Origin of the sequence: Pseudomonas sp. W2Jun17 (genome assembly GCF_023127795.1) — a bacterium.
Taxonomy (GTDB): domain Bacteria; phylum Pseudomonadota; class Gammaproteobacteria; order Pseudomonadales; family Pseudomonadaceae; genus Aquipseudomonas; species Aquipseudomonas synxantha_A.
In genome coordinates, this window is record NZ_SPKO01000036.1 from 341,912 (window position 1) to 391,522 (window position 49,611).

The window sequence follows — 49,611 nt, forward strand, 5'->3', positions numbered from 1 at the left end:
TGCTTTTGCGCTTTTCAAAAGTGAGCCGCTGTAAAAGCGGAACCAATATCAGCCGTTACCGCAGGAATGGATATGTACTCGGTCTGATCCAACATCCTGGTCGGCTGTCAGGCCGCCATCGGGAGCAAGCCCCCTCCCACATTTAGATCCTGGGGTGTCAGGTAGAGATGCTTCGGCTGTCAGGCCGCCACGGGGGCAAGCCCCCTCCCACACTTGCAGACAATATCAGGCCAATTCGGCGCGCAGTTGGCGGGCGGCGGTGACCATGTGAATGAGCGCCGCCTCCGTCTCCGGCCAACCGCGGGTCTTCAAGCCGCAATCGGGGTTGACCCACAAACGCTCTGCCGGAATCCGCTTGGCGGCCTTGCGCAGCAAGTTAGCCATCTGCGATACATCCGGCACCCGTGGCGAGTGGATGTCATACACACCGGGGCCGATGTCGTTCGGGTAGTCAAAGGCTTCAAAGGCATCAAGCAACTCCATGTCCGAACGCGACGTTTCGATGGTAATCACGTCGGCATCCATCGCCGCGATCGACTCGATCACATCGTTGAACTCGCTGTAGCACATGTGAGTGTGGATCTGGGTTTCATCGCGCACACCGCAGGCGCACAGGCGGAACACTTCAGTAGCCCAGTCCAGGTAGTGTTGCCACTGCGCCTGGCGTAACGGCAACCCTTCGCGGAACGCGGCTTCGTCGATCTGCACGATCTTGATGCCAGCGGCTTCCAGGTCCACCACTTCGTCACGAATCGCCAGGGCCAGTTGCCGGGCCTGCACTTCGCGGCTCACATCTTCCCGCGGGAACGACCACATCAGCATCGTTACCGGGCCGGTCAACATGCCCTTCAATACCTTGTCGGTCAGCCCCTGGGCGTAGCGGATCCACTCCACGGTCATGGCTTTCGGTCGGCTCAGGTCACCGAAGATCACTGCCGGCTTCACGCAACGAGAACCGTAGCTCTGCACCCAGCCGAAACGAGTGAACGCGTAGCCATCCAGTTGTTCGGCGAAGTACTCGACCATGTCGTTACGCTCGGCCTCACCGTGCACCAGCACATCCAGGCCGAGGTTTTCCTGCACCTGGACAGCGTGCTTGATCTCGCTGTGCATGGCTTCGACGTATTCGGCTTCGCTCAACTTGCCAGCCTTGTACGACTGGCGCGCCAGGCGGATCGACGCGGTCTGCGGGAACGAACCGATGGTGGTGGTCGGCAACAGTGGCAGGTTCAGGCCGGCGCGCTGCTTCTCGATACGCTGGGCAAACGGCGATTGGCGCTGGCTGTCCTGCTCGGTGATGGCGGCGACGCGGGCTTGTACGGCAGGCTTGTGGATCCGTGTCGATGCCTGGCGAGCAACCTGTACGGCACGGCTTTCAGCCAGGGCGGCAAGTACCGCGGGTGCCTCGGGCTGGTCGACAGCTTGGGCCAGCAGAGCCACTTCTTCGCACTTTTGCACGGCAAAGGCCAGCCAGCTTTTCAACTCGGCATCCAACTTGTCTTCACGGCCCAGGTCGACCGGGCTGTGCAGTAACGAGCAGGACGGCGCGACCCACAGGCGATCGCCGAGCTTCTCATGGGCATGCTGCAACGTGGCCAGGGCCTTCTCCAGGTCGCAACGCCACACGTTGCGGCCATTGACCACGCCCAGGGACAACACCTTATAGGCCGGCAAGCGATCCAGGATAGTCGGGTACTGTTCCGGTGCTCTCACCAGATCGATGTGCAGACCATCCACCGGCAAGTTGGCCGCCAGGCCGAGATTTTCTTCCAGGCCACCGAAGTAGGTAGCCACCAGTTTTTTCAGCGGGTCCCGCTGGATCAGGTTATAGGCACGCTCAAACGCGTTCTTCCAGTCCTGCGGCAAGTCGAGCACCAGGATCGGCTCATCAATCTGCACCCACTCAACGCCCAGGTCCGCCAGGCGCTGGAAGATCTGCCCGTACAGCGGCAGCAAGCGCTCAAGCAGATCAAGCTTGTCAAAAGCGTCGCCCTTGGCCTTGCCCAGCCACAGGTAGGTCAGTGGGCCAATGACGACAGGCTTGACGGTGTGGCCCAGGTCACGGGCTTCCTTGACCTCTTCGAACAGTTGATCCCAACCCAGGTGGAACTGCTGATCGGCGCTGAACTCCGGCACCAAATAGTGATAGTTGGTATCAAACCACTTGGTCATCTCCTGGGCGTGAGCACCGCCGCAGCAGTTGTCACTGACGCCGCGAGCCATGGCGAACAAGGTGTGCAACGTGGCGTGGCCATCGGCCGGGCGGAAACGCTCGGGGATCACGCCAAACATCAGCGAGTGAGTCAGCACCTGGTCGTACCAGGCGAAATCACCAGCAGGCAGCAGTTCAATACCAGCCTGTTTTTGCAGCGCCCAATGGGTCTTGCGCAGGTCACGGCCAACGGCGCGCAGGCCGGCTTCGTCGAGCTCGCCTTTCCAGAACGCTTCCTGCGCTTTTTTCAGTTCACGATCGCGTCCAATGCGCGGAAATCCGAGGGAATGAGCGACTGCCATGACGTAAAGCTCCAATGTCGATGTTTATGGCGCTCATTGTCGGCAGTCGGCAATAGTGAGACAAACTCATTTAATTCTAGATCATCACAAGATCCATTCATGTTCGTACAACTGCGCATTGCCCATAACCGCACTGGCAGTTATTACCGTCATCCTAACGAACGGTCACACTCGTTCCGTATGCTTAAACGCAAGCGCGCAATTTCCGCCCGCTAACCTTTCGATCTGCCCCAAGTGCGGGCACAATGCGTGTCCTTTTTTGGCAGGCACCGCCGCAGGCTCTCAAAAATGATCAAAACGCCGTACTACCTCATCGATAAACAGAAGCTTCTGGTCAACATGCAGAAGATTGCCTACGTGCGCGAGCAGTCCGGCGCCAAGGCTCTGCTGGCGCTCAAGTGTTTTGCCACTTGGTCGGTGTTCGACTTGATGCAGCAATACATGGACGGCACCACCTCGTCGTCGCTGTACGAGTTGAAGCTCGGTCGCCAGAAGTTCGAAGGTGAAGCGCACGCCTACAGCGTGGCCTGGGCCGACGATGAAATCGAAGAGATGCTCGAGAACTGCGACAAGATCATCTTCAACTCCATCAGCCAGCTGCAGCGCTTTGCCGAGCGCAGCGAAGGCAAGACCCGTGGCCTGCGCGTAAACCCGCAGGTGAGCAGCTCCGATTACCTGCTGGCCGACCCTGCGCGCCCGTTCAGTCGCCTGGGCGAGTGGGACCCGGTGAAGATCGATGCCGTGATCGATCAGATCTCCGGCTTCATGTTCCACAACAACTGCGAGAACGGCGACTTCAACCTGTTCGACAAGATGCTCGGCACCATCGAGGAACGCTTCGGTGAGCTGCTGCACAAGGTCAAGTGGGTCAGCCTCGGCGGCGGCATCCATTTCACCGGTGAAGGCTATGCGCTGGACGCGTTCTGCGCGCGCTTGAAGGCGTTTTCCGAGAAGTACGGCGTGCAGGTGTACCTGGAACCCGGCGAAGCAGCGATCACTAATAGCGCCTCCCTGGAAGTCACCGTGCTCGACACCCTCTACAACGGCAAGAACCTCGCCGTGGTAGACAGCTCCATCGAAGCCCACCTGCTGGACCTGCTGATCTATCGCCTCAACGCCAAGCTGGCGCCGAGCGAGGGCGAACATACCTACATGGTGTGCGGCAAATCCTGCCTGGCCGGGGACATCTTCGGCGAGTATCAATTTGATCGTCCGCTGGCCATCGGCGATCGGCTGTCATTCATCGACACCGCGGGCTACACCATGGTCAAGAAAAATTGGTTCAACGGCCTGAAAATGCCGTCCATCGTAGTGAAACAACTCGACGGTACAGTCGAGGTGGTTCGTGAATTTGGTTACGACGACTACCTGTCCAGCCTTTCCTAAGCTGGCGGATATAGGAGAAATAAAGCAATTGAAAAAGAACGTTCTTATCATTGGTGCAGGAGGTGTCGCCAAGGTGGTGGCCCACAAGTGCGCGCAGCACAACGACGAACTCGGTCGTATTGCTATCGCGTCGCGCAACATCTCCAAATGCCAGGCCATCATCGACAGCGTCAAGGCCAAGGGTAGCCTCAAGGTACCCGCCGATATCCAGGCCTTTGCGCTGAACGCCCTGGACGTGGAAGCGACCAAGGCCCTGATCCGCGAGACCGAGTCGCAGATCGTCATCAACGTAGGTTCCGCGTTTCTCAACATGTCGGTGCTGCGTGCCTGCATCGACACGGGCGTTGCCTACCTCGACACCGCCATCCACGAAGAGCCGGGCAAGGTCTGCGAGACCCCGCCGTGGTACGGCAACTACGAATGGAATCACCTGGAAGAATGCAAACAGAAGAACATCACCGCCATCCTTGGCGTGGGCTTCGACCCGGGTGTCGTCAACGCGTACGCCGCGCTGGCGCAGCAACAGCATTTCGACCGCATTGATTCGATCGACATTCTCGACGTCAATGCCGGCTCCCATGGCAAATACTTCGCCACCAATTTCGATCCGGAAATCAACTTCCGCGAATTCACCGGGCAGGTGTGGAGCTGGCAGAACAGCCAGTGGACCAGCAACACCATGTTCGAAGTCAAACGTACCGACGACCTGCCGGTAGTCGGCTCGCAAAACCTCTACCTCACCGGCCACGATGAAGTGCACTCGCTGTCGAAAAACCTCGACGTGCCCAACGTGCGGTTCTGGATGAGCTTTGGCGAGCACTACATCAACGTGTTCACCGTGCTGAAAAACCTCGGCCTGCTCTCGGAAAAACCGGTCAAGACCGCCGAAGGCCTGGAAGTGGTGCCGTTGAAAGTGGTCAAGGCCGTGCTGCCCGACCCGTCATCGCTTGCCCCGGGCTACACCGGCAAGACCTGCATCGGCGACCTGGTCAAAGGCACCAAAGGCGGCCAACCACGCGAGATGTTCATCTACAACGTGGCTGATCACGAAGAGGCGTATGCCGAGACCGACAGCCAGGGCATCTCCTACACCGCAGGCGTACCACCGGTAGCCGCAGCGCTGCTGGTTGCGCGTGGTGAATGGGATGTGAAGCACATGGCCAACGTCGAGGAACTGCCGGCTGAGCCGTTCCTGAAAGCGCTGGACGTGATGGGCTTACCGACTCGGATCAAGGACGAGAACGGCGATCGGGCTTGGGATGCGATTGCCTGAATAGGTGATTGCTGACTGACAAAAAATGCGCCCCCAGGGGCGCATTTTTTGTTTAGGCAAGCACACCACAATCCACCCAAGATAATCGCCAATCCATCTAAGCAACTGTCAATTCTCACAGGTTAAGGGCCGCACAAATTCCACTAGACTGACTCACTTATCCCCTCACCATGTGCGAAAGGAATCGTCATGAGTCCGCAAAAACAAACCAACGACCTCACGGTACATCTGGCCTGGCTGCTCTACAGCATTGCCTGCTATCTGATTTTCCTGACCGTGTTTTTATACCTTATAGGCTTCACTGGTAGCGTGCTGGTGCCCAAAGCCATTAACGATGGGCAACCTGTCAACTGGCCGCTTGCAGCGCTGAGTAACGGCCTGCTGATGATTCTGTTCGCTGCCCAGCATAGCCTCATGGCACGTAGAAGCTTCAAGAACACAATGACCACACTCATTCCCCCCGTGGCTGAACGTTCCACCTATGTGCTGCTCAGCAGCCTGGTGCTTGGGTTGATGTTCTGGCTGTGGCAACCCATTCCATACACCGTCTGGGAGGTTGAAGCGGCTTGGGCCAAGGCACTGTTGTCAGGTGTGTTCTGGCTGGGCTGGGGCATGGTGTTGCTGGCAACCTTCCTGATCAGTCACTTCGAGCTGTTCGGGTTAAAACAGGCCGTTGATCATTGGCGAAACACCCCACAAAAGGCGGCGATATTTAAAACGCCGCTGTTCTACCGTGTCGTGCGTCACCCGATGTACCTGGGATTTTTGATCGCTTTCTGGGCAACCCCGCATATGACGGCAGGCCATCTGTTGTTTGCGCTGGGGATGTCGGTTTATTTGTTCGTGGGTGCCCGTTTCGAAGAAAGGGATCTGGTGCAGCTGTTTGGTGAGCGGTATCGACGCTACAGGCGTGAGGTGGGCATGATTGTGCCGCGCCTCAAAAAGCCACGTCGCTAGATTCCTGCAGGAGCGAGTTTGCTCGCGAAGATCGTCAAGGATGACGCAGGCAGCCTGGATGAACGCTGGGCATCTGCCGGATGCTGAAGGCGCGCAGTTGCTGGTAGACAAAGTCTTGGTGAAGCCTGCCCCGCCGCATAAAGCCAGGCCGTACACCACTCCCCAGAACACTGAAGATGCAAATGTGGGAGGGGGCTTGCTCCCGATAGCGGTGCGTCAGTCAATTAATTTATATCTGACACACGGCTATCGGGAGCAAGCCCCCTCCCACATTGTGTTTTTATAGCGCCTGTTGATCAGCATTCCACTCGCCCCTAGAACACCGACCACCCAATCCGCTCACTCAACAATTCCAACGCCTTCATCCCCGCCAGCGAGTTCCCTGCCGCGTTCAACTCCGGCGACCACACGCACACCGTAAACTGCCCCGGTACCACCGCGACGATCCCCCCGCCTACCCCGCTCTTGCCCGGCAACCCAACGCGATAGGCAAAATTGCCCGCCTCGTCATACAGCCCGCTGGTGGCCATGATCGAGTTGACCTGCTTGGTCTGGCGCGCTGTCAAAATCTGCTCGCCACTGTGGGCACTCACGCCTTCATTGGCCAAGAAACTGAAGGCCCGGGCCAAGTCCAGGCAGCTCATCTGCAGCGCGCAATAGTTGAAGTAGCTGTGCAGCACCGCGTCCACATCGTTATGGAAGTTGCCGAAGGATTTCATCAGGTAGGCCATGGCCGCATTGCGCGCACCGTGCTGGGCTTCGGATTCGGCGACCACGCTATTGACCAGGATCTGCGGGTTACCCGACAGGCGCCGTACAAAGTCGCGCATCGACAAGATCGGCACCGCAAAGCGCGATTGGTTGATGTCGCAGATCACCAGAGCGCCGGCATTGATAAACGGATTGCGCGGGCGGCCGCGTTCGAATTCCAGTTGCACCATGGAGTTGAACGGTTGCCCTGAGGGCTCATGGCCCAGGCGTTTCCAGATGCTTTCGCCGCCGTGATCGATGGCCTGCACCAGGCTGAAGACCTTGGAGATGCTTTGCACCGAGAACAGTGTGTCGGCATCACCGGCGCTGTAAGCCGTGCCATCGTTGCCGTAGACCGCAATGCCCAGTTGGTCGGCGGGCACGTCGGCCAGCGCAGGGATGTAGTCGGCCACTTTGCCGAGGCCGATCAGGGGGCGCACTTCGTCGAGAATCGACTCGAGCAGCGCCTGCATATCTTGTCCTGTCATCTTTGTTTGAATCAGTGAAAAACCAGGCGCGCAGGATACGTCAATGGGCGCGGAAGCCCCACACAATCTCTACCACCCGCTCGGCAACCACCACGTACACCAGGATCAACAACAGTTGTAGCGCCAGGTGATAGCGCAACTTGGCCAGCCTTCGAATGCCGTCACTGACGTTCAGCAACATCAACAGCGTCGACAGGATAATCAACCCCCAACCGGCGACGTTGGAGGCGAACACCCCGATAAACAACTCCTGTTGCCCCACCAGCGTATTGGTCCCCGCTGCGAACAACAGCGCGCACACCAGCAGGTTCTTTACGTTGTCGAAGATCTGTGTGCTCAGGTCGTTGTCCAGCAACGCCAGATATCGCGTCCATAACGTGCGCATACTTGAGTACCGATTGGGAGGGCTCGTCACTCAAGGTAGTTCATTTGCAGGCGCTGTCGAGCCAAGGCGAGGCATTAGAAATGCGCCACGTCCGAGAACAGTTTTTTAGAGGCCTTATCTATAAACGCTCTCCATTTGAGATCGAAGCCAAAAAACAGCTTCTATAATAATCAATCATAATTATTCTTTAATTTTATAATTAGGTTAGAACCAATCGGCATTTTACAGATTCGCCCGTGAGCCCTACTTTCATGCGACGGACCGACCCCCTGCCCGGTGGAGGCTTGTTTACCGACCTCGACAAGGACCTGACCATGAGCATCGAATTCATCGGCTATATCGGCGGCCATCACGCCTCGGAAATCCACCCGCGCAGCGGCCCGACTCTGCAACCGGACTACGTTGAAAGCGTCGCCCGTGCCCACGAAACGGCGGGGTTCGACCGCGCCCTGGTGGCATTCCATTCCAACAGCCCGGACAGCACGTTGATCGCGGCCCATGCGGCCAGCGTCACCACCCGACTGCAATTTCTTATCGCTCACCGCCCGGGTTTTGCCCAACCCACATTGGCTGCCCGCCAGTTCGCCACGCTGGATGTGTTCAACGGTGGTCGTACCGCCGTGCATATCATCACTGGCGGCGATGACCGCGAATTACGCGCCGACGGCAGCCATATCGGCAAGGACGAACGCTATGCGCGTACCGATGAATACCTGAGTGTCGTGCGCCAGGAATGGACCCGTGATCAACCCTTTGACTTCACCGGCACCTACTACCAGGTCGAAGGTGCGCACTCCACGGTGAAGTCGCCGCAACAGCCGCATATTCCACTGTACTTTGGCGGTTCCTCAGCAGCTGCGATCGCAGTGGCCGGCAAGCACGCGGATGTGTATGCACTGTGGGGAGAGACCTATGAACAGGTACGCGAAGTGGTGACCCAGGTGCGGGCAGAAGCGGCCAGGCATGGGCGCACGATTCGCTTCAGCCTGTCATTGCGCCCGATACTCGCCGAGACCGAGGAGTTGGCCTGGCAGCGCGCCGAGCAGATTTTGCAGCAGGCCACAGCACTGGCCGAGCAGCATGGTTTTGTGCGCCGTGAACCGCCAAATGAGGGTTCGCGGCGCTTGCTGGCGGCGGCGGCGCAGGGGTCGCGGCTGGATAAGCGTTTGTGGACCGGAATTGCCGGGTTGCTCGGAGCACAGGGTAATTCCACCTCGTTGGTGGGCACGGCTGAGCAAGTGGCCGAGGCGCTGCTGGATTATTACGATCTGGGGATTACCACTTTCCTGATCCGCGGGTTCGATCCGCTCAATGATGCGATCGACTATGGCAAGAAGTTGATTCCCCTCACCCGCCAGTTGGTCGCAGAGAGGGAACAGGCCCAACAAGTAGCTTAAGAACAATGCGGGAGGGGGCTTGCTCCCTCCCACATTTGATTTGCTGCGCACTCAGGATCAGTTCTTGTAGTCAGTATCAGTGCGCTCCAACTGGCGTACCAGCGCATTCCAATGCCGTGCCACGCCCGGCCCTTCCCCATTGCTGAACACCTTGGCCTGCTGCTCGACCTTGGCTACCACCTCTGCGGGCGGGAAAACCAACTCGGCATTCCCCGCCGCCTGCGCAGCAATCTGGATATTGCACGCGCGCTCCAGGCCTTGCAGTTGCTGAAAGGCGTGCTCAACGCTGACACCCGCCGTCAACAAGCCATGGTTACGCAGGATCATCACGCTCTTGTCGCCCAAATCCGCGACCAGCCGCTCGCGCTCGTCCAGGTCCAGGGCCACGCCTTCATAGCCGTGGTAGGCCACGCGCCCTGAGAACGCAATGGCGTGCTGGGAGATCGGCAGCAAGCCGCCCTTCTGCGCCGACACGGCAATGCCGTCGCGGGTATGGGTGTGCAGCACCGCTTGCAAATCGTGGCGCGCGCCGTGAATGGCACTGTGGATCACATAACCGGCGTAGTTGATGCCAAGGCCCGTAGGGTCATCGACGAGAGTGCCGTCCAGATCGACCTTAACCAGGTTGGACGCAGTGATTTCATCGAACAACAGCCCAAAGGCGTTAATCAGGAAATGCTCATCGGGCCCCGGCACACGGGCCGAGAAATGGGTATAGATATGGTCGGTCCACTTGTACAGGGCCGCCAGGCGATAGGCGGCGGCCAGTTTGACACGCACCTCCCATTCCTCTGGCGTAACACGTTGGCGGACAGTATTGGAAACACTCGATAGCGAGGTGACGCTGCTCATGACAAAACTTCCTGGATGGCCTTAAGGACGTCAGGCCAGCCTAGGGGAAGCAAAAAAATAATAAAAAGCACATTTTAATCTAAGCTAATTATTATTTTTTTTCATATCACGCCACTTCCCGAACCTTATGCAAAGAAGCCGCCACCCATTGCCCGAACGCATCCACCGGCCCTTGCAGGTTGCCGAGAAAGTGCGGATAGATCAGCCACAAATCCATCACCGGTTTGAAATCCTTGAGCGGCATCACTGCCAGGTGCTCGCGCTGAGCGCTGCGTTCGAGCAACGGACGTGGCACCAGGCCAAGGCCCAGCCCATCCGCCACCAGACCCAGTTGCAACTCGGTGCCGAAGGTTTCCAGGTTGACCCGCAACGCCAGGCCCTGGTCCGACAAGGTGCGCTGCAACCCGGCACGGAAGCCGCAACCATCCGGGTTGAGGATCCAGCCGTTCTGGTACACGTCCGCCAGCTTGCAAGGCTTCTTCGGCAGCTGCGCCTTGGCACAGACCACCACCAGTTCCATCTTGCCGATGGACTCGCCGACAACGTTGTCCGGGAAAATCTTGCCCGCCGGGAACAACGCCACCGCCGCATCCAGTTCGCCGCGTTCGATCTTGCCGACCAATTGGCTGCCCCAGCCGGTGGCAACCTGGGCGCGCAGGTCGGCGTATTCAGTGCGCAGGTGCTTGAGCGCATCCAGCAACACCACATCGCCAATGGTTTGCGGGACGCCCAGGCGTAACACGCCGGTGGGCGGTGCATCGGTGGCCACCAGTTCGCGCAGGGCATCCATCTCACGCAAGATCAGCCGGCATTGTTCATAGACGCGGGTGCCGATCAGCGTCGGCTTGAGGGGTTTGGTGTTGCGGTCGAACAGCTCCACCCCCAGCGCCTGCTCAAAGTTCTGCACACGGCGGGTAATAGCCGGCTGGGTCAGTTGCAACGACTCGGCGGCATGGCTGATGGACTGGCAACGAATCACTTCGACAAAGGCATCGATATCGTCAATTTTCATTTGGGCCGCACATAGAGATCAGTCATTAAGATGTGCGTGAAGCATAGTTGTCGCACACCGCTCTGGATAGCCCACCTTGGGATCGATAACGTCTAACGCTATTCACGGCGGTTCTAAATTACCTGTGGCTATAAGCTAATCATTAAAAAATAGCATATTAACTATAAACATTATGCTTATATAACCCCATCACAACAGCACGATGGAATGGTCATGCCCCAGGCCCGACACCCCGAGAGACTCAGAGCCTTCATAGGCGCCCTGGCGGAATTGATCGACGCCAACCCACGTGAAGGCGACCTGCTGCACCGCGGCGGCAAGCTGCTGGCGCAACTGGTCAGCCATGATGACTGGCTCCCCGACGAGTTCGCCCAGCCCGATCCCGAGCGCTATCAGCAATTTTTGCTGCATGCCGATTCGCGCCAGCGTTTCAGCCTGGTCAGTTTTGTGTGGGGGCCAGGGCAAAGCACGCCGATTCATGACCATCGGGTGTGGGGGCTGATCGGCATGTTGCGGGGCGCTGAGTTTTCCCAGGGCTTTGCACGTGCGCCCGACGGCAGCCTGGTGGCGCAAGGCTCATCCGTCCAGCTGCTGCCGGGCCAGGTCGAGGCGGTATCGCCCAAGATCGGCGATATCCATCAGGTCAGCAATGCCCACCGCGATCAGGTGTCCATCAGCATCCATGTATACGGCGCCAATATCGGTGCGGTACGCCGTGCGGTGTACCAACCCGACGGCAGCGAAAAATTGTTTATCTCCGGTTATTCCAACGCCACGCTCCCGAACATCTGGGACCTGTCCAAAGAAAAGAGCCCTGCCCTATGACCACCGTATCGACCCGCAGCTTTGCCCAGATTCGCCAGGCCCTGTTGGACCGTGAGGAGCTGGCGTTGATCGACGTGCGTGAAGAGGCGCCGTTTGCCGAGTCCCACCCGTTGTTCGCCGCCAATATCCCGCTGTCCAAGCTGGAACTGGAGGCGTACGCACGCATTCCACGCCGCGATACCCAGGTCACCCTGTATGACAACGGTGAAGGGCTGGCCAGCCGCGCTGCCAAACGTCTACTTGAGCTGGGCTACACCCAGGTCAGCCTGCTTGAGGGGGGACTGGACGGGTGGCGCCGCGCGGGTGGCGAGCTGTTTATCGACGTCAACGTGCCAAGCAAAGCCTTTGGCGAGCTGGTGGAAAGCCAGCGCCACACGCCGTCCCTGGCCGCCGAAGAAGTCCAGGCCCTGCTCGACAGCCAGGCCGATGTGGTGGTGCTCGATGCCCGCCGTTTCGACGAATACCAGACCATGAGTATTCCAACCGGTATCAGCGTGCCGGGTGCCGAGCTGGTCTTGCGCGCCCGCGAACTGGCGCCAGACCCGGCCACGCGCATTATCGTCAACTGCGCCGGGCGCACCCGCAGCATTATTGGTACCCAGTCGTTGATCAATGCCGGCCTTCCCAACCCGGTCGCGGCGCTACGCAACGGCACCATCGGCTGGACCCTGGCCGGGCAAACACTTGCCCACAGCCAAGCCCGCCGCTTCGCGCCAACGCCAGAGGAACATCGCCAACCCGCCGCCGAGGCTGCACGCCGCGTTGCCGACAAGGCCCGTGTCGGCCGCGCCACCCTTGACGATCTACACCACTGGCAGCAGGACACGACGCGCACCACCTACCTGTTCGATGTGCGCACCCCGGAAGAATTCGAAGCCGGGCACCTGCCCGGGGCACGCGCCACACCCGGCGGGCAACTGGTGCAGGAAACCGACCACGTCGCCAGCGTCCGCGGTGCGCGCCTGGTGCTGGTCGATGATGACGGCGTGCGTGCCAATATGTCCGCCTCCTGGCTGGCTCAGTTGGGTTGGCAAGTGCACGTGCTGGATGATCTGCAAGCCGAGCACTTCAGCGAACGCGGCGGGTGGGTCGCGCCAGTGCCTGCGCCACCCCAGGCCGAACTGATCAGCCCGCACACCCTCGCCGACTGGCTGGGCCATGGTGACACCGTGGTGCTGGACTTCACCGCGAGCGCCAATTACGTCAAACGCCATATACCCGGTGCCTGGTGGGTGCTGCGTGCGCAACTGCCCCAGGCCCTGGCCAAGGTGCCGCGTGCCCAGCGCTACGTATTGACCTGCGGCAGCAGCCAATTGGCGCGCCTGGCGGTGGCCGAGGTGCAAGCGCTGACCGGCCAGCAGGTGTTCGTGCTGCAGGACGGCACTGCCGCCTGGATCGCCGCGCAACTGCCCCTGGAGGAAGGCGAAACCCACCTCGCCTCACCGCGTATCGACCGCTACCGTCGCCCCTACGAAGGCACCGACAACCCACGGGAAGCCATGCAGGCTTACCTGGATTGGGAGTTCGGCCTGGTCGAGCAACTGGCCCGCGACGGAACCCATGGTTTCTACGTGATCTGACCTGCTGCTGCATCGTTTTCGCCTATCCGACCCCTTCTCCAGGTGGAGGTATCCCCCTTATCCAACGCCTGGAGTGTGTCCCATGCTGTACGCCATCCCTTTCAAACACCTGCTACTGGGCGCCGCCCTGGCCCTCGGCCTGCTGTCCAGCGTACAGGCTGCCGACCTGCAACCGCTGCGCGTGGCCAACCAGAAATCCACGATCAAGGCGCTGCTGCAAGCCTCTGGCGAAACCCGCAACGTGCCCTACGAAATCAAGTGGTCGGAATTCCCCTCGGCCTCGCCCTTGGGCGAAGCGCTGAATGCCGGCGCCGTGGATGTCGGCGCCCTCGGTGACGCTCCTTATGTGTTCGCCCTGGGCGCCGGCGCATCGCTCAAAGTGATCAGCATCATCCATGCACAAGGGCGTAACACCACCGCGCTGCTGGTGCCCAAGGACTCGCCGATCAAGACCGCGGCCGATCTCAAAGGCAAAAAAATCGTCACCGGGCGCGGCTCCATCGGGCATTACCTGGCGATCAGGGCCCTGAACGATGCGGGCCTGAGCACTCAGGATGTGCAGTTCATATTCCTGCTGCCTGCCGAATCGCGGCTGGTGCTGGACAACGGCACTGCAGACGCCTGGGCCACCTGGGACCCGTACACCACCGTGGTCACCTCACAGAGCAACGCTCGCGTGCTGGTCAGCGGTAAACACCTGCTGAGCAATCATCTGTACTTCGCTGCGACCGGCCAGGCCATTGCCGACAAGCGCGCGCAACTGGACGACTTTGTCGCACGGGTTGACCGCGCCTACGCTTGGGCCAACGCCCACCCCGATGAGTATGCCGCCGCCCAGGCCAGGATCACCGGCTTGCCGCTGGCCGTGCATATCGAAGTGGCCAAGGACACTCACCTGTCGCCGGTCGCGATTGACGACGCGGTGATCAGCGGCCTGCAAGCCACCGCCGACACGTATGTAAAAGAGGGACTGCTGCCCAATCGCATCGATGTCTCCCAAGGCTTCGACCCAAGCTTTAACGCCAAGCGTGCCACCCTCGACCAGGCCTCGCGCTAAAGAGGGATGCAGTGCGAGCCCCGCTCAAGGCTAGACACCCTCCCACACTTGACCGAGTACATGCTGATGACTCACTCGTCTCTACGCGCTGTAGACGTCGTCGATTTCGACACCACGCTCACCCGCCTCAGCGCCGAACTGGCCGGGACCGCTCATGTCTATGACGAAAGCGGCGCCTTCCCCCACGCCAACTTCAACCTGTTGCACCAACACGGCCTGGTCGCCCTCACCGTCCCCAGCGCCCTCGGCGGCGGCGGTGCCAGCCTGGCACAGGCGCGCAAGGCCATCAGCGCCGTCGCCAAGGGCGAGCCATCCACCGCGCTGATCCTGGTGATGCAGTACCTGCAACACGCCCGCCTGCAAGACAGCAAAACCTGGCCCCGGCACCTGCGCGTACGCGTCGCCGAGGACGCGGTGCGCAACGGTGCGCTGATCAATGCCCTGCGCGTCGAGCCGGACCTGGGCACACCGGCCCGGGGCGGTTTGCCCGCCACCACCGCCGTGCGCACCGTTGACGGCTGGCGTATCAGCGGGCGCAAACTCTACTCCACCGGCAGCCATGGTTTGAGCTGGTTCAGCGTATGGGCGCGCAGCGACGACGCAGACCCGCTGGTGGGCGCCTGGCTGGTGGCCAAGGACAGCCCCGGCGTGAGCATCATCGACACCTGGGATCACCTGGGTATGCGCGCCACTTGCAGCCACGAGGTGGTGCTCGACAACGTACTGGTGCCACTGGACCACGCCGTCAGCGTCAGCCCCTTTAGCGCGCCGCAGCCGGAGCTGGATGGCGAAGGCTTGCTGTGGATGTCGGTGCTGCTGTCGTCGGTTTACGACGCGGTGGCCCAGGCGGCGCGGGACTGGTTGGTGAATTGGCTGCAAGAGCGCAAGCCATCCAACCTGGGTGCTGCGCTGTCCACTTTGCCGCGCTTTCAGGAAACCGTCGGCCATATCGACACCTTGCTGTTCGCCAATCGCAGCCTGCTTGAGGCTGCCGCTCAAGGCCACACGCCGACCGCCAACGCCGCACAATTGAAATACCTGGTGACCGGTAACGCGATCCGCGCCGTCGAGCTGGCCATCGAAGCCTCGGGCAACCCAGGCTTGTCACGCCATAGCCCACTGCAACGGCATTACCGCGATGTGCTGTGCAGCCGCGTGCATACCCCACAAAACGACGCCGTGCTGCAAGGTGTCGGCAGAGCCGTGTTTACCCAACACCAGAAGGAGCGCCCATGAGCCACGTGATAATTGCCAGCCAGTTGGACGAAGACTTCAACCAGGTCATTCGCGAACGACTGGCGCCGCTGCACCCCCAAGCTCAGGTGATCGGTGTGCCGGTGGGTGCGCCGAACGACCTGCCACCCCAGGCCAATATCCTGCTGTTGCGCCCGATCAATGTGCGCGGCTATATCGCCCCCGACACGCCCCCACCGGGCTGGCCCTACGGCGCGCAATGGGTGCACCTGGTGTCATCGGGCATCGACTTCTACCCGCAGTGGCTGTTCAACGGCCCGCCTGTGAGCACGTCCAGGGGCAGCGCGGCCGACAACCTGGCCGAATTCGCCCTGGCAGCAATCTTTGCCGCCGCCAAACACCTGCCGGACATCTGGGTGAAAGACTCGCAGTGGAATTTCACCGCCCTGCGCCCGCTCAAAGGTACCACCCTGGGTATCTTGGGCTTTGGGGCGATTGGCGAAAGCCTGGCGCAAAAAGCCCTGGGCCTTGGCCTCAAGGTGATCGCGCTGCGTCAGAGCCAGGCTCCGTTCAGCGCCGGCGTGGAGGCCGCCACTGACATCCACGACCTGTTCGCCCGCGCCGACCACCTGGTGGTGGCGGCACCACTGACCGAGGCAACGCGGCACGTTATCAACCGTGACGTGCTGGGCAGCGCCAAGCCGGGGCTGCACCTGATCAACATCGCACGCGGTGGCTTGCTGGATCAGGAGGCGCTGCTGGAGGCGCTGGATAACGGGCAGATCGGGCTGGCATCGCTCGACGTGACCGAGCCGGAGCCGTTGCCGGACGGGCATCCGCTGTATACCCATCCCAGGGTGCGGTTGTCGCCGCATACGTCGGCGATCTCTACCAACAGCAAGGAGGAGATTGCGGATACGTTCCTGGCGAATCTGGAGCGGTATGTGGCGGGCCTTGAATTAACCAACGTAGCAAACGCCTGACGCTATTCAAATTACAGGAGCTGGCTTGCCTGCTCCCACACGTATCAGCAACCGCCAGCCAGGCGTTCACGCAGGAACTCGACCAACGCCTGTACCGGCCGTGAACTCTGCCGGTGCTGGGGGTACACCGCCGACAACGTCAGGGCTTCGGGCGCGAACTCGTCCAATACGCTGACCAGGCGACCGTCCTTCAATGCCTCGCCGACTATGAACGTCGGCAGGTAGGTAACCCCCAACCCGGCAATGGCGGTGTCACGCAGCAAATCGCCGTTGTTGACCCGCATGCGCCCGCTCACATTCAGCGCTTGCAGCTTGCCCTTGAAACGCCATTGCACCTGGCGGCCGTGACCGTAAGGCAGACAGTCGTGGTCGGCAAGGTCGTCAGGTTTTTGCGGCGTGCCGCGCAAAGCCAGGTAATCGGGGCTGGCGCAATACACCCTCGGGATGCTGGCGATACGGCGGGCGATCAAGGTGGAATCTTCCAGGGTGCCGATCCGCAGCACCAAGTCGTAGCCTTCGCCGATCAGGTCTACCGGGCGGTCGCTGAGATCAACCTCCACCGACACGTCGGGATAGCGCTGCAGGAACAGCGGCAGCAGGCAACCCAAGTGCGCCATGGCAAACGAAAGCGGCGCACTGAGGCGAATCGTGCCGCGCGGTTCGCTGTTCTGCCCGGCAATGCCCTGCTCCACCTGCTCGACATCACTGAGCAGGCGCAAGGCGGATTCGTAGTAACTCTGGCCCAGTGGCGTGACATCCAGGCGCCGCGTGGAGCGATTGAGCAGGCGCACGCCCAGGCGTTCTTCTAGCTGGATCAGGCGGCGGCTGACAAATTGCTTGGACAGGCCCAGTTGCTCGGCGGCGGCGGTGAAACTGCCGGACTCCATGACCTGACAGAACAGGCGCATGTCTTCGAAGGGGTTCATTGTCGCTACTCAGTGGACGATGGGCTGTTTTATAGCGGGTTAAGAGGCACACCACAAACCTGATGTGGGAGGGGGCTTGCTCCCGATAGCGGTGGGTCAGTCAATTAATCCATATCTGACTCACCGCTATCGGGAGCAAGCCCCCTCCCACAGGGATTACCTACAAGTTTCGAGAACCGGTTATTTGGCAGTAAACGCCGAGTAGCTGTTCATCAGGTTGCGGTAGTTGGGGATGCGCGGCGACAGCAGGTTGGCCAGGCCTTCCATGTCGTTGCGCCAGTCCACTTGCAGCTCGCAGGCCACCGAGAACCAGTTCACCAGTTGCGCACCCGCGGCGGTCATACGTGCCCAGGCAGCTTGTTGCACGGTCTCGTTGAAGGTGCCGGAGGCGTCAGTGACCACAAACACCTCGAAGCCTTCGGCCAGGGCGCACAGGGTCGGGAAGGCAACGCACACATCCGTCACCACACCAGCAATGATGATCTGCTTACGGCCGGTGGCCTTGACGGCCTTGACGAACTCTTCATTGTCCCAGGCGTTGATCTGGCCAGGGCGAGCGATGTACGGCGCGTCCGGGAACAGTGCCTTGAGTTCCGGAACCAGTGGGCCGTTGGGGCCGCTTTCAAAGCTGGTGGTCAGGATGGTCGGCAGGTTGAAGAACTTGGCTACGTCGGCCAGGGCCAACACGTTGTTCTTGAACTCGTTGGGGGAAAAATCCTGCACCAGGGAGATCAGACCGGTCTGGTGATCGACCAGCAGGACAACGGCGTCATCTTTGTTCAAGCGCTTGTAAGTCATGGGTTAACTCCTTCGATTTGCTGATTAAAAGGCAAAGCACGAGCAGCCGAACGCGCCCCAGAAACCCTGGAAGTCGCTGACCGGCACGCTGGAAAGACGGGCTTTTTCATGGCTGTGGGCGTGTACGCCGCACGGGCCGCTGCACTGATGTACCTGCGCCTGCATCGGCGAAGTCGGGCGCCAGTGCCCCGGCACCTTGGCCACCGGCGACCAGTCCGGCAGCACCGGCACGCGCGGCGGGGCGTAATCTTCGAAGTCGCCAGCGCCGTAGACGACCTTGCCGCCGACCACGGTGAGTACCGACTCGATCCACTTGATGGCTTCTTCATCGACACTGAAGAAGTCCGCCGACAACGCGGCCACGTCCGCCAACTGGCCGACCTTGATCTGGCCTTTCTTGCCCTGCTCGGACGAGAACCAGGCGCTGCCGTGGGTAAACAATTCCAGCGCGGTAAGGCGCGGCAAGCCCTCGGCGTGCAGCTCCAGACCGCCGACCGTGCGGCCGCTGACCATCCAGTACAACGAGGTCCAGGGGTTATAGCTGGAGACCCGCGTGGCATCGGTGCCCGCCCCTACCGGCACGCCTTCGGCCAACATGCGTTTGATCGGTGGCGTGGCTTCGGCGGCCTTGGCGCCATAGCGCTCGACAAAGTACTCACCCTGGAACGCCATGCGATCCTGGATCGCAATACCACCGCCGAGGGCGCGCACCCGTTCGATGTTTTTCGGGGTGATGGTTTCGGCATGGTCGAAGAACCACGGCAGGCCATTGAACGGAATGTCACGGTTGACCTTCTCGAACACGTCGAGCATACGCGAGATGGATTCGTCGTAAGTGGCGTGCAGGCGGAACGGCCAGCGCTGTTCCACCAGGTGGCGCACCACCGGTTCCAACTCCTGTTCCATGGTCAGCGGCAGGTCCGGACGTGGTTCGAGGAAGTCTTCGAAGTCCGCAGCGGAGAACACCAGCATCTCCCCGGCACCGTTGTGGCGCAGGTAGTCGTCACCCTGATGCAGGGTGACGCTGCCGGTCCAGTTCTTGAAGTCGCTGAGTTCTTCCTTGGGCTTTTGGGTGAACAGGTTATAAGCGATGCGCACCGTCAACTGCTGGTCCTTGGCCAGTTGCTCGATCACCGCGTAATCGTCCGGGTAGTTCTGGAAACCACCGCCGGCATCGATAGCGCTGGTCAGGCCCAGGCGATTGAGTTCGCGCATGAATTGGCGGGTGGAGTTGACCTGATATTCCAGCGGCAGTTTTGGGCCTTTGGCCAAGGTCGAATACAAAATCATCGCGTTGGGCCGCGCCACCAGCATCCCGGTGGGGTTGCCGTTGCTGTCACGTACGATCTCGCCGCCCGGTGGGTTCGGCGTGTCCTTGGTGTAGCCGGCCACGCGCAGCGCCGCACGGTTGAGCAAGGCGCGGTCGTACAGGTGCAGCACGAACACCGGGGTATCCGGCGCGGCCTGGTTGAGTTCTTCCAGGGTGGGCATGCGTTTTTCGGCGAACTGGAATTCGTTCCAGCCGCCGACCACGCGTACCCATTGCGGTGTGGGCGTACGATCGGCCTGGTCCTTGAGCATGCGCAAGGCATCGGCCAGGGACGGCACGCCCTCCCAGCGCAGTTCGAGGTTGTAGTTCAGCCCGCCACGGATCAGGTGCAGGTGCGAGTCGTTTAGGCCGGGGATGACGGTACGGCCCTTGAGGTCGATCACCTGGGTGCCACTGCCGCGCAGGGCCATGGCCTCACCGTCAGTGCCGACAACGACGAAGCGCCCGTCGCGAATGGCGACGGCGCTGGCGCGTGGGTTTTCCCGGTCCACGGTGTGGAACTGGCCATTGAACAGAATCAGATCGGCGTTCATAGGGTTTCCTTTACAGAGGCTTCAAGCCAGGGAGCGAACAAGCGGGTGGCTGCCGGCATCAGCAGGTACACCACCAACAGCACGATGGTGAGGGTGACCAAAAAGGTCGAGACCACGTAGTTGGACAAAAACGGATGTAGCCGCAGGATCGGCCCCCAGATAAAGGGCAACAGCAAGGTTTGCGGCAGGATCACAAACAGGCTGACCACCGCCTGCTTCCAGCGCGGCGGCTTGGCGGCGCCGTCGGTCTGAGGGGCGAACCAGAACTCATTGGCGCCGCCGATTTCAGTCTGATCGCCGTCAGCCAGCATCGGCGCGGCTTCGTCGATCAGGGCCTGGCGTTGTGGGGAGTCGAGCCACAGTTCCAGGGCATCGGTGGAGCTATAGCGCAATACGCAGGTGAACAGGGCCGTGCCGTTTTGCTGGCTGCGTACCACGTCGACGCCCAGGTGGCCGGGGCGTTCGCCAGCGATACGCACGATGCGGCGTAGCCAGGCTTCGTACTCGGTTTCACGGCCGGGCTTGACCCGGTGCTTGACGACCAGCGTGACGACTTCGTCAGAGCTGGTTTTAGGTGTTGGGTCCATGATTGGGTGACTCCCCCGCAGGATTGAGCGATGGGAGGAGTTTGCCGGGCCGGGGGTACTGGGAATTGGATGTATGTGCTGTCTGGGTTTCTGTGGGAGGAGATCACCGACAGTCACTTGGCAGTCAGCTCGCCGCCATATGCTCGGCAATCCGCCCGCGTAGCCAGCGCTCCGCCGGGTCATTGTCATGCACCCCGCTCCAGACCATCGACAGCTCCGCCGCATCAATCGCAAACGGCGGATCCTCGGCCCGCAAGCGGGTGCCTTCGGTCAACGCGCACGCTGCGTAGTCCGGCACGGTCGCGATGATCTGTGTACCCGCCAGCAACGCGCGCAACCCGCTGAACTGCGGCACCGCCAGCACCACCCGCCGCGAGCGACCGATGCGCGCCAGGTCCAAATCGATATTGCCGCTCAAGTCCCCTGAAAACGACACCATTGCATGGGGCCTGGCGCAGTAGTCATCCAGACTCAGCGGCGCCTCACCGTCATCCCCGCGCAACACCTTGCAGGGAATATCCCGCAGTTTCTTACGTTTGGCATTGGCCGGCAGTTCGGTGGTGTAGCTCACCCCGACCGAAATTTCGCCGCTGGCCAGCAGCGATGACATCAACAGGTAATTGGCCCGGCGCACCACCACGATGATGCCCGGGGCCTCCTCGCGCAATTGGCTGAGCAACGCGGGAAACAGCCCGAACTCGGCGTCATCGGACAGGCCAATGCGAAACACCGCGCAACTGGTGGAAGGGTCGAAATCCTTGGCGCGGCTGACGGCGCCGGAGATGGTGTCCATGGCCGGTTGCAGCTCCTTGAGTATTGCCACCGCACGTGGCGTGGGCTCCATGCCGCGACCGTTGCGCAGCAACAACGGGTCGTCGAACAAATCGCGCAGACGGCCCAGCGCCGCGCTGACCGCCGGTTGGCCCATGAAGAGCTTCTCGGCAACCCGGGTCAGGTTTTTTTCGAACATCAGGGCCTCGAAAATCACCAGCAGGTTCATATCGACGCGACGCAGGTCGTTGCGATTCATGGCGGTATCCAGACAATTTGCAGAGGGCAAGCAAAGCATGCCCCGCACGCCTGCGATTGCATAGCCGTGCTGTCTTTTATGCGACGGCACCTGGCGAAATTAACAACGATTAACTCGTCAGCCAGGCGGCCCGGCAACAAGATAAGCCGCGTCTACACTGCATCCATTCACGGGAACGCTCCCATCGACTGCGGATATTTGTCATGGCCCGACTTGAGCAATATGCCCCTCGTTTGTCCGCCACCGGTGGCCTGTGCCCCCGGCGCGAGCGCATCGCCAAGCAATTGATCCTCGCCAATCTCGGCGAAAGCCTGGCCATCGCCGACCTGGCCCAGGCCTGCGCCTTGTCGCGCAGCCATTTCTCCCGCGCCTTCAAATGCACCACCGGGGTGTCGCCCCAGGAATGGATTCGCCAGCAGCGGATTCTGCGGGCCAAGGAATTGATCACCGGTTCGTCCTTGAGCCTCACGCAAATCAGCCTGGAATGCGGATTCTGCGACCAGGCGCACTTCTGCCATATGTTCACGCGCAGCGAAGGTGTGAACCCGATGACCTGGCGAAATCACCACTCGCGTCCCAAACCTGACGTGATCGCCGCCTAGTGGTCGTGACGCAGCTGGAATATGCTGGCCCAACCCCTACTCCATAACCTGGGCAACCATGACAGACCTGAGCGACCAGGCCGTGCACTTCGGCCCCTACTGCATCCACCCGCGCCAGCGCCTGGTGCTGGAGGCTGGTCGCCCGTTGCGCCTGGGGCGGCGGGCGGTGGATATCCTGCTGATCCTGCTGGAGCAAGCCGGCAATGTGGTGAGCAAGCAGGAGCTGATCGCGCGGGTCTGGCCCACAAGCGTGGTGGAAGACGGCAACCTGCGGGTACACATGGCGGCGTTGCGCAAGGCGCTGGGTGACGGCCAGGCCGGGCAGCGCTATATCGTCACAGTCGCCCAGCGCGGCTACAGCTTTGTTGCGCCACTGAGCATCGAACCGATGACGCTACCCACTGACGGCGCCCCCCAGCGCCCGCGCCATAACCTGCCGCTGCGACGCACGCGAATGATCGGCCGCCAGGCCCTGATCGACGCGCTGGTGCAGCAACTGCCGCAGCAACGCTTCATCACCCTGACCGGCGCCGGTGGCATCGGCAAGACCACCGTGGCCCTGCGTGTCGCCGAATTGCTGATCGGGCATTACCGCGATGGGATTCATCTGCTGGACCTGGCGCCGCTGAGCGCCGCATCGATGATCCTGCCCAATCTCGCCGCCCTGCTCGGCCTCACTCCCGGCGAAAATGCGCCACTGGTCAGCTTCGCCCGCAGCCTGCAGGCGCGCCAGATGCTGCTGGTGATCGATAATTGCGAACACCTGCTCGACGACATTGCCCTGATCAGCGAAACCCTGTTGCGCCATGCGCCGCACCTGCACATTCTCAGCACCAGCCGCGAAGCCCTGCGCGCCGAGGGTGAACATGTACAACGCCTCGAACCGCTGGCCTGCCCGCCCGCCACCGGCAACCGTGCCCAGGCCCTGGGTTACCCGGCCATGCAGTTGCTGATCGAGCGGGCGATGTCTCATCAGGACAGCTTTGCCCTCAGCGAAGCCGAACTGCCGTTGGCAATCGATATTTGTCAGCGCCTGGACGGCATTCCCCTGGCGATCGAACTGGTCGCCGCGCAGATCGAACGCTTTGGCTTGCAGGGGCTGCTGGTGCAGATGGAGGACAACTTCCGTCTGCTGACCCGCGGGCGACGCAGTGCCCTGCCCCGCCAGCAAACCCTGCGAGCTACGCTCGACTGGAGTTTTGACCTGCTCACCGAATGCGAAAAAATCTGCCTGCGCCGGCTCGCGGTGTTTCGCGGTGGTTTCAGCCTGGTCAGCGCGGCGGCGGTGATCGCCGGGGAAAACATTGCCCCGGCCCAGGTGCTGGGCTCCATCACGCAACTGGTGGCCAAGTCGCTGTTGAACGTGGAAGCCAGCGATGACGAGATGGTTTATCGCCTGCTGGATATTACCCGCACCTATGCCCTGGAAAAGCTCAGCCAGGCCGGCGAGCTGCACGCCACTCGCGAACGCCACGCCGCCAGGTGCCTGGCGCTGATGGAACAGGCGCAAGGCGACTGGGAACTGATCGCCACGCAGCCCTGGCTCGACCGTTACGCACCGCTGCGCGAGGACGTGCGCGCCGCACTCGACTGGGGCTTTACCGAGGAAAACGAGCACCTGTTGGCCATTCGCCTGACGGTCAGTGCGATGCCGCTGTGGCAGGAGCTGTCGTTACTGCGCGAGCATGGCGGTTATGTGCACAAGGCGCTGGCGCTGATTGATCAGGTCAAGACCCCTTGCACCCAATTGACCCTGCAATTGCAGTTGGCTTTGGGCAGTCTTTCGTACCATGCCTTGGGCCCCGCGCCCCAGACCGTCGCAGCCTTCGTGGGTGCCGCACGCCTGGCCGAAATGAATCAGGACCTGGCCGGCCAGTTGCGTGCGGTCTCAGGCCATATGGCCGTGAACCTGTGTGCCGGACGCTATGCCGAGGCGCTGGAGCAAAGCGTACAGTTCGAGCGCCTCGACCCGCGCACCGAACCGCTGCTGGACCTCAGCGTCCAACGCTTGCGCGCGCTGGGCCAGCACTACATGGGCAATCAGCCGCTTGCTCGTCACCATGCCGAGCAGGTGCTGCAGCGCATGACCCACAGTGGCCACGTGAACCGCTTCGCCCATGGCGTGGGCGTGCAGTACGACCAAAACGTCGCGTCCCTGACCATCTTGGCGAGAATTCTGTGGCTGCAAGGCTTTCCCGAGCGCGCCTGGCGTACCGCCAGCCAGGCGCTGGAGCTGGCGCTGCAGATCAATCACGGCACATCGATTTGCTACACCCTGGCGTTGGCCAGCGTGGTAATCGCCCGCTACAACGGCGCCGAAGACGACGCACACGCGTTGCAAACGCTGCTGCTGGAGCAATCCCACAAGCATTCAGTGCAACTGTTCCAGACCTGGGCCGGGCATTACGCCGGCATCCTGGGTGACAACCATTTGCAGGGTCTGGGACTGATCGAGGATACCTTGATCACACTCGGCTCCCGTGAAGCCGACGCGGCCGCCATCGAAAGGGCACACAGTGGCGCTGCCGGCTGGTGCGCCGCGGAAATCCTGCGGGTGCGCGCCGAACAGTTGGCGCGTCAAGGTGATATGCGCGTCGCTGAAGCCCTCTTGCTCCAGGCCCTTGGCCTGGCGCGCCAGCAAGGCGCGCTCGCCTGGGAGCTGCGATGTGCGCACTCCCTGGCGCAACTGTGGCAACAGCAAGGGCGCAGCCTGGCTGCCAGGAACCTGCTGAGCCCGATCCACGCGCAATTTACCGAAGGCTTCGCCACCCAGGACTTAATGCGCGTGCGCGGCCTGCTCGACCAGTTGCAAGACAAACGGCCGGCCTGAACACACATCCAGGCTGTCTCCATAACCTTGCTGCAACCGCTGCACCTGGTCCGGATCACGCAATTGCGCCAAAGCATAGCTGCGCACGCAGTTGAGCAACCGGTAGCGCCGCGGGCCAAGCCCAGGCTCGATGACCAGCAGCGAGGTATTGACCAGACGCGCCAACAGATAGGACAGGTCGGCGTGCTCAAGCTCGGTACCGCGTACCATCTCACTCAACGTGGGCAAGCTCACCGCCATCTTGAACAAGCCCAACTGCAAGAACAGCCAGCACTGCGGCAGGCTCAGACGCTCGTAGCTCCAATCCAGGGCAGCGGTGATTGAGCGATGGTGCTCTACCGCTGTGCGGCGACCGCGCGTCAGCCCCTGCAGGCCGCTGCGCAACTGCTGCTGCACTGCGCCGATGCCCAGCGCATCGACCTGGGCGGCCGCCAGTTCGAGGGCCAATGGGATACCGTCCAGGCGTCGACAAATATCGCGCAACGGCGCCAGGTCCTGCGGCCGCAATACAAAATCCTGCTGGCTGGCGCGGGCGCGGGCGACAAACAGCTGCACTGCGGGCCACGCCATGGCCTGCTCGATACTGCGGCACACCGACAGTGAAGGCAGTGCCAGCGCAGGTACACGCAACACCCACTCGCCGGGCGCCAGCAAGGGTTCGCGGCTGCTGATCAAGATACTCACCTCGGGCGCTCTTTCGCGCAGTGTGCGCACCAGCTTTCGACAGGCGCCGAGCAACAGGTCGGCACCGTCGAGCACCAGTAGCAGTTGGCGCGAGGCCAACTGGCGAGACACCTCATCGAGGCTGTCAGTGGGCTTGAACTGCATGACCGTGGCAACGCTGGCAAGCAGTTCGCCAAGGGTTTGCATCTGGGTCAGGTCGAGCCACCACACCCCGTCGCGATAGCGCGACAACACGCGTTCGGCCAGGACCAGCGCCAGCGTACTTTTGCCGACGCCGGCCACACCGGTGAGGGTCAGCAAGCGTTGCCCGGACAAGCGCCGCGCCAGCAGGCTCACCAGCTCTTCGCGACCGAACACCGGGCTGAGCCGGGCAGCCAGGTTATGCGCGGCCGGCAGCGTCGGCACAGTGGCTTGCACGGGGCCAATGAAGCAATAACCACGCTGGGGGTGATTGAGGATCAGGCGTCGTCCGTCCAGCGCCCGGCGCAACGCGGCAATATGCACGCGCAGGTTATTGTCTTCGACGACGCTGTTGGGCCAGACCCGTTCGATCAAGGTGGCCTTGCTGATGAACTGCCCCGGCGCTTCCAGCAGTACCGTAAGAATATCCAACGCACGCCCGCCCAACGGCACCGGCCAGCCAGACTTGCTGACCAGGCGCTGTTGCCGATGAAAGGTGTAGGGGCCGAAGCTCAGCGTCGCAGAATCTTGCATGTCCGTAACTGCGCTGAAACACCCGTGCTTGAGTGCCTGCGCATCCTTTTCCATGGGCTCGGCCCTATCTTGCCAGCTAGCGATGACAGGACAATGCTGGCACGGGGAGCGATACGGACAATCGAGTGCCTCAGACGGACATTGTGTCGTTAACTGAACTGTTGTCGGTATTGGGTCGGGTTCAGGCCCAGTTTTTCACTGAACAGAAAGCGCATATGCCGCACGCTACCAAAGCCTGCGTGGAACGCCACGGTCTTGAGCGGCAGGTCGGTGGTTTCCAGCAGTTGCCGGGCACGGTCGATGCGCGCGCCCTGCAAGAACGCCATGGGCGTCATCTGCACGTCCTTGGCGAACAGTCGCGCAAAATGGCGTGCACTCATGCCGGCCAGTTCGGCCATGGACTCGATGGTAAACGGCTGATCAAGATGCGCCAGCACGTGGTTCTGCACGCGGGTGATCGCGGTTTCCTGCGGCGCTACCGCAGCCGTCATGGGGCTGAACTGGGCCTGGCCACCCTGGCGCTTCATCACCACCAGCAAGACTTTGGCCACATCCACCGCCACTTGCTTGCCATGGTCCTGGGCAACCACCGACAGGGCCAGGTCGATACCCGCAGTGACGCCGCCGGAGGTAATCAGGCGCCCGTCCTGCAAGTAGATGCGGTCGGTCTCGACGATGGCCTTGGGAAAAGCCTTGATCAAGCGCTCGGTGTAGTGCCAGTGGGTGGTCACGCGGTGCGCGTCGAGCAAACCTGCATGTCCGAGCACAAAGGCCCCGGTGCAGATCGAGCCGAAGCGCCGGGCACGCGGCGCGGCGGCCTTCAGCCAAGGCAGCAACGCGGGATGGCATTCGTTATAGGCACCTGGGCCACCCGGCACCAGCAGCAGGTCATAAGCCGCCTGAGCCTGTTCCAACAGTAGATCGGTCTGGACCACCACACCATTGGATGCCCGCAACGGACCAGGCTCCGTGCCAATGGTCAGGATCTGGTAGTGATCGGCCGCCGGCAGATAGCGGTTGGCAATCGAAAACACTTCAAGCGGCCCGGCCATGTCGAGCAGCAGGAAGTCCGGGAACAGCGCCATGGCCACGGTTTTCATAAGCGGGAAATGTCCATCGAGAAGGAGTGCGACGGGCATTATGGCACGACTTTTACTGTCAACCTGAAGTTGACAGTAATTCTATTTCCACCTTCTTAATCAATCTTTTGTTAACCATTAACCTTCTTCTCAACGCAAGCGCCCTGCATCTCGCAGCCTGCGCTCACTTGAGGACTGGACCATGCTGACCCTTCGCAAAGCTTCCGAACGCGGCGCCGCCAATCACGGTTGGTTGAAGTCGTTCCACACCTTCTCTTTCGCCAACTACTGGAACCCTAAGGAGCAGGGGTTTTCCGACCTGCTGGTGATCAATGATGACCGTGTCGCCGCGGGTAAAGGCTTCGGCCAGCACCCCCACCGCGACATGGAGATCTTCTCCTATGTGCTTGAAGGCGCACTGGAGCACAAGGACACCCTGGGCACTGGTTCGGTGATTCGCCCCGGCGATGTGCAACTGATGAGCGCCGGCAGCGGCGTGGCCCACAGCGAGTTCAACCACAGCCAGCGCCTTGGTGTGCATTTCCTGCAAATCTGGATCGTGCCCAACGAAGCCGGCGCCAAGCCACGCTATCAGCAGGAGCACTTCAGTGAAGCGCAAAAACGTGGGCGCTTGCAGTTGATCATCTCGCCGGACGGCGCCAACGGTTCGCTGAAAGTGCGTCAGGACGCGCGGGTGTATGCCGGGCTGTTCGACGCTGACGAAAGTACCCGCCTGGAGCTGGCACCGGATCGCTACGCCTACGTCCATGTGGCACGCGGCAGCATTGAACTCAATGGTCAGCGCTTGCAGGAAGGCGACGGTGTGCGAGTGCGGGACGAGCGCCAGATCCGCCTGAGCCATGGCGAGGACGCCGAAGTGCTGGTGTTTGACCTGCGCCCCAACGAACTGCCGCAGATGCCATGACGGTCACGGTGATGGCCCCGTAAGCGGGACCATCGCTGGCATCGATAGTCACCATCAGCGCAATGAAGTTCTCTTAAAACATGCAGCGCGTAACATCAAACCCATGCCAAACGGCACCCAACTAAAGCACTCGGAGCACACCATCATGAAACGCCAAATCCTGCTTAGCCTCGCTTTCTCGGTACTCGCTGCAAACGCTTTTGCCCACCCGGTAGTCGCTGAAGGCGGTGCCGACCGGCTGATAGAAACCCGTGTTGCCGAAGGCGGCGCGGATCGCTTGCAGGAACGCGGTCTGGCCGAAGGCGGTGCTGACCGCTTGCAGGAACGTGGCTTGGCCGAAGGTGGTGCTGACCGCTTGCAGGAACGTGGTCTGGCCGAAGGTGGTGCTGACCGCTTGCAGGAACGTGGCTTGGCCGAAGGTGGTGCCGAGCGTCTGCTGAGCTCCCACGTATAACCCCGCGCTGTTTGCGGGAGCCCCCAAACCGGCCTGATCAGCCGGTTTTTTTGTCTGCGATTTGCTCGGCTGTCAGGTCGCCTCCGGGGGAAGTCGAATCGTCGCACCGCCCCTTCCACATTTGAGTCAGCCCTGGACGACCAGGAATTTCTTGCGATACGCCGCCGGCAACATACCCACCCGCTGCTGAAACAGGCGCCGAAACGAATTGCTGTCTTCATAGCCAACGGCATAGGTAATGCTGTCGAGCGTCATGCGCGTTGACTCAAGCATCTGCTTGGCCCGTTCCAGACGCAGGGTTTGCAGGTAGCCGATTGGCGTATGACCGGTGGCGTCCTTGAAGCGGCGCTTGAAATTACGCACGCCAAAGCCGAAGCGCCGGGCCACCTCGTCGATCACCAATGACTCGGTAAAGTGCTGCTCCAACCAGTGCTGTACGCGCAGAATCTCGCTATCCCCGTGGCTTTTGGGCAACGACCACATGGCATACACCGACTGTTCGGTGCGCCCGGTATCGATCAGCAAATATTTGCCGCAGGTATAAGCCAGTTCCGCAGAGCCGAAGCGGCGGATCAGGTGCAGCATCAAATCCATCGCCGCCGTGGCGCCACCGCAGGTAATCAAGCGGTTCTCTTCGCAGAGGATCTGCCCCTCATCCAGACAGACCTGGGCATAGCGACGACGGAAGAACTCGGTAAACGCCCAATGGGTGGTGGCGCGCAAGCCCTGCAACAGGCCCGTTTCGGCCAAGAGAAACGCGGCCGTGCACATCGAGGCCAGCACTGCGCCACGACCATGCTGCTCACGCAACCAAGGGCCGTAAGCGGCAAACGTCGGCAAGACTTCCTTGAGGGTAAACAGAAAGCCTGGGATCAATACCAGGTCGGTCCGGGCCACCTGCGCCACGCTGCAATCCACCTCCAGGCGCTGGCCGCCCCATGTCACCACCGCCTGCCCATCCAGGGAGGCCAGCACCACCTCAAAGCACGGGCTATCCGCGAACAGGTTGGCCGCACTGAGTACTTCCATGGCAAGGGTGGCATTGGCAGCGGAACATCGGTCAGCCAGAAGCAAGGTAATGTGCATTTAAAAACCAGTTTGCGCTTTTCGCATGAAATAAGTCATTTGCGCACCTACCTTATCCGATTCCTCGCCTTTACAGTGCGGTCATTGTTCAACTGTCTGGCGTCTTTTCATGAATCTCTGGTTTCGATTACTGCACATGCTGTTGCGTCGCCCCTGGCGCAAACCGGTCCACGGCCTGGCCACTACGGTGGTGCGCATGAGGGTTTGGCCGTTGGACCTGGATCTGAACCGGCATGTTACCAATGGTCGTTATTTCACCCTGGCAGATGTGGCGCGCATGGATTTTGTGTTGCGCACGGGTGCCTTTCGCGTGGCGCTGCGCCACAAGGCAGTGCCGATCGTAGGCGATACCTGGGGCAAGTTTCGTCGCGAGTTGAAACTGTTCGAGGTATTTGAAGTGCACACCCGAATGCTCGGCTGGGACCACAAGTGGAGCCTGATGGAGCACCGCTTCGTCAGCCATGGCCGAGTGATCGGCGTGGTGGTGATCCGTGGAGTGTTCCGCGGCGCCAAGGGCAACGTGCCGCCGTCGGATTTCGTGCGCGAACTGGGTCTGGAAGAGACTTCGCCGCCTATGCCCCAATGGCTCAGCGACTGGGCGCGCAGTTGCGATCAGATGAGTGCGCAACTGCGGGCAGAGGAGCAAGATTGAAAAACCCTAGCTTTTCGGCTTCAGCTTCTTCAAGTTGGCTTGACCATCCTCTCTGGCAACGTACAAGAAACTCTTGCCTTCCTGCACTTTGAACAGCACCTTCATGCCGGCCAGCCTCTCCAGGTCCTTGCGTGCGGTGTTTTCCGAAATGTCATAGTCGTGCTTGAGTTCCTTGGGCGTAAAGATGCGCCCAGGGTGGTGGAGCACTTTTTTCAAGAAATGCCCTTGTCGGTAATTCAGCTCAGCCTGCAATCCAAGCGTACCCAGCCAGCCCATCAGTTCCACGGCTTCTTTACGTTTGCTTTCAAAGTACGCCATAAATTCGTTAATGGCGCGCTCGATAACCCTTAATTGATAAATGACGAAATAGGTCAAATCAAAAGCGTCGGTTTCCGTATGAACATATGAGCGCCCATATTGCATGGGTGCCTCCTTGAGCAGTGTGCTGATGGAGATGTACTCAAAGGGCCAGTAACCGCTTTTGAGCATGAACCAGTAAAATAAACACCGCGCAGTGCGCCCGTTGCCGTCCCTGAATGGGTGCTCATAACCGAGCATGAAGTGCAGGATGATCGCCTTCACCACGGGATGGATAAAATGCCTGCCGGCTTGGCCGTCATGTCGGTCATTTGCAAACCGGCAAAGCGCTTCGAGCCTGTCCGGCAGCAGCGCTGCCTGAGGAGGTTGGTGAACGACTTCTCCCGCAGCCCCGCCCACAAAAATATCGTCAGCGATTCTAAGCTGCCCAGGATGAGCGTCGCCCTCTTCAATCCCCGCCGTAGCGATGCCGTGAAACTCGCAGATCAGCGCGATAGAGAGGTTTGCATCCTTGCTGTATTTGGCCCGCTTCATCAGATGATAGTTGTTCAGGATCATCCGCTCATCGTCATTCTGCGGCGTGCGCTCCTTGGCCAACATGTCCTTGGCGATCTTGCGAGTGGTAGCAGCGCCTTCCAACTGGGCACTGGAGATTGCCTCCTCCATCATCAATGAATCGACCAGATACTGAGTGTTGTCGCGGTATTGAGGAGAGGAAGCAGTCGCCCCTCCTAGCCTGGACGTGACTGACTCCACGGCATGAATCACCGCGTCGCAAAAATCAGTGGTGTACAGGAAAAAAGGCCTGCCGCATTCACTGCGCAGCTCCAAGGTTTTGCTCGCACACGCACGGGACATTTTGATAGCGGCCCACGCTGCCTCTTTGTTGAGGCCCGGTGCGGGATAACGGCGAAACTCATCCCAGTGCAAATACCTACCTTTGTCGTCGATCGCCTTGAAAGTGCGAGCCAGCTCGAAAATTTCCAGGCCGTGGCGTTTTAATAACACCTCGAAATCAACCGGTTTCTGGATCTTAGCCATGGCCGAAACTCAATTTATTAAAATTGAGTTGATCGTTGCGTACGGACCTGAAGGTGTCAAGGTCTACCGCGCAGTCATGTCTCGCGCTTGACCTTCAAATGCCGCGCATACCAAGGCCGCCGCGGTACGCGTTTGAACAACCCCTTGAGCAGGTCCTCATCGGCGCCGAAGGTAATACGCAGGGCCAGTTTCATGATTTCCGGGTCCATTTCCATCGAGCGACCCTGCTGCAAGCCCGGCGTGGTGCTGCAACCGTGGGTGTCCGGGCCCAGCCAGGGGTCGCCCACTTCAACCCAACGCCCCGGCGCAAACCAGGCCACACCGTTGACTTCAAGGCGACGCACTTCGCCCGGGTTGAAACGCTCGTGGGCGCGGAACCAGTCTTCGATACGGTCATCGATCCAGCCGTGGAAGTGCCAGAACACCGGATTGACGTGGGATGAAAACGGATCGCCAAGAAAGTCATTCTCCGGCGCATACCAGCGTGCCGAGAAGTCTGCTGGGTCACGGGCGAACGGCACAGGTGCGCCGTTGGACGGGTCGCGGGGCACCGAGGCCCAGCGCATGTGCAGCCAGTCGTGCAGGCCCAGCTCCATCTCCGAGCCCAACTGGCCCAGTGTCAACTTGGCCAGGTAGCGCGGGTCGCGGTATTGGGATTCCCAGACCTGGAAGTTGCTGTGGTAGGTCTCGGCCGCCTTGATATCACTGACCCACTGGGTGTAGTCGGCGTCGTCCGGCGCCGACCAACAGGGCGGCAGCGCGAAGCCGTCGTGGTTGTCGAAGTAGCGCACAAAGCCCAGGCGATCACGCTCCAGCGCCGGTTGCGGCGCGGGGAATTGCGGCCACGACGGCAGGTCTTGCATAGAGCGCGCAGTACCGAGCATATGCCGGTGCATGAAGAAGAAGTCGATGCCCGAGCCATTGCGATCCTTGCGTTTGCCGCGGGCATCGCGCTCCTGGCCACGGGGCCCCGGTTGCCAGCCGATGCCACGCAGGGCCTCGCGTTTTTCTTCGGAGAGCTTGTGCCACTGGTCACGCGTGGCGTGCCACAGTTGGTGAAACAGGCGATGTTCGGGAGAAACCAGCCAGGCCAGCAACGTGGGATTCAGACCGATGCGTTGTCGAGCCTCGGGGAACAGCTGTTTGTGCGCGATGAAACGATTGTCGCGCTCGATCAACGCCAGGGGGCGATCGAGGTCGAGGATTTGCCCGCTGAGCGTGGCGCTGCCGGCATTGCCGAAGGCAGCCCAGACTTCATCCAGGGTCATCTTGAACTCATAGGCCGGCACACCGCCGACTGAGTCGCGGTCGATCAACCGCCAATAGAGCACGGCGCTCTCGCCCGTCAGCAGGTCGCCCAAGACTCGATAGCGTGGCTCGCCGTCGGCACGCAGGTTTTCGGCGGTATCCAGGTAACCCCGCAGCCCACGGCCACGAGGGGCGATGTCGAGCAGCAGCTCCAGGCCGTGCAACGGCAAACCCGCAAGGCCGGCATCGCGCCCTGCCAGGCGCAGGCTCCAGACGCCACGCAGGGTGTTCGCCAGGTGCTGGCCCTGGGTGTCGGCCAGGTCCACCGTGGCTTCGCCGGGGGTGATGGGGAATTCTTCTTCCCGCGTCAGCTCGCGATGGGCATAAAAGGCCGCCGGCACGGCCGCGCCGGTCAGCGCCAGGCCTGCGATGAACCCACGTCGAGAGATTGTCATTGGCTACCTTAGGAAACGGCTTGATCAGAGCTAGAACGTTTGCAGCCCGCTGAAATTTACCGTCGCGCCAGTGCTGCCTAAATTTCCCCCGCCAGCGCTCGTTCTTCCCTGATAGCAAAGGCCGCAACTGACTGAGATGGCAATGACAAAATCACGTTCGAAAAAGGCGTTGTATATCGGCCTGCCGTTGGCCCTGGCTATCGGCGCCGGGGCCGGCTTTCTGGTCTGGGACCAATGGCTCAAGGGCAACGCCGGATACCCGCTGGAGGTGATCAAGCAGGCCAATGAAATGCAGGATCGCCTGTTGTCGTTCGACAGCCACATCACCCTGCCCCTGGATTTCGGTACGGCAGGCAATGAAGCCGACAAGGATGGCAGCGGCCAGTTCGACCTGGCCAAGGCGGCGCGGGGCCGATTGTCGGGTGCCGCACTGACGATCTTCGGCTGGCCGGAGATCTGGAACGGCGACAACGCCCCGCACAAGCCCACCGACGGTTTTGTCGAAGAGGCCCGCCACGAGCAGGAGGTGCGCTACAAGATCATCTCCGGCATGGTGCGCGACTTTCCCAACCAGGTGGGCATCGCCTACACCCCGGACGATATGCGGCGCCTGCACGGCGAAGGCAAGTTCGCGATCTTTATCAGCATGCTCAACGCCTACCCGCTGGGCAACGACCTCAACCAGCTGGACCTGTGGGCTGCACGCGGCATGCGCATGTTCGGGTTCAGCTACATCGGCAACAACGCCTGGTCCGACTCTTCGCGCCCGCTGCCGTTTTTCAATGACTCGCCCGACGCCCTTGAAGGCCTGTCGCCGATCGGCCGGCAGGCGGTGCATCGCCTGAATGACCTGGGCGTGATCATCGATGTGTCGCAGATGTCGACCAAGGCCCTGGAACAAGTCGCGCAGTTGAGCCGCACGCCGATAGTGGCATCCCACTCGGCGCCTCGGGCGTCGGTGGATATCCCGCGCAATCTCAGCGACAAAGAACTGCAACTGATCAAGAACAGCGGCGGCGTGGTGCAGGTGGTGGGCTTCCCCGCGTACCTGCGCCCCTTGAGCCAGCCGACCCAGGACAAGCTCAACACCCTGCGCGCACGCTTCGACCTGCCACCACTGCCCAACCTGGCCATGGCCTTGATGCCCGGCGATGCAATCATTGCCGCCTGGCCCGAGCAACGCTTCGGCGAGTATGCCGGCGCGCTGTACGCCATCCTTGAAGAAGAACCCAAGGCCACCCTCAAGGACCTGGGAGACGCCATCGACTACACCGTGCGCAAGATCGGCATCGATCACGTCGGCATCGCCTCGGACTTCAACGACGGCGGCGGTTTGCAGGGCTGGGAGAACGTTGGCGAAGTACGCAACGTCACCGCCGAATTGATCCAGCGCGGCTACTCCGAAGCCGATATTGCCAAACTGTGGGGCGGCAACTTCCTGCGGGTGTGGGACCAGGTACAAAAAGCCGCCAAACCATTGGCCAATCGCTAACCAGCACGAAGTAAGTCCATGACCGACCGCCGTACATTTCTCAAGCAGGCTGGCGTCTTTGCCGCGAGCCTGCCACTGGGCGCCGCACTGCTCCCCGAGGCACTGGCAGCCACTACAAACGACCCATGGACGGGACTCAAACAGCTGTTCAACCAGGACCCGGACTACCTGCACTTTTCCAACTTTCTGGTGGCTTCGCACCCCAAGCCGGTGCGCGAAGCCATTGAACGCTACCGCCAGCAGATCGACCGCAACCCCGGGCTGGCCATGGACTGGGACCTGCAGGAGACCTGGAAGCGCGAAGGCCAGGTACGCGAGTGGGCCGGCCGCTATTTGAAAGCCAAACCCGCACAGATCGCCCTCACCGGTAGCACATCCGAAGGGCTGGCGATGATTTACGGCGGGATCAAGGTGCGCGCCGACCAGGAAATCCTCACCACCGTGCACGAGCACTATGCCACCGAGTTCAGCCTGGATTTCAGAGTGCGCAAGGAGCAGACCCAGGTTCGTAAAATACGCCTGTTCGAAAACGCCAATCAGGTATCGGTCGATGAGGTGCTGAGCAATATCCAGCGCAATATCCGCCCCAACACTCGCGTATTGGGCATGACGTGGGTGCAGTCGGGCAGCGGCGTGAAATTGCCCATCGGCGAGATCGGCAAGCTGGTGGACGAACACAACCGCAACCGCGACGAGCCGGACCGCATTCTCTATGTGGTCGACGGCGTGCACGGCTTCGGCGTCGAGAACCTCGACTTCCCGGACATGCACTGCGACTTCTTTATATCAGGCACCCACAAGTGGATGTTCGGCCCGCGCGGCACCGGCCTGGTGTGCGCCCGCGAGACCGAAAACAAATACGTCACACCGATGATACCGACCTTCTCGGAAGACAAGGACTTCGCCACGACCATGACACCCGGCGGCTACCACGCCTTCGAACATCGCTGGGCCGCCGACGAAGCCTTCAAGTTGCACCTGCAGTTGGGCAAGGCGCCGGTACAGGCACGCATCCATGCGCTCAATACCGAACTGAAAGACCAGTTGCTGGCTCACTCGCAGATCGAACTGGTGACACCACGCAGCCCCGAGCTGTCGGCGGGCTTCACCTTCTTTCGGGTCAAGGGCCAGGACAGCGATGAAGTCGCGGCCCACCTGATGAAAAACCGCGTGGTGGTGGACGCGGTAGACCGTGACGTCGGCCCGGTCATTCGTACCTCGCCCGGCCTGCTCAACAACTCGGCCGAGATCCAGCGCTTCATGACCTTGCTGAGCCAGCGGTTATGACCTTTTTCCCTTTGAACGAGATGCCCACATGACTCCATCCCGACTCAAACCCCTGACCGCCCTGGCGCTCACCGCCCTGTGTAGCGCCCTGCTGCCCAACCTGGCCCAGGCTGCCGCCCCGCAGCCGGGCAAGGTCTTCAAGGACTGCAAGGACTGCCCCGAGATGGTGGTGCTGCCCGCCGGCACCTTCACCATGGGCACCCCGGACGATGAAGTGGGGCGCGAGCCCGATGAAGGCCCGATGCATGAGGTGACCTTCGCCAAGCCGTTCGCCATGAGCCGTTTCCACATCACCGCCGGCGAATGGGACAGTTACGTGCGCCAGACCGGCGTGAAGATCGCCAACGGCGACGACCGCCCCGGCCGCGAATGTATCGCCAGCAAGCCGCGCTACCCCCAGGGCCCACGCCAGCCGGCAGTGTGCATGGACATGGACGACATCAAGCAATACGTGAGTTGGTTGTCGAAGAAGACCGGACACACGTACCACATGGTCAGCGAAGCCCAGCGTGAATACGCCGCGCGCGCCGGTACCACCGGACCGTTCCCCTTTCCGTTCGACGAGGGCAAGGGCTACAGCATCGCCAAGCACGCCAACACCTACGGCCCGGCGGACGGCTATAGCTATTCGTCGCCGGTCGGCAGCTACCCGCCGAATGCGTTCGGGATGTATGACATGCACGGCAATGTGTATGAGCGGGTAGCCGATTGCGAGCACCCGAACTACGTCGGCGCACCGACTGATGGCAGTGCGTGGGTGGAGCCGAACTGTGAGGCTTATCAGATTCGCGGCAATGACTGGGGCGAGGCGCCGGTGTTTTCACGTTCGGGCAACCGCAACAACATCTATCCGCAGACGCGCGGGGACTGGATTGGGTTTCGGGTCGTGCGCGAGCTCTAAATTGTGGGAGGGGGCTTGCTCCCGATAGCGGTGTGTCAGTCACCCATGCATTGACTGACATGCCCTCATCGGGAGCAAGCCCCCTCCCACATTTAGATCCCATGCATCAGCAAGATTGTGCTCAGCCTTGTTTGGCCAACAGCTCCAAGCCCTCGTGCAGCGCCGGGAACAGGCTGTTATTGAAGTTGTTCCAGCGCAGTTCGAGGATGGTGTCCTCGGGCGAAATCTCCGTCTTGAGCACGTCGTGGAACACTTCACCGGAGTCGATACCGTTATCCACGTAGTGGAACGATGCACCGGTCAGGTACAGCGGCTCGCACGGCTGGGTCTGCCTGGTCGCCCAATCTACAACCGCTTGCCCACGCGCACCGTACAACGCATTCCAGGTGGCATAGGCCCCACGGCGCTCGTAAGGCGATTCGATGCGGGTGATGCCCGGATGAATGTTCATGATGCGACGGGCAAACGGCGCGCCCGGACGCACCAGTTCATCGAGGATAACCAGCAAACCGTCAAGCACCACGATGTCGGCCTTCAACTCCACCAGGGTGTCATGCAGGCGCCGCTCGAAATCCTGCTTGCCGGCGATATGTTCGGCGCTGCCCCGTGGCAGCCGGCGATAGGTGGACGGCACGCTCAGCAGCAGGTCATTGACCAACTTGCCCTGCACGCGCAAATCCGCCGGGTACAACCACTGGCGGCCCGGCTTGTAGGCGAAGCCATAGTCCGCGACCAACTGCTGGTCACGCGGGTTTTGCTCATCGTCGTCATACACCACGCCCACCAGGTTGTAGACCTCGCCCAGCGGCGTGTCGTTGAGCGAGCCCACCAGAAACTCCAGCACCGACTTCATGTAGCGCTCGTGGTCCTTATAGGCCACCGGCTGCCCGGCCTTGTCGGCAGCGGCATTTCTCAGGGACCAGACATACACCAGGTTCTTTTTCGTCATTTGTTTCGCTCTCGCTGAAAGGGCCACGCACAGCGTCGATACGCGTGCGCCTACACAACAAGAACGAACCAGGCCCCAGGCAATTTATCGCCCACGGCCACCGCCCGGCACAGCGAGCTAAATAGTCACGCCGGCACTTCGTTTGTCATGGGTAAGGGTCTGTGTGCCCAGCCCCCTCTTTTTCATTTCCCGGGAAGTATTTATGACCGACCCCAAGCGCGGCGCCTTCAAAGGTTTGCTCGCATTGCTCCGGCCCTTTCGCACCATTGTGACGGTCTCCGTCGCCCTCGGCATGGTCGGCGGCCTGGCCATCACCCTGCTGCTGGCAACCATCAACAATGCTCTGCATTCCGAGGGCGGCATGACACAGGGCGTGGTCCTGACCTTTGCCGCCTTGTGCGTGGTGGCGCTTATCAGTTCGATCATTTCCGACATCGGCACCAACTATGTCGGGCAACGGATCATTGCCGCCCTGCGCAAGGATCTGGGTGAAAAGGTGCTGTCAGCTCCGATCGGGCAGATCGAGCAGTATCGCTCCCACCGCCTGATCCCGGTGCTGACCCACGACGTGGACACCATCAGCGATTTTTCCTTTGCCTTCACACCCCTGGCCATCGCCGCCACCGTCACCCTGGGTTGCCTCGGTTACCTGGCTTACCTGTCGGTGCCGATGTTTCTGATGATGGTGGTCGCGATCATTGTCGGTAGCGCCGTGCAGTTCATTGCCGGCGGCAAAGGCATCCAGGGCTTCGACCTGGCCCGCAGCCACGAGGATGAATTGCAGCGCTATTACAATGCGATTGCCTCCGGCGCGAAGGAATTGCGCATGCACCGCCCGCGGCGGTTTCGCATGAACACCCATCGCATCCAGGAAACCGCTGACCGCATCAGCGACATCCAGGTGCGCTCGGTCAATATTTATATTCTGGCCAAGACCTTCGGCTCGATGCTGTTCTTCGTGGTCATCGGCCTGGCTTTGGCGATGCAGGCGTACAACCCCAACCCTGACCCTACGGTGATTACTGGTTTCGTGCTGGTGCTGTTGTACATGAAGGGGCCGCTGGAGCACCTGCTGGGTTACTTGCCGGTTGTGGGCAAGGCCAAGATTGCCTTTGGGCGCATCAGCGAACTGTCGGAGCGTTTTTCTTCGCCCGAGCCCCACTTGTTGATGGACGACAGTGAAGCGCCAAAGCCGCTGGTCAACAGCCTTGAACTGCGCGGCGTCAGCTACAGCCCACCAGCGGTAGAAGGCAGCCAGCCGTTCCATCTGGGGCCGATCAACCTCAGCATCAAGCAAGGCGATATCGTATTTATCGTCGGCGAAAACGGTAGCGGCAAGACCACCTTGATCAAACTGCTGCTGGGACTGTATCCGCCTCAGGCCGGCGAGATTGTGCTCAACGGCACAGCGGTGACCGACCCTGAACGCGACGATTATCGGCAGTTGTTCACTACGGTGTTTTCTGACTACTACCTGTTCGACGATTTGGTACAAGGCAGCGCAGCCCAGTCCCTGGACAGCGCGACCAAATACCTGGAACGCCTGGAAATCGCGCACAAGGTCAGCGTCAAGGATGGTGTGTTCAGCACCACCGACCTGTCCACCGGCCAGCGCAAACGCCTGGCCCTGGTCAATGCCTGGCTGGAGGAGCGCCCGGTACTGGTGTTCGACGAATGGGCTGCCGACCAGGACCCGGCCTTTCGCCGCATCTTCTACACCGAGCTACTGCCGGACCTCAAACGCCTGGGCAAGACCATCATCGTGATCAGCCATGACGACCGTTATTTCGACATTGCCGACCAATTGGTGCGCCTGCGCGCCGGCCAGGTGGTGCATGAAATGGAGCCTGCATGATGCATCGGAATATTTTTTCCGGTTTTGCGAAGTAGGAACGTCTCACTAGTGGTAATGAGAACCAGCCTCAATAAACACTTATAATTGCCCACTTAAAACACAGAAGAGAAAGCATCCATGCCAGCACGACTCGGTCTCAGCCCCCTGAGCAAAGCGCTATCCATGCGCCGGGCCCTGAACATCAACCTCTTGCCGAGTACCCTGGCGCTGGCTGTGTCGATGCCAATTGCAGGTTATGTGCAAGCCCAGGAGATCGAGCTGAATATTCCTGCACAGTCGCTGGGGAGCGCACTGCAGGAATTTGGCCGCCAGACCAATGTGCAAGTGCTGTACAGCCCGGGCGATGTACAGGGCAAGAACAGCCGCGCCGTCAAGGGCAAGATGCAGCCGCAGCAAGCCATTGACGCATTGCTGGCTGGCAGCCAGACCACCTATAGCCTCAATGGCAATACCTTGACCGTTGCCGCCGCCAGCAGCGGCGGTTCAATGGAACTGAGCCCGACCCAGGTGACAGCCAACTACCTGGGCAATATCACCGAAGACTCCGGTTCCTACACGCCGGGCACCGTTGCCACGGCTACCCGCCTGACCCTGACGCCACGGCAAACCCCACAGTCGATCACGGTGATCACGCGCCAGCACATCGAAGACTTCGGCCTCAACAACGTTGATGATGTGATGCGCCACACGCCGGGTATCACGGTTTCAGCCTATGACTCCGACCGTACCAACTACTATTCCCGTGGCTTCTCGGTCAACAGCTTCCAGTACGACGGTATTCCGTCCACCGTGCGTAACGTCGGTTACTCCGCAGGCAACACCCTGAGCGACATGGCGATCTACGACCGTGTCGAGGTCCTCAAGGGCTCAACAGGCCTGCTCAACGGTGCCGGCTCCCTGGGCGCGACCATCAACCTGGTCCGCAAGAAGCCAACCTCGGAATTCAAGGGCCACGTCCAACTGGGCGCGGGTTCCTGGGACAACTACCGCAGCGAAGTGGATGTGAGCGGCCCGTTGACCGACAGCGGCAATGTCCGTGGGCGTGCCGTGGCGGCGTATCAAGACAAAAAGTCCTTCATGGACCACTACTCGCGCAAGACCGAAACCTACTACGGCATCACCGAATTCGACCTCTCCCCGGACACCATGCTGACGGTGGGCTTCGATTACCAGGACAACATTCCGCAGGGGTCGAGCTGGTCCGGGTCCTTCCCACTGGTCAACTCCAACGGCAGCATCAACAAGATGCCGCGCTCGTACAACAACGGCACCACGTGGAGTTCCTGGGAGCAGAACACCCGTACCGCGTTCGCCATGCTCGAGCATGACCTGGGTGACGGCTGGGTGACCAAGTTCCAGCTCGACCACAAGATCAACGGCTACCATGCGGACCTGGCTTCGATTCAGTTCATCCAGCCGAAAGCCGATGGCACCGCCGAGATCAACGGGCAGAAATACACCGGCGAAACCAAGAGCACGTCGGCCGATCTCTACGCCACCGGGCCGTTCAGCCTGTTTGGTCGCGAACATGAACTGGTGGTGGGGGGGTCCATCGGCACCTCGCGCTGGCAAGGCAAGGGCTACTGGTCGCCGGAATGGCCAGGAGGCAACAAGGTCGATTTCTATAACTGGAACGGCCATATCGCCAAACCGATCTACGGCCCGGCCCAACAGCACATCGATGACACCATTCGCCAAACCGGTTACTACCTGACCGCACGCTTTAACGTGATAGACGACCTGAACGTGATCCTGGGTGGGCGCGTGGCCAATTATCACGTCACCGGCAACAACCCGTCCTACAAGGAAACCGGCCGGTTCATTCCTTATGCCGGTGTAATCTACGACCTCAACGACAACTTCTCGGTGTACGCCAGCTACACCGATATTTTCCAACCTCAGGAAAGCACCTATAAAGATCGGAACAAAACGCTGCTGGAACCGGATGAAGGGCAAAACTACGAGCTGGGGCTGAAGGGCGAATTCTTTGAGGGTCGCCTGAACACCAGCATTGCGTATTTTGAAGTTCACGAGACCAATCGGGCTATCCCGGACGATGCCTACAACAACCAGACCCCAGCCCCAGACGGCTTTCAGTATGCATTCAAGGGATCCAAGGCAGTCACCAAAGGCTACGAAGCGGAGATCTCCGGTGAGTTGAGCCCAGGCTGGCAACTCCAGGGCGGCTACACCCATAAGATCGTGCGCGATAACAAAGACAAGAAAATCTCCACTTTCGAACCCGAGCACCAGGTCAACCTGAACACCACCTACAAACTCAAGGGCAGCCTGGACCAGTTCACCATCGGTGGTGGCCTGCGCTGGCAGACGAAGGGCTGGAATTCAATCTGGAACGGCGTGACCGAGACCAACCAGGACATCACTCAGGAATCCTACTGGTTGGTGGACTTGATGACCCGCTACCAGGTCACCAAGAACCTTTCGGCCACCGTCAACTTCAACAATATCTTCGACAAGTCCTACTACAGCAACGTGGGCTTCTATGACTCAGCCGCCTACGGCGAGCCACGCAACGTGATGGTCAGCACCCGCTGGGACTTCTGATCGCACCCCTTGATCGACCGCACGCCCGGTGAGAGTTGAACGCTCACCGGGCGTTTTTTTTTCGTACGAAAATAGTCTGTGGCTGCTTCATTGATCGGCATCAGCCAAAAAGACTATGCCGCTCACCCACAAAAAACCCGGATACAGGATCCGGGCTTCTCGTAAAGCGGCGGCTTACCTCATCGCATTCACCAAACTGCTGATGAACACCGCGCTGTCGATGATGCCGTCATGATCAGTCTCAATCATCACCGAGCGCTCGATACGCCCCTGGCTGATCACCGTCGCCATTTGCTGCTCAATCACGTCCCTGAATCGCCCTGCCCGGCTCTTGGCTGCCCACCAGCAACTGATGGGAGCCTTGATCGGCTTGAAGTCAGCCTGCAGCAAGCGCTCACTCAGTGCCCGGTCAACGTCCCAGGATATCTGCGCCTCATTGCCACGCAGCAGTTCCTCTTTGACGGCAGTAAATGCTTCGCCCAAGGTCTGTTCAGCCCAGCTCACGAACCCCAGCCATTGCTGCGCTTCATCCTCGGTATCCCGCCGGCATTGCTGCCAGGCACCCTGGATGGACTCGGCAAATTCGGGGAACATCACCCCCAACAAGGCGGCACGGCGCTCATTGGCTGAGACTTCGAGGTCGTCCTCGACCTCCACAGCATCCCAGTAGGGTTTGACCCACTGCGGCGGCGCAGCGTCGATCCAGCCTACAAACTCAACTTCGCGGCCGGCTTGCTCCAGGCCGTAGGCCACTTCCATGGCCAGATTACCGCCCAACGACCAGCCGGCCAGGCGGAACGCGCCATGGGGTTGGGCCGCCAACAATTGCGCGGTGTAATCCTCGACCATCACCTGCCAATGCGGCACCGCGGCGCCGTCTTCAGCCAATGCGCGACACATTACCCCGTACACCGGGCGCTGCTCACGCAGGGCCAGAGCAATCGCGGTGTAGCAATGCACCGAGCCGAAGCTTGGGTGGAACATGAACAACGGCGTGCCTTGCGTCTGCTGGTTAAGCTTGACGATCAACGACGCTCGGCTATCGCCCTGCAAACACTTGACCTGCCCCGCCACGGTGGGGTTAAGCATCAATTGGCTGACGGACAGGTTCACGCCGCTGACCTTGCGAATCCGCTCCTTGAGCATCAGCACCCGCAGCGAATGGCCGCCGAGTTCGAAGAAATTGTCGCGAAGCCCCACACGCTCCACTTCCAGAACCTCGCGCCAGATCGCCGCGATCTGCTGCTCGATCTCGGTGACAGGCGCCTGGTGTTGCCCAGCGCTCTGAGCCTCAGGCTTGGGCAGTGCCTTACGGTCCAACTTGCCGTTCGGGCTCAGCGGCATCTGCGTCAGCACCACCCACTGCGCCGGGACCATGTAGTCCGGCAACTGCGCGGCCAGGTACGCAACCACCGCCGCTTTCCAATCCTCAAGCGGCTGCTGCAGCACCAGGTAACCCACCAGGTGCGTGCCGTCCACCGCCAGCACTGCGGCTTCGCGGACACTGTCGAGCTCCAGCAGGCGCGCTTCGATTTCTCCCAACTCGATACGCAGGCCACGCATTTTGACCTGATGGTCCATGCGCCCGGCATATTCGATCACGCCATCGTCGCGATAACGCGCCAGGTCACCGGTGCGATACAGACGTGTGCCGCTACCGAACGGGTCAGTCACAAAACGCTCAGCGGTGAGTGCCGCACGGCGATGGTAACCCCGCGCCAAGCCAATACCGCCCAAGTACAATTCACCCAACACGCCCACCGGTGCAGGCTCCAGATTGTCATCCAACACGTAGCAACCCAGGTTGGCAATCGGTCGGCCAATCGGCACGGCATCGCGGCCTTCCTCGACACAAGTCCAGTGGGTCACATCGATAGCCGCTTCGGTGGGACCGTACAGGTTGTACAACCCGGCGTGGGGTAACTTGGCGAACACCTGTTGCTGGGCGTCCACGGGCAATGCCTCACCGCTGCAGACGATGCGTTGCAGGCTCTGGCACGAAGCAACTGCCGCGTCTTGCAAGAACGCTTGCAGCATGGACGGCACGAAATGCAGCGTGGTGATCTGCTGCGAGTTGATCAGGCTCACCAGCCTGGCAGGGTCACGATGATCCCCCGGCGCCGCCACCACCAGGCGGGCGCCGGTCATCAACGGCCAGAAGAACTCCCACACCGACACGTCAAAGCTGAACGGGGTTTTCTGCAATACGCTGTCGCGGGCGTCCAGACCATAGGCCTGCTGCATCCAGCACAGGCGGTTGGTCAGTGCGTTATGGCGGTTGCCGGCGCCCTTGGGTTGGCCGGTGGAACCGGAGGTGTAGATCACGTAGGCGAGGTTTTCGCCATGCACGGTAATATCCGGGTTGTGGCTGCCGAACGCCTCCAACCAGGCATCGCCCTGCTCCAGCACCAGAGTGTTCACACCCGCTGGAACCGGCAGCTGCGCCAGCAGGTGGGTCTGGGTCAACAGCAGTTGTACGCCACTGTCTTGCAGCATGTAGGCCAGGCGGTCACCGGGGTATTCCGGGTCCAGCGGCACATAGGCGCCACCGGCCTTGAGCACCGCCAACAGGCCGACCACCATTTCCACCGAGCGCTCCAGCGCCAGGCCCACCAGCACATCCGGGCCGACTCCGGCCGCCATCAAGCGGTGCGCCAGCCGGTTGGCCCGGGCGTTCAACGCGCTGTAACTCAGGGTTTGCCCGTCAAACACCAACGCCTGCGCATCCGGCGTGCGCAATACCTGAGCCTCGATCAAGCGGTGTACTGCTTGATCGAGCGGGTAGTCCACCGCCGTGGCATTCCAATCCTGCACCACCAACTGACGCTCGGCCTGCGCCAGTGACGGCAACGCGCCAAGACGTTGACTGCCATCGGTGGCCAGGGCCAGCAGCAACTGCTGGAAGTGCTCGGCCAAGCGCTGGATATGCGCGGTGCTGAAGACCTGGCGGGCGTAATTGAATTCCAGGCCCAGTGTCTCGCCGAGGGCCAACAACACGGTCAATGGATAGTGGGTCTGCTCCAGGCTGTGCACTGCACCAAACCGCAACCCCGACGGTGCACCCTGCTCCAGCGCCTCGGACACCGGATAATTTTCAAACACCAGGATACTGTCGAACAGGGCTTCACCGCCCAGCCCGGCCCAACGCTGGATCTCGAACAGCGGCGTGTGTTCTTGCTCACGCAAGCCAACGTTCTGCTGCTGGAGCTGCTGCAACCAGTGGCTGACCGACATCTGCGCATCCGGCGTCGCCACCACGGGCAGCGTGTTAATGAACAATCCGACCTGCTGTTCAATCCCGCGAAGTTGCGCCGGACGCCCTGCCACCGTGGCGCCGAAGGCTACGGTGGCTTGCCCGGTGTGGTGATGCAACAGCAACAACCAGGCGCCTTGCACCAGGGTATTGAGGGTCACCTTGTGGCGCTGGGCAAAGGTTCTAAGCTGTTCGGTTTGCGCGGCATCCAGGCTCAAGCGATGTTCGCCATTGACCGCCAGGACCGCGTCCGCCTCAGTCTGTGCGGAACGGGACAGACGCGTAGGCTCTTGCAGGCTGGCCAGTTGGTCTTTCCAGAACGCTTGACTGGCAGCTTTATCCTGCGCCTGCAGCCAGGCGATATAGTCACGATAACGCCCGGTCGGCGCGGGCAGCGCCTCGCCCGCATACTGTTGCAGCACCTCACCGAACAGCTGCGAACCACTCCAGCCATCCATCAGGATATGGTGATTGGTGTAGATCAGGTGGTAGCTCGATACCCCCGTGCGCACCACCGTCAAGCTCAGCAACGGCGCCTGCTCCAGCACAAAGCCCTGGGCCCGTGCCGACTCGGCCAAGTCATCAAGGGCCTGGTTGCAGTCTGCACGCGTTTGCCAATCCAACTGCACAAACGGCAGGTGCGCCTGCTTGTAGACCACCTGCAAAGGCTGCTCAAGCTCCGCCTGCCAGACAACACCGCTGCGCAGGATCTCATGACGCTCCACCGCCACCTGCCATGCCTGGTGGAAGCGCGCTGCGTCCAGGCCCTGCACATCAATGCGCATCTGGTTGATGTAGTCACCCGAGCCTTCGCCGTACAGCGATTGGAACAACATGCCTTGCTGCATCGGTGACAACGGGTACAGGTCTTCGACCTCAGCCACGTTCAGCGCCAGGCCATCCAACTGTGCCTGGGACAACCGCGCCAGGGGGAAGTCCGACGGCGTCACGCCCTGGTGCGTCGACTCACAGCAGTGGTCGATCAGCGCCTTGAGTTCAGTTGCATATTCATCAGCCAGGCATTGCACCGTCGCTTCATCGAACATCGCCTGGCTGAAGCTCCAGTTCAATTTCAGCTCGCCGCCAAAGACTTGGCCATTGATCTCCAGCCAGTTGCCCAAAGGCGCCTGCTGGCTTTGCTCGGCACCGCTGGCATCACCGGTCGGTGTGAACAGCCCTGGCTGTTCGCCATTGTCAAAACTGGCGTCAAACTGCCCCAGGTAGTTGAAGGTAAAACGTGGGCGTGGCAAGGCCGTCAGCGTCAGTTGCGCCTCGGTATCGCCCAGGTATCGCAATGCGCCAAACCCCAGGCCCTTGTCGGGCACGGCGCGCAATTGCTCCTTGATGTGTTTCAGGGATGTACCCAGGGAGTCAGCCGGAACCAATTGCAATGGGTAAAGGCTGGTAAACCAACCGACCGTGCGGGTCAGGTCGATCTCATCGAACAGGTCTTCACGACCGTGGCCTTCCAGCCGTATCAACATCGAGGCCTCGCCGCTCCAGCGTGTGATCACCCGCGCCAGGGCGGTGAGCAGCAGGTCGTTGATCTGGGTGCGGTAGGCGCTCGGCGCGTCTTGCAGCAAGCGTCGCGTATACGTGGCGTCCAACTGCGTGCTCACGCTCAGCGCCAGCTGATTGCTCAAGCTTGCCTGTGGATCAGCGCCGGGCAAGCCGACCGGGCTGCCTTGCAATTGCGTCTGCCACCAGGCCAGTTCGTGTTGCAGCGCAGCGCTACGGGCATAGATCTGCAAGCGTGCGGCCCAGGCGCGGGTGGCGCTGGTCTTGGCCGGCAACGCCACAGGAGCGCCCTGCGCCAGTTGCTGGTAAGCGCTCTGCAGGTCTTCAAGCAGGATGCGCCACGACACACCGTCCACCACCAAGTGATGGATCACCAGCAACAAACGCTGGGAGCCATCGGCCAACTGCGCCAACACAGCACGCACTAACGGCCCCACAGCCAGGTCGAGGCTGCGTTGGGCTTCTTCACCCAGGGCGTCCAGCTCCTCGACGCTGTTCAAGGTGGTTTGCCACAGCACCTGTTCAGCCTGGTGCTGATCGGGGCCGCGGTAAGCTGCGCTCCAGCCTTGCGGCCCCTCGACGAAAGTGCTGCGCAAGGCATCGTGATGCACGATCAACGCCTGCAGTGCCGCCACCAGCAGCGGCGCCTGCAACGGCTGGTGCGGTTGCAGCACCACAGACTGGTTCCAGTGGTGACGCTGGGGAATGTCATCGGCAAAGAAGCCTTGTTGCACTGGTAGCAGCAGCAACTCGCCGGTCAGGGCCGACTGGTCCAGTTGCACCGTGCCCTCGCCTTCCCGGGCGACGGTCGCCAGGCTTTGCACGGTCTGATGCTGGAACAGATCCTTGGGCGTGAAGCGCACCCCGGCCTGGCGAGCCCGGCTGACCACCTGGATCGAAATGATCGAGTCGCCACCCAGTTCGAAGAAGTTGTCATGCAAGCCGACTTGCGGCAGGCGCAGCACGTCGGCCCAGATGGTGGCGATCTTCTGCTCCAACTCGCTCTGAGGTGCCACATACACCTGCTGCATCTGGCTCACATCCGGCAGCGGCAAGCCCTTGCGATCGAGCTTGCCGTTAGGGGTCAGCGGCATACGTTCGAGGAACATCAAGTGCGTCGGCACCATGTAGTCCGGCAAGCGGGATTTCAACGCGCGACGTAAGGTTTCGCGGCCGTTTGATTGAGCGACTGCGTCGTCCAGAAGTGTTGAGTCCAGCGGTACGACATAGGCCACCAACTGCTTGCCGGTCGGGCCCTCCTGAGCCACTACCACGGTTTCACCGACGCTGACCTGCTCGCGCAAACGCGCTTCGATTTCACCCAACTCGATACGGAAACCGCGGATCTTCACCTGATGGTCGACACGCCCCAGGTAGTCCACCACCCCATCCGGACGCCCACGGGTCAGGTCGCCGCTGCGGTACACACGGCTGCCCGGTTTGCCGAACGGGTCCGGCACGAAACGCTCGGCAGTCAGTGCGGGGCGCTCCAGGTAACCCCGGGCCACGCCCTCGCCGCCCAGGTACAACTCACCAGCCACGCCGATGGGTTGCAGATTGAGTTGCGAATCCAGCACGTAACCGCTGCGGTTGCCGAGCAAGGTGCCGATGGGTGCGTAGACAGCGCCGCATGGGTCACCCTTGCGCGCTTTCCACAGCAACGGCGTAACCACGGTTTCGGTCGGGCCATAGCCGTTGAACAAATACGTTGGTTTGAGTGCACGCCATGCCAGGTCATAGCTGGCTTGAGCGACGGCATCACCGCCGAAGCAATACACCCGCACCGCCGGTGGGTTGCCGTCGCGCTCGGCATGTTCGGCCAACTGTTGCAGGTACACCGGCGGGA

Annotated in this window: 36 protein-coding genes; 18 read left to right on the forward strand and 18 right to left on the reverse strand. The window is 61.0% G+C overall.

Translation table 11 applies throughout. From position 1 onward, the window contains the following. Positions 1–225 precede the first annotated feature (225 nt). On the reverse strand, positions 226–2,514 hold the full coding sequence (gene metE, locus E4O98_RS24225; protein ID WP_248089706.1) for a 5-methyltetrahydropteroyltriglutamate--homocysteine S-methyltransferase: 2,289 nt from the start codon (positions 2,512–2,514) through the stop codon (positions 226–228). A gap of 288 nt (positions 2,515–2,802) precedes the next feature. Between metE and E4O98_RS24230 the strand changes: the two genes are divergently transcribed. From E4O98_RS24230 to mddA, 3 genes are all read left to right on the forward strand, one after another. After that, on the forward strand, positions 2,803–3,900 hold the full coding sequence (locus E4O98_RS24230) for a carboxynorspermidine decarboxylase (RefSeq protein ID WP_032876228.1): 1,098 nt from the start codon (positions 2,803–2,805) through the stop codon (positions 3,898–3,900). 28 nt (positions 3,901–3,928) lie between these two features. Beyond that, positions 3,929–5,173 (forward strand): saccharopine dehydrogenase family protein, encoded by a 1,245-nt coding sequence (locus tag E4O98_RS24235; protein WP_248136462.1) that lies wholly within the window; start codon positions 3,929–3,931, stop codon positions 5,171–5,173. A gap of 189 nt (positions 5,174–5,362) precedes the next feature. Further along, a complete protein-coding gene (gene mddA, locus E4O98_RS24240; RefSeq protein WP_078821123.1) occupies positions 5,363–6,130 on the forward strand; it encodes a methanethiol S-methyltransferase in 768 nt (255 codons plus the stop codon). 314 nt (positions 6,131–6,444) lie between these two features. On the opposite strand, the gene glsB is transcribed toward mddA, so the two are convergent. After that, positions 6,445–7,353 carry a glutaminase B gene (glsB, locus tag E4O98_RS24245; protein WP_248136464.1) on the reverse strand — a complete coding sequence of 303 codons (909 nt, stop codon included), beginning with the start codon at positions 7,351–7,353 and terminating at the stop codon, positions 6,445–6,447. A 55-nt stretch (positions 7,354–7,408) separates the two neighbouring features. Next, complete coding sequence (locus tag E4O98_RS24250; protein WP_032876239.1) at positions 7,409–7,753, reverse strand: hypothetical protein; 345 nt, start codon at positions 7,751–7,753, stop codon at positions 7,409–7,411. Positions 7,754–8,067: 314 nt separating this feature from the next. Between E4O98_RS24250 and E4O98_RS24255 the strand changes: the two genes are divergently transcribed. After that, positions 8,068–9,150, forward strand: a complete 1,083-nt coding sequence (locus E4O98_RS24255) for an LLM class flavin-dependent oxidoreductase (RefSeq protein ID WP_248136490.1) — start codon at positions 8,068–8,070, stop codon at positions 9,148–9,150. Between the two features lie 57 nt (positions 9,151–9,207). Here the strand turns inward: E4O98_RS24255 and E4O98_RS24260 are convergent, their stop codons facing one another. After that, the gene (locus E4O98_RS24260; RefSeq protein WP_005787679.1) at positions 9,208–10,002 is read right to left on the reverse strand and encodes a class II aldolase/adducin family protein; all 795 of its coding nucleotides are present in this window, start codon (positions 10,000–10,002) and stop codon (positions 9,208–9,210) included. Between the two features lie 106 nt (positions 10,003–10,108). Then, positions 10,109–11,014: a LysR family transcriptional regulator gene (locus E4O98_RS24265; protein WP_032876242.1), complete on the reverse strand. Its 906-nt coding sequence runs from the start codon at positions 11,012–11,014 to the stop codon at positions 10,109–10,111. Positions 11,015–11,227: 213 nt separating this feature from the next. On the opposite strand from E4O98_RS24265, the gene E4O98_RS24270 reads away from it, so the two are divergent. The 5 genes from E4O98_RS24270 (at position 11,228) to E4O98_RS24290 (ending at position 16,653) form a co-directional block, all read left to right on the forward strand. Then, positions 11,228–11,839, forward strand: coding sequence for a cysteine dioxygenase (locus E4O98_RS24270; protein WP_148853663.1), 612 nt, complete (start codon positions 11,228–11,230; stop codon positions 11,837–11,839). After that, positions 11,836–13,419, forward strand: a complete 1,584-nt coding sequence (locus E4O98_RS24275; protein ID WP_248136466.1) for a rhodanese-related sulfurtransferase — start codon at positions 11,836–11,838, stop codon at positions 13,417–13,419. The genes E4O98_RS24270 and E4O98_RS24275 overlap by 4 nt, the downstream gene beginning before the upstream one ends. An 82-nt stretch (positions 13,420–13,501) precedes the next feature. Then, positions 13,502–14,476 carry an ABC transporter substrate-binding protein gene (locus E4O98_RS24280; RefSeq protein WP_005787673.1) on the forward strand — a complete coding sequence of 325 codons (975 nt, stop codon included), beginning with the start codon at positions 13,502–13,504 and terminating at the stop codon, positions 14,474–14,476. Between the two features lie 66 nt (positions 14,477–14,542). Further along, positions 14,543–15,712 (forward strand): acyl-CoA dehydrogenase family protein, encoded by a 1,170-nt coding sequence (locus E4O98_RS24285; RefSeq protein WP_248127899.1) that lies wholly within the window; start codon positions 14,543–14,545, stop codon positions 15,710–15,712. Next, entirely contained in the window at positions 15,709–16,653 is a 945-nt protein-coding gene (locus tag E4O98_RS24290) for a D-isomer specific 2-hydroxyacid dehydrogenase family protein (protein WP_032876254.1), read from the forward strand. Before E4O98_RS24285 ends, E4O98_RS24290 begins: the two co-directional genes overlap by 4 nt. A gap of 44 nt (positions 16,654–16,697) precedes the next feature. On the opposite strand, the gene E4O98_RS24295 is transcribed toward E4O98_RS24290, so the two are convergent. From E4O98_RS24295 to E4O98_RS24315, 5 genes are all read right to left on the reverse strand, one after another. Then, positions 16,698–17,579, reverse strand: coding sequence for a LysR family transcriptional regulator (locus tag E4O98_RS24295; RefSeq protein ID WP_005787668.1), 882 nt, complete (start codon positions 17,577–17,579; stop codon positions 16,698–16,700). Positions 17,580–17,759: 180 nt separating this feature from the next. Continuing rightward, the gene (ycaC, locus tag E4O98_RS24300) at positions 17,760–18,377 is read right to left on the reverse strand and encodes an isochorismate family cysteine hydrolase YcaC (protein ID WP_005787666.1); all 618 of its coding nucleotides are present in this window, start codon (positions 18,375–18,377) and stop codon (positions 17,760–17,762) included. Between the two features lie 24 nt (positions 18,378–18,401). Next, entirely contained in the window at positions 18,402–20,240 is a 1,839-nt protein-coding gene (locus E4O98_RS24305) for an amidohydrolase (protein WP_248136468.1), read from the reverse strand. Continuing rightward, positions 20,237–20,827: an antibiotic biosynthesis monooxygenase gene (locus E4O98_RS24310; RefSeq protein WP_248089699.1), complete on the reverse strand. Its 591-nt coding sequence runs from the start codon at positions 20,825–20,827 to the stop codon at positions 20,237–20,239. The genes E4O98_RS24305 and E4O98_RS24310 overlap by 4 nt, the downstream gene beginning before the upstream one ends. Positions 20,828–20,951: 124 nt before the next feature. Next, positions 20,952–21,857 carry a LysR family transcriptional regulator gene (locus E4O98_RS24315; RefSeq protein ID WP_032876265.1) on the reverse strand — a complete coding sequence of 302 codons (906 nt, stop codon included), beginning with the start codon at positions 21,855–21,857 and terminating at the stop codon, positions 20,952–20,954. A 203-nt stretch (positions 21,858–22,060) separates the two neighbouring features. On the opposite strand from E4O98_RS24315, the gene E4O98_RS24320 reads away from it, so the two are divergent. Together E4O98_RS24320 and E4O98_RS24325 are read left to right on the forward strand one after the other, a co-directional pair. Then, positions 22,061–22,459 carry an AraC family transcriptional regulator gene (locus E4O98_RS24320; RefSeq protein ID WP_103734404.1) on the forward strand — a complete coding sequence of 133 codons (399 nt, stop codon included), beginning with the start codon at positions 22,061–22,063 and terminating at the stop codon, positions 22,457–22,459. A gap of 58 nt (positions 22,460–22,517) precedes the next feature. Beyond that, positions 22,518–25,289, forward strand: coding sequence for a winged helix-turn-helix domain-containing protein (locus E4O98_RS24325; protein WP_248136470.1), 2,772 nt, complete (start codon positions 22,518–22,520; stop codon positions 25,287–25,289). On the opposite strand, the gene E4O98_RS24330 is transcribed toward E4O98_RS24325, so the two are convergent. Further along, positions 25,236–26,741, reverse strand: a complete 1,506-nt coding sequence (locus tag E4O98_RS24330) for a winged helix-turn-helix domain-containing protein (RefSeq protein ID WP_248136472.1) — start codon at positions 26,739–26,741, stop codon at positions 25,236–25,238. The two genes, E4O98_RS24325 and E4O98_RS24330, sit on opposite strands and share 54 nt — an antisense overlap. Before the next feature lie 95 nt (positions 26,742–26,836). Beyond that, on the reverse strand, positions 26,837–27,787 hold the full coding sequence (locus E4O98_RS24335) for a GlxA family transcriptional regulator (protein ID WP_032876275.1): 951 nt from the start codon (positions 27,785–27,787) through the stop codon (positions 26,837–26,839). Positions 27,788–27,968: 181 nt separating this feature from the next. On the opposite strand from E4O98_RS24335, the gene E4O98_RS24340 reads away from it, so the two are divergent. Then, positions 27,969–28,691 carry a pirin family protein gene (locus E4O98_RS24340; RefSeq protein ID WP_248136474.1) on the forward strand — a complete coding sequence of 241 codons (723 nt, stop codon included), beginning with the start codon at positions 27,969–27,971 and terminating at the stop codon, positions 28,689–28,691. 121 nt (positions 28,692–28,812) lie between these two features. Here the strand turns inward: E4O98_RS24340 and E4O98_RS24345 are convergent, their stop codons facing one another. Continuing rightward, entirely contained in the window at positions 28,813–29,139 is a 327-nt protein-coding gene (locus tag E4O98_RS24345; RefSeq protein ID WP_248136476.1) for a hypothetical protein, read from the reverse strand. A gap of 132 nt (positions 29,140–29,271) precedes the next feature. Beyond that, on the reverse strand, positions 29,272–30,231 hold the full coding sequence (locus tag E4O98_RS24350; RefSeq protein WP_148854205.1) for a helix-turn-helix domain-containing protein: 960 nt from the start codon (positions 30,229–30,231) through the stop codon (positions 29,272–29,274). A gap of 109 nt (positions 30,232–30,340) precedes the next feature. On the opposite strand from E4O98_RS24350, the gene E4O98_RS24355 reads away from it, so the two are divergent. Continuing rightward, on the forward strand, positions 30,341–30,883 hold the full coding sequence (locus E4O98_RS24355; protein WP_223018670.1) for an acyl-CoA thioesterase: 543 nt from the start codon (positions 30,341–30,343) through the stop codon (positions 30,881–30,883). Between the two features lie 6 nt (positions 30,884–30,889). Here the strand turns inward: E4O98_RS24355 and E4O98_RS24360 are convergent, their stop codons facing one another. Both E4O98_RS24360 and E4O98_RS24365 read right to left on the reverse strand, forming a co-directional pair. Continuing rightward, positions 30,890–32,242 (reverse strand): Fic family protein, encoded by a 1,353-nt coding sequence (locus E4O98_RS24360; protein WP_248136478.1) that lies wholly within the window; start codon positions 32,240–32,242, stop codon positions 30,890–30,892. Between the two features lie 74 nt (positions 32,243–32,316). After that, positions 32,317–33,945: a PvdJ/PvdD/PvdP-like protein gene (locus E4O98_RS24365; protein WP_078821108.1), complete on the reverse strand. Its 1,629-nt coding sequence runs from the start codon at positions 33,943–33,945 to the stop codon at positions 32,317–32,319. Between the two features lie 142 nt (positions 33,946–34,087). On the opposite strand from E4O98_RS24365, the gene pvdM reads away from it, so the two are divergent. Genes pvdM through E4O98_RS24380 form a run of 3 tightly spaced genes read left to right on the forward strand, consistent with a single transcriptional unit; the run spans position 34,088 to position 37,625 of the window. Next, positions 34,088–35,437, forward strand: coding sequence for a dipeptidase (gene pvdM / locus E4O98_RS24370; protein WP_248136480.1), 1,350 nt, complete (start codon positions 34,088–34,090; stop codon positions 35,435–35,437). 18 nt (positions 35,438–35,455) lie between these two features. Continuing rightward, entirely contained in the window at positions 35,456–36,724 is a 1,269-nt protein-coding gene (locus tag E4O98_RS24375; protein WP_032876296.1) for an aminotransferase class V-fold PLP-dependent enzyme, read from the forward strand. Between the two features lie 28 nt (positions 36,725–36,752). Then, positions 36,753–37,625: a formylglycine-generating enzyme family protein gene (locus tag E4O98_RS24380; protein ID WP_248136482.1), complete on the forward strand. Its 873-nt coding sequence runs from the start codon at positions 36,753–36,755 to the stop codon at positions 37,623–37,625. Positions 37,626–37,746: 121 nt separating this feature from the next. On the opposite strand, the gene E4O98_RS24385 is transcribed toward E4O98_RS24380, so the two are convergent. Beyond that, positions 37,747–38,574, reverse strand: a complete 828-nt coding sequence (locus E4O98_RS24385) for a formyltransferase family protein (protein WP_005787640.1) — start codon at positions 38,572–38,574, stop codon at positions 37,747–37,749. 202 nt (positions 38,575–38,776) lie between these two features. Here E4O98_RS24385 and E4O98_RS24390 point away from each other — a divergent pair, with 202 nt between their 5' ends. Further along, positions 38,777–40,429, forward strand: coding sequence for a cyclic peptide export ABC transporter (locus tag E4O98_RS24390; RefSeq protein ID WP_005787638.1), 1,653 nt, complete (start codon positions 38,777–38,779; stop codon positions 40,427–40,429). A 117-nt stretch (positions 40,430–40,546) separates the two neighbouring features. Beyond that, the gene (locus E4O98_RS24395; RefSeq protein WP_148854202.1) at positions 40,547–42,994 is read left to right on the forward strand and encodes a TonB-dependent siderophore receptor; all 2,448 of its coding nucleotides are present in this window, start codon (positions 40,547–40,549) and stop codon (positions 42,992–42,994) included. A gap of 174 nt (positions 42,995–43,168) precedes the next feature. Here the strand turns inward: E4O98_RS24395 and E4O98_RS24400 are convergent. After that, the coding region (locus tag E4O98_RS24400) for a non-ribosomal peptide synthetase (RefSeq protein WP_248136484.1) at positions 43,169–49,611 on the reverse strand (6,443 nt) is incomplete at its 5' end.

What these genes read in the sequence shown, in the direction of transcription:
- E4O98_RS24315 (WP_032876265.1), bottom strand. Translation starts at nt 21,857, where the DNA reads ATGAATCGCAACGACCTGCGTCGCGTCGATATGAACCTGCTGGTGATT.
- glsB (WP_248136464.1), bottom strand. Translation starts at nt 7,353, where the DNA reads ATGCAGGCGCTGCTCGAGTCGATTCTCGACGAAGTGCGCCCCCTGATC.
- pvdM (WP_248136480.1), top strand. Translation starts at nt 34,088, where the DNA reads ATGACAAAATCACGTTCGAAAAAGGCGTTGTATATCGGCCTGCCGTTG.
- mddA (WP_078821123.1), top strand. Translation starts at nt 5,363, where the DNA reads ATGAGTCCGCAAAAACAAACCAACGACCTCACGGTACATCTGGCCTGG.
- E4O98_RS24275 (WP_248136466.1), top strand. Translation starts at nt 11,836, where the DNA reads ATGACCACCGTATCGACCCGCAGCTTTGCCCAGATTCGCCAGGCCCTG.
- E4O98_RS24355 (WP_223018670.1), top strand. Translation starts at nt 30,341, where the DNA reads ATGAATCTCTGGTTTCGATTACTGCACATGCTGTTGCGTCGCCCCTGG.
- E4O98_RS24255 (WP_248136490.1), top strand. Translation starts at nt 8,068, where the DNA reads ATGAGCATCGAATTCATCGGCTATATCGGCGGCCATCACGCCTCGGAA.
- E4O98_RS24350 (WP_148854205.1), bottom strand. Translation starts at nt 30,231, where the DNA reads ATGCACATTACCTTGCTTCTGGCTGACCGATGTTCCGCTGCCAATGCC.
- metE (WP_248089706.1), bottom strand. Translation starts at nt 2,514, where the DNA reads ATGGCAGTCGCTCATTCCCTCGGATTTCCGCGCATTGGACGCGATCGT.
- E4O98_RS24295 (WP_005787668.1), bottom strand. Translation starts at nt 17,579, where the DNA reads ATGAACCCCTTCGAAGACATGCGCCTGTTCTGTCAGGTCATGGAGTCC.
- E4O98_RS24280 (WP_005787673.1), top strand. Translation starts at nt 13,502, where the DNA reads ATGCTGTACGCCATCCCTTTCAAACACCTGCTACTGGGCGCCGCCCTG.
- E4O98_RS24390 (WP_005787638.1), top strand. Translation starts at nt 38,777, where the DNA reads ATGACCGACCCCAAGCGCGGCGCCTTCAAAGGTTTGCTCGCATTGCTC.
- E4O98_RS24360 (WP_248136478.1), bottom strand. Translation starts at nt 32,242, where the DNA reads ATGGCTAAGATCCAGAAACCGGTTGATTTCGAGGTGTTATTAAAACGC.
- E4O98_RS24290 (WP_032876254.1), top strand. Translation starts at nt 15,709, where the DNA reads ATGAGCCACGTGATAATTGCCAGCCAGTTGGACGAAGACTTCAACCAG.
- E4O98_RS24365 (WP_078821108.1), bottom strand. Translation starts at nt 33,945, where the DNA reads ATGACAATCTCTCGACGTGGGTTCATCGCAGGCCTGGCGCTGACCGGC.
- E4O98_RS24230 (WP_032876228.1), top strand. Translation starts at nt 2,803, where the DNA reads ATGATCAAAACGCCGTACTACCTCATCGATAAACAGAAGCTTCTGGTC.
- E4O98_RS24270 (WP_148853663.1), top strand. Translation starts at nt 11,228, where the DNA reads ATGCCCCAGGCCCGACACCCCGAGAGACTCAGAGCCTTCATAGGCGCC.
- E4O98_RS24340 (WP_248136474.1), top strand. Translation starts at nt 27,969, where the DNA reads ATGCTGACCCTTCGCAAAGCTTCCGAACGCGGCGCCGCCAATCACGGT.
- E4O98_RS24285 (WP_248127899.1), top strand. Translation starts at nt 14,543, where the DNA reads ATGACTCACTCGTCTCTACGCGCTGTAGACGTCGTCGATTTCGACACC.
- E4O98_RS24375 (WP_032876296.1), top strand. Translation starts at nt 35,456, where the DNA reads ATGACCGACCGCCGTACATTTCTCAAGCAGGCTGGCGTCTTTGCCGCG.
- E4O98_RS24325 (WP_248136470.1), top strand. Translation starts at nt 22,518, where the DNA reads ATGACAGACCTGAGCGACCAGGCCGTGCACTTCGGCCCCTACTGCATC.
- E4O98_RS24320 (WP_103734404.1), top strand. Translation starts at nt 22,061, where the DNA reads ATGGCCCGACTTGAGCAATATGCCCCTCGTTTGTCCGCCACCGGTGGC.
- E4O98_RS24385 (WP_005787640.1), bottom strand. Translation starts at nt 38,574, where the DNA reads ATGACGAAAAAGAACCTGGTGTATGTCTGGTCCCTGAGAAATGCCGCT.
- E4O98_RS24335 (WP_032876275.1), bottom strand. Translation starts at nt 27,787, where the DNA reads ATGAAAACCGTGGCCATGGCGCTGTTCCCGGACTTCCTGCTGCTCGAC.
- E4O98_RS24310 (WP_248089699.1), bottom strand. Translation starts at nt 20,827, where the DNA reads ATGGACCCAACACCTAAAACCAGCTCTGACGAAGTCGTCACGCTGGTC.
- E4O98_RS24260 (WP_005787679.1), bottom strand. Translation starts at nt 10,002, where the DNA reads ATGAGCAGCGTCACCTCGCTATCGAGTGTTTCCAATACTGTCCGCCAA.
- ycaC (WP_005787666.1), bottom strand. Translation starts at nt 18,377, where the DNA reads ATGACTTACAAGCGCTTGAACAAAGATGACGCCGTTGTCCTGCTGGTC.
- E4O98_RS24380 (WP_248136482.1), top strand. Translation starts at nt 36,753, where the DNA reads ATGACTCCATCCCGACTCAAACCCCTGACCGCCCTGGCGCTCACCGCC.
- E4O98_RS24265 (WP_032876242.1), bottom strand. Translation starts at nt 11,014, where the DNA reads ATGAAAATTGACGATATCGATGCCTTTGTCGAAGTGATTCGTTGCCAG.
- E4O98_RS24250 (WP_032876239.1), bottom strand. Translation starts at nt 7,753, where the DNA reads ATGCGCACGTTATGGACGCGATATCTGGCGTTGCTGGACAACGACCTG.
- E4O98_RS24330 (WP_248136472.1), bottom strand. Translation starts at nt 26,741, where the DNA reads ATGGAAAAGGATGCGCAGGCACTCAAGCACGGGTGTTTCAGCGCAGTT.
- E4O98_RS24395 (WP_148854202.1), top strand. Translation starts at nt 40,547, where the DNA reads ATGCCAGCACGACTCGGTCTCAGCCCCCTGAGCAAAGCGCTATCCATG.
- E4O98_RS24305 (WP_248136468.1), bottom strand. Translation starts at nt 20,240, where the DNA reads ATGAACGCCGATCTGATTCTGTTCAATGGCCAGTTCCACACCGTGGAC.